The organism is Nonomuraea longispora, assembly GCF_004348345.1.
Classification (GTDB): Bacteria; Actinomycetota; Actinomycetes; order Streptosporangiales; family Streptosporangiaceae; genus Nonomuraea; species Nonomuraea longispora.
The window spans coordinates 1-46415 of the sequence record NZ_SMJZ01000048.1; the positions used below are offsets into that span (position 1 = coordinate 1).

37 protein-coding genes and 1 pseudogene are annotated in these 46415 nt (G+C 70.8%); 20 read left to right on the forward strand and 18 right to left on the reverse strand.

Going from position 1 to position 46415, the window contains the following annotated elements; genetic code table 11:
* Positions 1-155: 155 nt before the first annotated feature.
* Both E1267_RS15035 and E1267_RS15040 read right to left on the reverse strand, forming a co-directional pair.
* Positions 156-1046, reverse strand: a complete 891-nt coding sequence (locus E1267_RS15035) for an alpha/beta fold hydrolase (RefSeq protein ID WP_132333073.1) — start codon at positions 1044-1046, stop codon at positions 156-158.
* Between the two features lie 311 nt (positions 1047-1357).
* A complete protein-coding gene (locus tag E1267_RS15040) occupies positions 1358-3253 on the reverse strand; it encodes a DEAD/DEAH box helicase (protein ID WP_220449496.1) in 1896 nt (631 codons plus the stop codon).
* A gap of 361 nt (positions 3254-3614) precedes the next feature.
* On the opposite strand from E1267_RS15040, the gene E1267_RS15045 reads away from it, so the two are divergent.
* The gene (locus tag E1267_RS15045; protein WP_132333074.1) at positions 3615-4259 is read left to right on the forward strand and encodes a ferritin-like fold-containing protein; all 645 of its coding nucleotides are present in this window, start codon (positions 3615-3617) and stop codon (positions 4257-4259) included.
* A gap of 372 nt (positions 4260-4631) precedes the next feature.
* On the opposite strand, the gene E1267_RS15050 is transcribed toward E1267_RS15045, so the two are convergent.
* The 5 genes from E1267_RS15050 to ligD (E1267_RS15070) form a co-directional block, all read right to left on the reverse strand.
* Entirely contained in the window at positions 4632-4862 is a 231-nt protein-coding gene (locus tag E1267_RS15050; protein ID WP_132333075.1) for a DUF3107 domain-containing protein, read from the reverse strand.
* Positions 4863-4952: 90 nt separating this feature from the next.
* The gene (locus E1267_RS15055) at positions 4953-5573 is read right to left on the reverse strand and encodes a TetR/AcrR family transcriptional regulator (protein WP_165959625.1); all 621 of its coding nucleotides are present in this window, start codon (positions 5571-5573) and stop codon (positions 4953-4955) included.
* 122 nt (positions 5574-5695) lie between these two features.
* Positions 5696-5902, reverse strand: a complete 207-nt coding sequence (locus E1267_RS15060) for a hypothetical protein (RefSeq protein WP_236667410.1) — start codon at positions 5900-5902, stop codon at positions 5696-5698.
* Positions 5903-5934: 32 nt separating this feature from the next.
* The gene (gene ligD, locus E1267_RS15065) at positions 5935-6807 is read right to left on the reverse strand and encodes a non-homologous end-joining DNA ligase (RefSeq protein ID WP_132333077.1); all 873 of its coding nucleotides are present in this window, start codon (positions 6805-6807) and stop codon (positions 5935-5937) included.
* Positions 6804-7676, reverse strand: coding sequence for a non-homologous end-joining DNA ligase (gene ligD / locus E1267_RS15070; RefSeq protein ID WP_246063884.1), 873 nt, complete (start codon positions 7674-7676; stop codon positions 6804-6806). Before ligD (E1267_RS15070) ends, ligD (E1267_RS15065) begins: the two co-directional genes overlap by 4 nt.
* 102 nt (positions 7677-7778) lie before the next feature.
* Between ligD (E1267_RS15070) and ku the strand changes: the two genes are divergently transcribed.
* Positions 7779-8645 (forward strand): non-homologous end joining protein Ku, encoded by an 867-nt coding sequence (gene ku / locus E1267_RS15075; RefSeq protein ID WP_132333079.1) that lies wholly within the window; start codon positions 7779-7781, stop codon positions 8643-8645.
* Positions 8646-10129: 1484 nt separating this feature from the next.
* On the forward strand, positions 10130-10414 hold the full coding sequence (locus E1267_RS15080) for a hypothetical protein (RefSeq protein ID WP_132333080.1): 285 nt from the start codon (positions 10130-10132) through the stop codon (positions 10412-10414).
* Positions 10415-11290: 876 nt separating this feature from the next.
* Here E1267_RS15080 and E1267_RS15085 read toward each other — a convergent pair.
* Together E1267_RS15085 and E1267_RS15090 are read right to left on the reverse strand one after the other, a co-directional pair.
* Positions 11291-11575 (reverse strand): hypothetical protein, encoded by a 285-nt coding sequence (locus E1267_RS15085; RefSeq protein WP_132333080.1) that lies wholly within the window; start codon positions 11573-11575, stop codon positions 11291-11293.
* A gap of 383 nt (positions 11576-11958) precedes the next feature.
* A complete protein-coding gene (locus E1267_RS15090) occupies positions 11959-12240 on the reverse strand; it encodes a hypothetical protein (RefSeq protein ID WP_181957804.1) in 282 nt (93 codons plus the stop codon).
* A gap of 743 nt (positions 12241-12983) precedes the next feature.
* Between E1267_RS15090 and E1267_RS15095 the strand changes: the two genes are divergently transcribed.
* The 11 genes from E1267_RS15095 to E1267_RS15145 all read left to right on the forward strand — a co-directional run bounded on the left by E1267_RS15095 (position 12984) and on the right by E1267_RS15145 (position 29595).
* The gene (locus E1267_RS15095; RefSeq protein ID WP_246063886.1) at positions 12984-13976 is read left to right on the forward strand and encodes an alpha/beta fold hydrolase; all 993 of its coding nucleotides are present in this window, start codon (positions 12984-12986) and stop codon (positions 13974-13976) included.
* Positions 13977-14020: 44 nt separating this feature from the next.
* On the forward strand, positions 14021-15202 hold the full coding sequence (gene moeZ / locus E1267_RS15100) for an adenylyltransferase/sulfurtransferase MoeZ (protein WP_132333081.1): 1182 nt from the start codon (positions 14021-14023) through the stop codon (positions 15200-15202).
* 22 nt (positions 15203-15224) lie between these two features.
* Positions 15225-15944, forward strand: coding sequence for a hypothetical protein (locus E1267_RS15105; RefSeq protein ID WP_246063887.1), 720 nt, complete (start codon positions 15225-15227; stop codon positions 15942-15944).
* Positions 15938-17176 carry a S8 family serine peptidase gene (locus tag E1267_RS15110; protein ID WP_132333082.1) on the forward strand — a complete coding sequence of 413 codons (1239 nt, stop codon included), beginning with the start codon at positions 15938-15940 and terminating at the stop codon, positions 17174-17176. The genes E1267_RS15105 and E1267_RS15110 overlap by 7 nt, the downstream gene beginning before the upstream one ends.
* Positions 17177-17229: 53 nt before the next feature.
* Positions 17230-18132 (forward strand): hypothetical protein, encoded by a 903-nt coding sequence (locus tag E1267_RS15115; protein WP_132333083.1) that lies wholly within the window; start codon positions 17230-17232, stop codon positions 18130-18132.
* The gene (locus E1267_RS15120; RefSeq protein WP_132333084.1) at positions 18126-19274 is read left to right on the forward strand and encodes a S8 family serine peptidase; all 1149 of its coding nucleotides are present in this window, start codon (positions 18126-18128) and stop codon (positions 19272-19274) included. The genes E1267_RS15115 and E1267_RS15120 overlap by 7 nt, the downstream gene beginning before the upstream one ends.
* Before the next feature lie 47 nt (positions 19275-19321).
* Positions 19322-19681: a hypothetical protein gene (locus E1267_RS15125; protein WP_132333085.1), complete on the forward strand. Its 360-nt coding sequence runs from the start codon at positions 19322-19324 to the stop codon at positions 19679-19681.
* Positions 19678-19983 carry an MGMT family protein gene (locus E1267_RS15130; RefSeq protein WP_165959626.1) on the forward strand — a complete coding sequence of 102 codons (306 nt, stop codon included), beginning with the start codon at positions 19678-19680 and terminating at the stop codon, positions 19981-19983. Before E1267_RS15125 ends, E1267_RS15130 begins: the two co-directional genes overlap by 4 nt.
* A 207-nt stretch (positions 19984-20190) precedes the next feature.
* Positions 20191-22938: a CDP-glycerol glycerophosphotransferase family protein gene (locus E1267_RS15135; protein WP_132333087.1), complete on the forward strand. Its 2748-nt coding sequence runs from the start codon at positions 20191-20193 to the stop codon at positions 22936-22938.
* A gap of 214 nt (positions 22939-23152) precedes the next feature.
* Positions 23153-26305 (forward strand): ATP-dependent helicase, encoded by a 3153-nt coding sequence (locus E1267_RS15140; protein ID WP_132333088.1) that lies wholly within the window; start codon positions 23153-23155, stop codon positions 26303-26305.
* Positions 26299-29595 carry an ATP-dependent helicase gene (locus tag E1267_RS15145; protein ID WP_132333089.1) on the forward strand — a complete coding sequence of 1099 codons (3297 nt, stop codon included), beginning with the start codon at positions 26299-26301 and terminating at the stop codon, positions 29593-29595. Before E1267_RS15140 ends, E1267_RS15145 begins: the two co-directional genes overlap by 7 nt.
* On the opposite strand, the gene E1267_RS15150 is transcribed toward E1267_RS15145, so the two are convergent.
* The 4 genes from E1267_RS15150 to E1267_RS15165 are packed head-to-tail and all read right to left on the reverse strand — an operon-like array spanning position 29555 to position 34796.
* The gene (locus E1267_RS15150; RefSeq protein WP_132333090.1) at positions 29555-30625 is read right to left on the reverse strand and encodes a type III PLP-dependent enzyme domain-containing protein; all 1071 of its coding nucleotides are present in this window, start codon (positions 30623-30625) and stop codon (positions 29555-29557) included. The genes E1267_RS15145 and E1267_RS15150 overlap by 41 nt on opposite strands.
* The gene (locus tag E1267_RS15155; protein ID WP_132333091.1) at positions 30622-32175 is read right to left on the reverse strand and encodes an IucA/IucC family protein; all 1554 of its coding nucleotides are present in this window, start codon (positions 32173-32175) and stop codon (positions 30622-30624) included. Before E1267_RS15155 ends, E1267_RS15150 begins: the two co-directional genes overlap by 4 nt.
* The gene (locus tag E1267_RS15160; RefSeq protein ID WP_132333092.1) at positions 32176-33663 is read right to left on the reverse strand and encodes an IucA/IucC family protein; all 1488 of its coding nucleotides are present in this window, start codon (positions 33661-33663) and stop codon (positions 32176-32178) included.
* Entirely contained in the window at positions 33660-34796 is a 1137-nt protein-coding gene (locus E1267_RS15165; RefSeq protein WP_132333093.1) for an ATP-grasp domain-containing protein, read from the reverse strand. Before E1267_RS15165 ends, E1267_RS15160 begins: the two co-directional genes overlap by 4 nt.
* Before the next feature lie 143 nt (positions 34797-34939).
* Between E1267_RS15165 and nudC the strand changes: the two genes are divergently transcribed.
* Positions 34940-35914 carry an NAD(+) diphosphatase gene (nudC, locus tag E1267_RS15170; RefSeq protein ID WP_246063890.1) on the forward strand — a complete coding sequence of 325 codons (975 nt, stop codon included), beginning with the start codon at positions 34940-34942 and terminating at the stop codon, positions 35912-35914.
* Here nudC and E1267_RS15175 read toward each other — a convergent pair whose 3' ends face one another.
* Both E1267_RS15175 and E1267_RS15180 read right to left on the reverse strand, forming a co-directional pair.
* Positions 35915-36163, reverse strand: a complete 249-nt coding sequence (locus E1267_RS15175; protein ID WP_132333095.1) for a glutaredoxin family protein — start codon at positions 36161-36163, stop codon at positions 35915-35917.
* A 77-nt stretch (positions 36164-36240) separates the two neighbouring features.
* Entirely contained in the window at positions 36241-36963 is a 723-nt protein-coding gene (locus E1267_RS15180) for an alpha/beta hydrolase (protein ID WP_246063891.1), read from the reverse strand.
* A 297-nt stretch (positions 36964-37260) separates the two neighbouring features.
* On the opposite strand from E1267_RS15180, the gene E1267_RS15185 reads away from it, so the two are divergent.
* The 5 genes from E1267_RS15185 (at position 37261) to E1267_RS15205 (ending at position 42987) form a co-directional block, all read left to right on the forward strand.
* Positions 37261-39339 carry an ATP-dependent DNA helicase UvrD2 gene (locus tag E1267_RS15185; RefSeq protein WP_132333096.1) on the forward strand — a complete coding sequence of 693 codons (2079 nt, stop codon included), beginning with the start codon at positions 37261-37263 and terminating at the stop codon, positions 39337-39339.
* A 633-nt stretch (positions 39340-39972) separates the two neighbouring features.
* Positions 39973-41067, forward strand: a complete 1095-nt coding sequence (locus E1267_RS15190; RefSeq protein WP_132333097.1) for a winged helix DNA-binding domain-containing protein — start codon at positions 39973-39975, stop codon at positions 41065-41067.
* Positions 41068-41298: 231 nt separating this feature from the next.
* On the forward strand, positions 41299-42168 hold the full coding sequence (locus E1267_RS15195) for an acyl-CoA thioesterase (protein WP_132333098.1): 870 nt from the start codon (positions 41299-41301) through the stop codon (positions 42166-42168).
* Between the two features lie 158 nt (positions 42169-42326).
* Positions 42327-42593, forward strand: a complete 267-nt coding sequence (locus E1267_RS15200; protein ID WP_132333099.1) for a hypothetical protein — start codon at positions 42327-42329, stop codon at positions 42591-42593.
* 124 nt (positions 42594-42717) lie between these two features.
* Positions 42718-42987 (forward strand): WhiB family transcriptional regulator, encoded by a 270-nt coding sequence (locus tag E1267_RS15205; RefSeq protein ID WP_132333100.1) that lies wholly within the window; start codon positions 42718-42720, stop codon positions 42985-42987.
* 790 nt (positions 42988-43777) lie between these two features.
* On the opposite strand, the gene E1267_RS15210 is transcribed toward E1267_RS15205, so the two are convergent.
* From E1267_RS15210 to E1267_RS15220, 3 genes and pseudogenes are all read right to left on the reverse strand, one after another.
* Positions 43778-43987 (reverse strand): hypothetical protein, encoded by a 210-nt coding sequence (locus E1267_RS15210; RefSeq protein ID WP_132333101.1) that lies wholly within the window; start codon positions 43985-43987, stop codon positions 43778-43780.
* Between the two features lie 205 nt (positions 43988-44192).
* Complete coding sequence (locus tag E1267_RS15215; protein ID WP_201761424.1) at positions 44193-45602, reverse strand: ABC1 kinase family protein; 1410 nt, start codon at positions 45600-45602, stop codon at positions 44193-44195.
* Positions 45599-46415 (reverse strand): annotated as a pseudogene (locus E1267_RS15220) (hypothetical protein); the annotation flags it as partial. The pseudogene E1267_RS15220 and the gene E1267_RS15215, both read right to left, overlap by 4 nt.

Genomic DNA, 46415 nt, shown 5'->3' on the forward strand with positions numbered 1-46415 from the left:
CGCCGCCACTGCTCCGAGGGGCAGGCCGCCGGGCCGGAGCGCCGACCCTGGGACGGGCTCGCCGACTGACCGGGACCGGTCAGCCCCCTGAGTCCTCTGCTCACGTCGTAGCCGGCGGCGCCGAGCCGCTCCCTGGAGGCCCGCACAACGCAGGATCACACGGCGCTGGACCTCGTGTCCAAGTAGTGCTTCTCGGCCGCGTTCCAGAACCTCACCAGCGCCGCCGCCGTCGTCTCCGGCGCCTCCACGGCGGGGGAGTGCACCGCGCCCGGCACGACCACGGAGTCGGCTCCGAGCCTGGCCGCCATCTCCGACTGCGCCTCCGGCGGCCATCCGTCGTCGTGCTCACCGAACAGGACGAGCGTGGGCAGCTCGATCTGGCGCAGCTCGTCGGTGCGGTCGCGCATGGTCAGCACCTGCTCGGCCATCTGCGACAGGCCCGTCGGCGAGTTGCTGACCAGCCGCCTGTGCAGGAACTCCCTGATGTCGTCGGACACGTCGGCGGCCAGCGCCTCCCGCTCGAACCTGTGATGCCACAGATGCTCGAGGCCCAGCGCGGGCACCTCTTCGGCGATCTTCCTGGCGTTGCGCGCCCGGCGGCCCTCGATGGGGCCGGGGCCCGAGCTCATCAGCGTGAACGACGCGAACTTCGTCACCCCGTCGACCACCGCCTCCCTGGCCACCAGCCCGCCGAAGGAGTGGCCCACCAGGTGCACGGGCTCTCCGCCGCCGACGACCTGGGCCAGCGCGTCGATGTCGGCGCCCAGCGCGGCGCAGGTGTAGGCCGTGGGGTCGGCGGGGCCCGGAGTTTCGTACTGTCCGCGCAGATCGACGGCCACGACCCGGCGGCCGGACTGGGCCAGCGTCATCAGGACCGCGATGAAGTCCTCCTTGCTGCCCGTCAGGCCGGGAACCAGGAGCGCGGGCCAGCGCTCGATCACACCACTGACCGGAACAGCCTCCAGGACCGCGAACGTGCCCTGTGGCGTTTCCCTCTTCTGTGGTGCGACGCCAGGCGGCAGGTCGAGGAATCGCGGCGTACTCACGTGGGGCAACAATACCCAGAGGTCAGCGCCTCGACACCGGCATGGCCAGGACGCCGGTGCGAGTTCCGGGGGATGGGAGCCGGTGCGCGAGGCCCGGAACACCCCGGTGACCGTCCTCCACACCCCCGTGGCGGGCGCTGAGCGCGCCGTGGGGTCTCCCGCGTACGTGGACAGGCTCATTGGTCCGGTGTGCGGTCGCGCCGCGCGCAGAAGCCCTCACGGCCCGCCGCGCGCGAGCCCTACCTACGGACCGGTTTCCCGCGCATGAAAAAGCGCGCACCCGCTCGGGGTGCGCGCTTTCGTTCGCCGTGTCAGCCGGCGCGGCGGCGGTTGCCGCCACCCCCGTTGCCGCCACGGGGCCCGCGCCGCTGCTGCTTGCGCTCGGTCGCCGCGGACGGGGCGATGTCGTCGTCGTCCGTGGCCAGGTCGGGCGACTGGAAGATCACCGTGAACGGGCTCGGCGGGATGATGCGGTCGTGCTCCTTGCGCGCCGGTGGCGGCGGCGTCGACAGGAAGCTCGGCTCCGGCTCGGCCGCCGCGGGCGTCACCGGCTCCGGCCTGGCGACGGGTGCCGCGGGAGCGACCGGCGCAGCCTCGGGGCGGGCGTCGGGCCTTGCGCCCGCGTCGGTCGTGGGACCGCCGTCGGGCCAGGCCGCGGGCGCGGGCTCGGAAGCCGAGCCGTTACCGGCGTCCGGCCTGGAGCCGGTGCCGGGCCCGGGGTCGTCCTCGGACCTGGCGGACCGGCGCGAGCGCGTGGGCTTCGCCGGCGCCTCCGGCGCCTCGGTCAGCGCCTGCTCGATCGCCGTGGACGCCGCGCCCCTGCGGGAACGGCCCCGCTTCGGCTCGGCGGCCCGGACCTCGTCCGCCGAGAAGATCGCGGGAGTCTCCTCCGTCTTGCTCTTCACGGTCTCGGCCTCCGTCGTCTCGGCGGGTGCGGTCTCCGCCAGCTCTCGCCCGCCGCGGGTGCGGCGGCGCTGGCGCGGTGTGCGGGCTGGGCGCTCCTCGCGCTCGTCGCGGCGGCGCCCGCCACGCCCGCGGATCCTGCCGGTCTCACCGAGGTCCTCGATGTGCTCCGCGGACAGCCCCTCCCGCGAGCGGCTCGCGCGCGGGAGGACGCCCTTGGTGCCCTCGGGGATGTCGAGCTCGGTGTAGACGTGCGGCGAGGTGGAGTAGGTCTCCTCGGGCTCGGCGAAGTCGAGCCCGAGCATCTGGTTGATCATCTTCCAGCGGGTCAGCTCCTCCCACTCCACGAAAGTGACCGAGATGCCGGTGCGCCCGGCCCGGCCGGTGCGGCCGATGCGGTGCACGTAGGTCTTGTCGTCGGTGGGGCAGTCGTAGTTGACCACGTGGGTGACGTCGTCGATGTCGATGCCGCGCGCCGCCACGTCGGTGGCGACGAGTACGTCGATCTTGCCGTTGCGGAACGCCCGCAGCGCCTGCTCCCGCTGGCCCTGACCGAGGTCGCCGTGCACGGCCGCGACCGCGAAACCACGCGTGTCGAGCTGCTCGGCGACCATGTCGCAGGCGCGCTTGGTCTCGCAGAAGACCATGGTGAGCCCGCGGCCCTCGGCCTGCAGCAGCCGGCCGAGGATTTCGATCTTGTCCATGCGGTGCACGCGCCAGACGAGCTGGCGGGTCAGCGGCGTGGTCTCGCCCTCGCCGTTTTCGAGCTCGGCGCGTATGTGCGTCGGGCGGTTGAGGTATTTGCGCGACAGCGCGACGATCTCGCCCGGCATGGTGGCCGAGAACAACATCGTCTGCCGCTGCGCCGGGATCAGCTTGAAGATCCGCTCGATGTCGGGCAGGAAGCCGAGGTCGAGCATCCGGTCGGCCTCGTCGAGCACGAGGGTGGTGACCTGGGTCAGGTCGAGATGCTTCTGCTTGACCAGGTCGAGCAGGCGGCCCGGGGTGCCGACGATGACGTCGACCCCGGCCTTGAGCGCCTCGATCTGCGGCTCGTACGCCCGCCCGCCGTAAACGGTCAGAACCCGGGAACCGAGTTTGCCCGCGGCGGTGACGAGGTCTTCGCTGACCTGGACGGCCAGCTCGCGGGTCGGTACGACGACCAGCCCGCGCGGCTTCTTGCGGTTTTTGCGTGGCTTGCCGATGCCCTGGAGCATGGCGATGCCGAACGCGTAGGTCTTTCCCGTGCCCGTGCGTGCCTGGCCGATGAGGTCCTGGCCGCTCAGCGCGAGCGGGAGTGCCATTTCCTGGATGGGAAACGGTGCGACGATGCCCTCGGTCTCAAGGGCATCGGCGATCTCTGGTGTGACTCCGAGGTCTCGGAAAGTCGTCAGCGTGGCCTGCCTCAGTCTCAAATGAAGGCGGGCCTGCCGGGACCGACGGGCGGAAAACAGCCCCCGTGTCGTGGGTCCTCGCGGTAGAGCCAGCCCTCTCGCGTCATCAGCGACCGCGCACCCGGGGAACGGGGGTCAATCGGGGGAAACCCCCCGAATTTACACAGTGCGGTCGCACTTTCACAGAGCAGTGTACTCGATACCACAACGCTGACCGAGCTTGCATATGTTCCCGAAGAATCCATGAGCCCCGCAAAGTACGCTGCCATCCATGAAGGAGTCTCCTGGAGTCGTCGATCTGCTCGGTGTGCTGGCCTACGCGGAGTTGAGCGCTTACGCGCGAATGACCGAGGACGCCGCGTCCCTCGCGCCCTCCCTCACCGACCGGGCGGCGCTCAGCGAGCTCGCCGTCACCGAGTTCGCCCATTTCCGCCTGCTGCGCGACCGGCTGGCCGAGCTGGGCGCCGATCCCGCGGAGGCGATGACGCCGTTCGTCGCGGCGCTGGACGCCTGGCACGCGCAGACCCGGCCGGCCGACTGGTTGCAGGCGCTGGTCAAGACGTACGTGGGCGACGGCATCGCGCTCGACTTCTACCGGGAGGCGGCCAGGCACCTCGACCCGTCGATCGCCAAGCTGGTCGATGAGGTGCTGGTGGACGAGGGACGGTCGAAGTTCGCGGTCGAAGGGGTGCGGGCGGGCATCCAGGCCGACCCGGCGGCGAGCGGGCGGCTGGCGCTGTGGGCGCGGCGGCTCGTCGGCGAGGCGCTCAGCCAGGGGCAGCAGGTGGCCTCGGCGCGGCCGGAGCTGGCGCTGCTGCTGATGGAGTCGGCCGGCGAGGGCCACACGGACATATCCCGACTTTTCGCGAAACTGACCGAGGCACACAACCAACGCATGGCGGCCATGGGCCTTTAGACGGGCGCGTTGTCGGCATCGGGCGGCGCGCGGGCACACAACGGTTGTACCGTGCCAGACATGAGGGCCTCGCGCCGCTACCGCACGATCTCGACGAGATGCAGGCCGGAAAGCTGGACTCCGCGGGCAGTGCTGCGGAGACAGAGCGCCGCCTGCCCGACCACGGAGCCGAGGCGGCACACCGTGCCCCGGCCGCGCAGACCCAGGGGCTGCCGACTCGGAAAGCCGCTCGCCCAAGGGTGAGCCGCCCGGCCCGGGAGGAGTCACCCCGGCGGGAGGCGAGCCGCCCGTCCAGAGGTGAGCTGAGCCAGGGGAAAACGGTGCGCCTGCGTCCGGGGTGCGGCGCGTGCGCCGCACCCCGCTCACAAGTATCTAGAGCGTGCCGCCGAACCCGACCGGCCTCGACTCGTCCTCACCGATCTCGATGAAGCCGAGCGAACCGACCGGCACCACGATGCGCCTGCCCTTGCTGTCGGTCAGGGTGAACACACCACGCTCGACCGACAGCGCGTTTCTGATCTCCTCCTCCACCTGCTCGGCGGTGAGGTCGGTTTCGACAACGAGCTCGCGGTGCACGGAACGCACGCCGATCTTGACTTCCATCCTGGCTCCCTAGTCGACGGGGCTGGCCCACTCCCCATGGTGACCGTTCGTTCCGGCGGTGACCGCTGTTGATCGCGCCCAGCGAACGGGTTATGCCGTACGCGGAAAACCGCTGATGCCGCGCCAGGCGAGCCGGGCCATGAGCTGCTCGGCCGCGTCCTTCGGGATCGAGCCGTGCGTGGTGACCCAGTAGCGGGCGCTCACCTCCGCCATGCCGACCAGGCCGACACCGAGCAGGTGCGCCTCGTCGCTGGTGCACCCGGTGTCCTCCTGGATGACCGCGCTGACCATCTCGGCGCACTCCCGCAACGACCGCTCCACCCGCTGACGGACCGGCGCGACGTTGCGCAGATCGGACTCGAAGACCAGCCGGAACGCCTCGCCCTGGGTGGAGACGAAGTCGAAGAACGCGCTGAACGTGGCCTGCACGCGCAGTTTGTTCTCCTGGGTGGAGGCCAGCGCCTCGCGGCACCGGTTGACCATGTCGTCGACGTGGAGGTCGAGCAGCGCCAGATAAAGCTCCAGCTTGCCGGGGAAGTGCTGGTAGAGCACCGGCTTGCTGACGCCGGCCCGGTCGGCGATCTCGTCCATGGCGGCCGCGTGATAGCCGTTCTCGACGAACACTTCCTGCGCGGCGCTCAGCAGCTGCCGGCGTCGGGCGAGTCGGGGCAGCCGGGTGCCCCGGGGCTTCGCGTCCGGGGTTGCGGTCACGCGGGTCTCCATAGGTCTCTCAGCGGGGCTGTGCGGACATCCTACGGGCGCGTCGACGAGCCCTCGGTGACGATGGTCACCGACGAGCCGTCTTCGCGCAGGGTCATCGCCGTGGAGCCGGTTCAGCGATAGTCGTCGTCGTCCAGCTCCACGACGCGGTCCTGGTCGGCCGCGTCGGCGGGGTCGACGTCGAGCGGCAGCTCGCTGCGCAGCCTGCCGACGGGACGGATCTCGCGCTGCTGCTCGGCGGCGTCGGCCTCGGGAGTCTCGATCGAGCGCTCGTCCTCCGCCTCGTAGGCTTCGTCCCCGCGTATGTCCATCTCTGACATGTGGTCCCCCTCTTGGTGTGGACGGGTCCAGACTACGCCCGGCTGAAAAGGTCGCCGCGGTTCTCCACTCTGGCGAGTACGTCAGGAGCCGTGAACACCAGCTCCTCGGGGCGCTCGCAGCCCTCGACCTCCTTCCACAACAAGGGTGTCGAGACCGTCGGCTGCTCCCTGGCCCGCAGCGAGTACGGCGCCACGGTCGTCTTGGCCGGGTTGTTCTGGCTCCAGTCGATGAACACCTTGCCCGGCCTGGCCTTCCTCGCCATCACGCTGACGATCTCGTTCGGGCGCTCCTTCTCCAGGAGCTGGGCCAGCCGTTTGGCGAAGGCGGAGGGCTCCTCGCGGCGGTCCCAGTCGGCGTACAGCTGCATGCCCTTGTTGCCGCTGGTCTTCGGCACCGCGACGAGCCCTTCGGACTTGAGCACGTCGCGGAGCAGGAGCGCCACGCGGCAACACTCGACGATCGTGGCGGGCGGCCCCGGGTCGAGGTCGAACACGAGAGTGTCGGGCGGCAGCGCCTGTCCGTCGTCGTCGACGCGCCACTGGGGCACGTGCAGTTCGAGTGCGGCCAGGTTGGCGTAGTAGACGAGGGTGGGCAGGTCCCCGACGACGGCGAAGTCGATGCTCTCGCGGTTCTTCGTGCTGCCGGGCGCGGGCAGGTTGACCCGTCTGACCCAGCCGGGGGTGTGCTCGGGGGCGTTCTTCTCGAAGAAGGACTGGCCGGTGACGCCGTTCGGGAACCGCTTGACGGTCAGGGGCCTGCCGGCGAGATGCGGCAGCAGGACGGGGGCGATGCGGGTGTAGTAGTCGATGACCTCGGCCTTGGTGAAGCCGTAGTCGGGATAGAGCACCTTGTCCAGGTTGCTCAGCGCCAGCTCGCGCCCGTCGACCTTGACCGGCACCTTCATGGCGTCACCTCCGAGGGGAGCTTGTCGGGGCGCAGCCCGCGCCACACGGGGTGCCGCAGCCGCTGCTCGTCGGTCCACATCGTGTAAGCCACCTCCCCGACGAGATCAGGCCTAACCCACCGATTCCGCCACGGAACCTCGTTGCAGAACGGGCTGCACGCGACCTCCAGCGGGCGCAGCCGGGCGTGAAGATCATCCAGTACGGCGTCCGTGAACCCCGTGCCGACGTGCCCCACGTACATCAGGCCGGCGTCGATGAACACCCCCATCAGCAGTGACCCGATCCCGCCGGCCCGGCGGCCCTTGCCGGGCTTCCAGCCGCCGATCACCACCTCCCTGGTGCTCAGATGCTTGACCTTGACCCACCATGGTGAGCGGGTGCCCGGCCGGTAGGGCGCGTCCAGCCGCTTGGCGACCACACCCTCCAGACCCTGCTCGTACGTGGCCGCCAGCAGGTCGGAGTCGCCGGGGAAGTACGGGGGCGCGCCGACGTCCAGCTCGTCGAGGAGCGCGCGTCGGTCGCGGTAGGGCAGGTCGAAGAGCGGCATGCCGTCGAGGTAGAGCAGGTCGAACGGCATGTACGTGACGGGGTACCGCTTGAGCGCGGCCGGCTCCGGGTCGGTCTGGTGCATCCGGTGCTGCAGCCGGACGAAGCTGGGCCTGTCCTTCGGGTCGAGTGCCACGACCTCGCCGTCGATGATCGCGTTCTTGACCCCGAACCCTGACATGAACCCCGAAATTTCCGGATATCGCTGCGTGTACTCGACTCCGTGCCGCCCCGTCACCCGTACGCCGCCCTCGATGTGGACAAGAGCCCGGATGCCATCCCACTTGACCTCAAGCCCGTACATGTCGTGATCGGAGGGCATCTCTCCCGGTACGGCAAGCATTGGTTCGACCGGGTATGGCATTGGTTGCCCCATGACGGGTATGTGCCCATCGGTGGGCCGTTGAGTGCTGAGGAGTTGCGTATGCGCAGCATCTGGAAAGGTGCGATCTCCTTCGGGCTGGTCACCATCCCGGTCAAGCTCTACTCGGCGACCGAGCAGAAGGACGTGACCTTCCACCAGGTGCACCGCAAGGACGGCGGGCGGGTCCGGTACAAGCGCGTGTGCACCGTCGACGGCGAAGAGGTCCCCTACTCCGACATCGCCAAGGGGTACGAGCTGGGCACCGGCGAGGTGGTCGTGCTGACCGACGAGGACTTCGAGGGCCTGCCGCTCAGCACCTCACGTCGGATCGACGTGCTCCAGTTCGCCCCCGCGGACCAGATAGACCCCATCTACTTCGCCAAGTCGTACTACCTGGAGCCCGACGCGCAGGGGGCGAAGCCGTACGTGCTGCTGCGCGACGCCCTGGAGAGCTCGGGCCAGGTGGCGGTGGTCAAGGTGGCCCTGCGCCAGCGAGAGTCGCTGGCCACGCTGAGGGTCAGGAACGGCATCTTCGTACTGGAGACGATGCTCTGGCCCGACGAGATCCGCACGCCCGACTTCCCCTTCCTGGAGGAGGACATCGAGGTACGCGCGCAGGAGCTCAAGATGGCCGAGTCGTTGATCACCACCATGGAGTCCGACTTCGACCCGAGCGAGTACCACGACACGTACCGCGAGGCCCTGCAGGAGGTCATCGAGGCGAAGGTCGCGGGCAAGGAGGTCGTCGCCGCCCGCGAGGAGGAAGAGGAAGGTCCCGCCGTGGACCTCATGGCCGCGCTGAGGGCGAGCGTCGAGGCGGCCAAGAAGGAACGGGAAGGCGCTCCGGCCAAGCAGAAGAAGGCCGGCGGGAAGTCCAAGGACGAGGACAGGACCGCCTCCAAACGCAAGACCCGCAAGTCCGCGTAAGCCGTTGCTGATTCCACGGGCAGGTATCAGCGTTCCCGGACGTGCCCGTCCGGAAGGTCCGTAACGGTGTCACCAGAGCACGGTGTGCTCCGGTGTCCTGATGACGGTCCCGCGTTTCCCTCCGCTGTGCTGCTCCTGCGTCACCTGCCCGCCCCGCGTCCGTCTGACCGGCAGTTGGCGACCCGACGGGCGGCAGCGGCCGGGGCCTCCTCCACGATCGACGTACCGGACGCAGCCTGGCGGACGCGCGGGCCCTGCCTCCGGCACGACGCGACCCTTCCAGCGGTACACCGCCGGGCCCAGGCACAGACCTCCGCCGCCTACGCCGCCTACGCCGCTCCCTGCGTAGCGACCGCGTGTGTGCCAGGGCGAGACGTATCCCGGACACCAAGGCGGCCGGGCCGCCCGGCACGGGCTGCTGCGCCCCTTGTTCTGGCTGTGATGCCCGACATCGGTGCGGGGGATCACGTCGGCGCCGGGAGCCGCTGCCATGGCCATTCACCGATTCGGACATAACGGATAATTCATAGCATTTCATTGCATAAATGTTTAATAGAAGCAATAACCTTGTTAATGCCTAGCAAAATGGGGCGATAGCTGTTTGTCTCACCTCGTGGCGGAAATGACATTGCGTGGATGACTCTTCAGCAGCCGTCCAAGACTGTTTTCTGTTTATCGGGAAACGCGAGAACGGGGCAATCGATCCTTTAGGGGGAAAACGCAATGCCCAAGCTCAAGAGTGCTATCGCAGGCCTCGCCATCAGTACGGCCCTGACCGGCGGCGCCGTCGCCGTTGGTGCGGCGACGACCTCGTCCGCCGCCGGTGCCGCCACCCAGGTCAGCACCGGTACGTCCGTGGTCGCGGGTGGCTGCCACGGTTGGTGGCGCTGCGGATGGCGCCGTCATCACCACCACAGGACGCACGTGAAGGTGAAGGTCCACAACCGGAACCGCAACATCAACAGGTTCCCGCGTCCGACTCCGACTCCGACGATCACGGTCACCGCCACTCCTGCTCCTGCTCCTGAAGAGTAAGGTGACCCGCCGGAACGGCGCAGGAATGATCGGTCGTCTTTCACGCACGGTCTCCGCTCGCGGGGGAGCGGAATCGACCAGGTGAAATTCCGGCCCTCGGGGACGGGACGTGCATTTTTCGCGCGGTCCGTCCCCGAGCAACATTTCTTCACGTTGTTACGGCAATTCTTGGCGAGGGCTCCGCCGGCATCCGCCGCCGGGGCCCTCGCTGTCGTCGTTCTGCTGGCGGTCGGATCCTTTATTTCATGCGGTGTGGCGTAATGTCCATGTAGGTGTCTGTGGTTAGGAAAGGCTTGCTAATTCCAGTTAGATGGCGATTGTGTCGGATATATGCAGACTGCGGATGAGCCGTTAGCGGTGCATCCGTGCTGCTTCCCGGAAATCTGGCAGCTGCCGGTTATCCGGGTGTGCAGAGAACGGGGCAATCGATCCTTTAGGGGGAAAACGCAATGCCCAAGCTTAAAAGTGTTATCGCAGGCCTCGCCGTCAGCACGGCGCTGACCGGCGGCGTGGTCGCCGCGGGCGCGACCACGAGCGCTGCCAGCGCCGCCACCACCCAGGTCAGCGCGGGCACGTCCGTCCTGGCGGGCGGCCACTGCCACAAGCGCCGCTGCGGCTGGGGCTGGGGCCGGGCCAAGTGGCGCCGCCACCACCACGGCCACGGCCGCATCCGGATCGTCATCATCAACCGGAACCACAACCACAACCGCTTCGACCACGACCGGTTCAGGTGACCGGCTCGCTCATGGTCTGAGCCCGTGGCGCATTCTTTTCGCGCCGCGGTAGGGGTCCGCTGAAAGCGACGTACTCCTGCGAGGAAATGGGTGCCCGCATTCGACGGGACAGGCGTCACCAGGAAATCGACGCCCTTCCACGAATGCGGGCACTCGGCGTTGCCACACCCCTCGTAGCACCAGAACACCCCACGGCCGGGAGGTCTCCGGCCGCGGGCACGGTTTCCGGAAAACGGGCGCCCGGGAACACGACGTCCAGGGTGACGCAGGCCGCATGGTCGACCCCAGGGCACGTGCCGTCGTGCTTGGTGGCTCATACGGCGATGCCCACTGGCTACCCGCTCGCCTCGCCCGTCCGCCGTGGCCCGTCCCGGTAGCCGGCCCACATCCGTGCCTGTCCGCCCGCACCATCCCCGCCCCTACGCTCAAATGCCCGAGGCCCGGGATGCGTGATGCCCGAGTTCCGCGATGCGTGGGGCCGGGTGTCAGGTGGGCGTGGCCGTATGCCGGTTCCGCGGAAGCCGTGTCCATCTGCCGATCCGTGGCCAGTAGCCCGTGCGCCCGTGGTTCGGGGTCCGGGGTGTGGTCCGTGTGCCTGTTCGCGGTCTGGCCTGCGCGTGCCGGCGCGCGCCTGCGTGGCCGGGAGGCGGCCGGGAGGTGGCGTGGGCGCCGGCGGCAGGGGAGGCGCGTGCCGGGGTTCGGGGTGAGGGACGTGAAGTGCCCGCATTCGCCGGTTGACGTCGAGACTCCGGTAGGAGGACGTCGGTCGCCGCGAATGCGGGCACTCGGTGGGTGATCCGGAGATCATCGCCGTGGCGGACTCCGGGGGTGGCGCAGGGAGCGCGCCACCGGGTTCAGGCTATGGCCTGAGCCCGGTCACCTGAACCGGTCGTGGTCGAAGCGGTTGTGGTTGTGGTTCCGGTTGATGATGACGATCCGGATGCGGCCGTGGCCGTGGTGGTGACGGCGCCACTTGGCCCGGCCCCAGCCCCAGCCGCAGCGGCGCTTGTGGCAGTGGCCGCCCGCCAGGACGGACGTGCCCGCGCTGACCTGGGTGGTGGCGGCGCTGGCAGCGCTCGTGGTCGCGCCCGCGGCGACCACGCCGCCGGTCAGCGCCGTGCTGACGGCGAGGCCTGCGATAACACTTTTAAGCTTGGGCATTGCGTTTTCCCCCTAAAGGATCGATTGCCCCGTTCTCCCATTCCTGCGATCGCGAGGATCGGCGGGAAGAGATCGGATGCCTCGCTAGCGATTCATCCGTGGTCTACATATATCCGACTCCAAGGCTAACTAACCGGAATTGTCCAGTTTTGCCGGATAGTAGAGACCTGCATGGCTTTTGTGGGGGCGGCCGCCGCGCGGCCGGTTGCCCGTGCAAATGCAGCGAGGGCTCCCTGGCCGACGCCAGTGGAGCCCTCACCGGGAGTGCCGTGCGAGATGAGGAGAAATGAGCCCGTTATTCGCCGGTCGTGTTCACGTCGCTGTGCACGACGGCCATTCACGGAGAACGGTGTTCATCCCTGCGCCATCATTTCACGGTCATGTCACCAGCCACGGTTGTGGCGGTGGCGACGCTCCCCGTTCTCGTTGCGGTTGTCATTGCGGATGACGACGCAGATCTGGCCACGGTGGTGACGGCGGTGTCCCCAGCCCCAGCCACCGTGGTGGTGGTGACCGTGACGCTTGCAGTTGTGGCGGTGGCGCCGGTGGTGGCCCCAGCCCCAGCCCCAGCGGCCGTCGTCCCCAGTGACGACGGACGGGCCGCTGCGGACCGGGGTGTTGGCCTCGGCGCTGGTCGCGCTCAGGCCGACCACGCCGCCAGTCATCGCCGTGCTAAGGGCGAGGCCTGCGATAACACTCTTGAGCTTGGGCATTGCGTTTTCCCCCTAAAGGATCGGTTGCCCCGTTCTCGACGTTTCCGGGTACCTGAAAACAGGTCTTGGACGGCTGCTGAAGAGTCATCCGTGGAAAGTCATTTCCGGGGCCGTGGGCGGGCAAACAGGAATCACCCTATTTTGCTGTGCATTAACAATCTTATTGCTCGGCTTAAACGTCTATCCAATGAAATGGCATGATATGTCCGATTGTGCCGGATCGCGGGTGGCGGCAGCACGGAATGGCGGGCATCCAATGCCTGGCGTCCGGGATCACCCGGGCGCGCGAGCGCAATGCCCTCGGCTGATTTGTGGCGTACGTATTCGCGGACGTGATGAAATGCCACGACCTGCAGGCGGCACCAATTAGCGCGCCGACGGGCATGCTCGAATCAGTACGGCGGCGCCGCACCCGTATCGATCCCGCCATTTACGGTGAGTGTCACGCTGATTACGCTAGGTGTCGCTGGTCTGATGCTTTCCGGACCATGGCCCCCATAAACGGCAAACGGCAGCTTTTGCCGCAGTCTTGGGTTGTCATGAGATCCCTTAGGGATCTATGAAGCGATATATGTCGATATGTCCGAATTGGTTCGCCCTTCGAGCCCGCCCCTCACGACCCGGTCCGGGCCCTGAGGGGGTGGTTATCGTTGAGGTAAGGGGAAGAGACGTTCGACAGCGACGATGGAGGTTCGATGATGACCCCGGAGCCGATCCCGCACTGGCCGGGACGCATGATCGGCTCAGTGCACGTCCGATCCACCCAGCCGGCCCCGTGCGAGACCTGGGCCGGGCACTCCACCGCCAGGCGGCCCCACGGCGAGGGGCCGGGCGCGGCGCACGCGCACGCGGTCAGGGAAGGCCCGACGGAGCAGGCCGTCTTCGTGCACGGGCTGGCGGGCTCGGCGACCAACTGGACCGACCTCATGGACGAACTCAAGGACGAGGTCACCTGCCACGCCCTCGACCTGCCAGGCGCGGGTTTCTCGCCGGCCCCCGCCGACGGCGACTACTCCGTGGCGGGCCACGCCAAAGCCGTGATCGGCCTGCTGGAGCGGACGGGTCCGGCCCACCTGTTCGGCAACTCGCTCGGCGGCGCGGTCTCCGTCAGGGTCGCCGCGGGCCGCCCCGACCTGGTCCGCTCGCTCACCCTCGTCTCGCCCGCGCTGCCCGACCTGCTCCCCAGGTACGGGCCCGTCCGCGTGGCCGCCGCCGCGCTGCCCAAGCTCGGCGAGTGGGCGGCGAACACGATGCGGCTGCTGCCGGCCGAGCAGCGGGTCAGCGCCTCGCTCGCCATGGTGTACGCCAACGCCGGCGCCGTCCATCCCGAACGCGTGCGCGACGCGGTCGACGAGCAGCGCAGGCGCGACGCCCTCCCCCACGCCGGTGAGTCCATGATCGCCTCCGCCCGGGGCATCGTCGCCGAGTACCTACGCTTCGGCGAGGACAACCTCTGGCGTCTGGCGGCGAAGGTCGAGGCGCCGGCCCTGATCGTGCACGGGCGGCACGACCGCCTGGTCCGCCCCGCCATGGCCGCGAAGGCGTACCGTACGTTCCGGAAGGTCAGACTGGTGTTGCTGCCCACGGCCGGGCACGTGGCGATGATGGAGACGCCGCAGGTCGTGGCGGCGGAGGCACGCCGTCTGATCGGTGAGACTCGATTGGGGAATGCCCGACTCGCCAGCTAGGTTTCAAGGTGAGATAAGACCCCCTGCAAACGGGAGCGTAGAAAGTGTCGTTGCCACCGCTGGTCGAGCCGGCCGCAGAGCTGACCGTCGACGAAGTGCGCCGCTACTCGCGTCACCTGATCATTCCCGATGTGGGCATGGCGGGGCAGAAGCGGCTGAAGAACGCCAAGGTGCTCTGTGTGGGCGCCGGGGGCCTGGGCTCGCCCGCGCTGCTCTATCTCGCGGCGGCCGGCGTCGGCACCCTCGGCATCATCGACTTCGACGTGGTCGATGAGTCCAACCTGCAGCGCCAGGTCATCCACGGTCAGTCCGACGTGGGCAAGCCGAAGGCCGAGAGCGCCGCCGCGTCGGTCCATGAGATCAACCCGCTGGTCGACGTCGTGATCCACAACACGGCGCTGAGCACGGACAACGTCATGGAGATCTTCTCCGGCTACGATCTGATCGTCGACGGCACCGACAACTTCGCCACGCGCTACATGGTGAACGACGCCGCGGTGCTGCTCGGCAAGCCGTACGTCTGGGGGTCGATCTACCGCTTCGACGGCCAGGCGAGCGTGTTCTGGGCCGAGCACGGCCCGTGCTACCGCTGCCTCTACCCGGAGCCTCCGCCCCCCGGCATGGTGCCGTCGTGCGCCGAGGGCGGCGTGCTCGGCGTGCTCTGCGCGTCGGTGGGCTCCATCCAGGTCAACGAGGCCATCAAGCTGCTGACCGGCATCGGCGACCCACTGGTCGGGCGGCTGATGATCTATGACGCCCTCGAGATGAAATACCGCGACGTCAAGGTCCGCAAGGACCCGGAGTGCGTGCTGTGCGGGAAGAACCCGACGCAGACGCGGCTGCTCGACGACTACGAGGCGTTCTGCGGCGCGATCTCCGACGAGGCCGCCGAGGCCGCCAGCGGCTCCACGATCACGGCGCAGGAGCTCAAGGGCATGATGGACCGCGGCGAGGACATCTTCGTCATCGACGTCCGCGAGCCCAACGAGTACGAGATCGTCTCCATCCCCGGCGCCAAGCTGATCCCGAAGGGCGAGTTCCTCAACGGCTCGGCCCTGGAGAAGCTGCCGCAGGACAAGAAGATCGTGCTGCACTGCAAGTCGGGCGCGCGTTCGGCCGAGGCGCTGGCGGTCGTCAAGGACGCCGGGTTCTCCGACGCCGTCCACGTCGGCGGCGGCGTGCTGAGCTGGGTCAAGACGGTCGACCCGAGCCTGCCCAGCTACTGACGGTCTCGAAGGGGCGCCCGCCGTGGATTCCGCACGCCCCTGGCCCACCCTGGTGGTGGCCTCCGCGCTGACGCTGATCTGCGCGGTGGCCGCCGGGGTGGCCGGCAGCGCGGCGGGCACGGAATTGACGCGCGGGCCGAGCACGGCCGAACTGCACGTGGCGGCCCAGGGCGAGCTGGCCGAACGCTGGCGCGCCTGGCCGACGGGCCGCATCTTCCCCGCCACGTTGCGCTACGCCGCGGAGCAGGGCGGGCAGGAACGTGCCTGGAGGATCGGCATCTCGCCGCACACCTCGTGCGCGGAGTCCGTGGACGCCGAGGCCGCCACGCCACTGCGTGCCGCGGGGTGCCGCGGCGTGCTGCGGGCCACCTACATCGACGCGCTGCGCGGGGTGCTCGTGACGATCGGCGTCGTCGCCATGCACGACGAGAAGGGCGCGCTGCGCGCCAAGTCCGCCTTCTCCGGCAACGGCGAACCGGAGCCGGGGCTGCGGCCGCTGGCCTTCCGCGGCACGGTGGCCGACCGGTTCACTCCCGCGGTCCGCCAGGCCGGTTCCGTACGCCAGGCGGGCCCCTACCTCGTGCTGACGACCGCCGGGCAGGTGGACGGCCGGCCCGCGGACGCGGTCGGCGAACAGCGGCCCGCCGTCTTCGCGTTCGCCACCGAGATCGCCGAGAGCGTGTTGTCCGAGCTGAGCACGCCGCGGATGCCCGACTGCACGGCCAAGGAGTGGGAGTGCTGAGGCGGGGCAGGGCTGGTCGTGTGCTGAGGCGGGGCGCGGTGGTGGTGGCGCTCGGACCGGTGCTGCTGCTCGCGACGCCGCCTGTCTGGGCCGACGACGTACGCGGCGGCCAGCAGGCGGTGATCGAGACGCTCGACCTCGCCAAGGCGTGGCGTACCACCAAGGGCGCGGGGGTGCTGGTGGCCGTGCTCGACTCGGGTGTCGACCGCCGCCATCGTGACCTGGCCGGGTCCGTACGCACGGGCAAGGATTTCACTGAGGGCGCAAACCCGCGGGGAGTGACTCCGCGCAGGTTGCACGGCACGTACATGGCCTCGCTGATCGCCGGGCACGGCCACGGACCCAAGAGAAAACGGGGGATCATCGGCGTCGCACCCGAAGCAGACGTACTGTCGGTAAGGGTCATCCTCGAGGACGAAGAGCCCGGTTTCCGGGAGTTCAACTCCGCCGAGCGCTTCGAGAACGTGGTGGCCCGCGGCATTCGCTACGCGGTGGACGAGGGAGCAGACGTGATCAACATGTCGATCTCCAAAGAGCTGGCGACCCGGCAGGAGCGTGCGGCCATCCGCTACGCCATCTCCAAGGGCGTCGTGCTCGTGGCCGCCGCAGGCAACCACGGCGACAGGAAGATCGACGGCGATTTCGCACCTTATTCCTACCCGGCGGCGTTCCCCGGGGTCGTCTCGGTCGGGGCGACGGACCGGCGGTTGCGGCGGGCCGCGTTCTCCAACCGGAACTCCTCGGTACTGGTGTCCGCGCCCGGCGTCGACATCATGGGCGCGGGCCCCGGCGACCAGTACTGGGTCGGCAGGGGCACCTCGCAGGCGACCGCGCTGGTGTCGGGGGTGGCCGCCCTCATTAAGGCGAAGTATCCGGATATGTCGCCGCCGCTGGTCGCCCGCGCCCTCTCCACCGGCGCCACCGACAGGCCCCCCGGCGGCTACGACACCGCCACCGGCTTCGGCGTCGTGAACGCCGCCAAGGCGCTGACCGAGGCCGCCCAGCTCGCCGGGCACACCGAGACCGCCAAGGGCGCCGACGCCCACGACCCGGCCATGCCGCTGGCCGGCGGCGACGCGGGCCCCGTCAAGGTCATCGCCAGGGACCAGCGGCAGGTCACGCTCTACTTCGCCGTCGCCGCCGCGACGGGCTCCGGTGCGCTGGCGTCTCTGGCCGTCATATTCATCCTGGTCAGGCGGGTACGCCGGGCGCAGAGCTCGCAAGAGGCATGATCCGCCTCCTTAGGGGGACGAAATAGACAAGCGAACGCGGGAACGAGGCGGTGGTGAAGGCACGTAGGACGACCTCAGGGCTTCCGCGCGCCGAGGGGGAGGCCGCGCAGCGACGGAGCAACCCGCTCGGTGCCGCGCCCGGCCGAAGGTCACGCGTACGCGCATGGCCGGCGGCCGGCTCCCGCACGCGCTCGGCCGCCCGGCAGCGCGCCCAGATGGACGAGCTCAGGCAGGGCATCCGCTACCGGCGCATCTTCGTCACGCTGCTCGGCGTCATCATCGCCGTCTCCGCCGTCGTCGTGCTGCTCGGCACGGTCGGGCTGGTCGCCGAGACCCGCTCAAGGCCGCTGACCGCCGCCGAGCAGAACCAGTACAAGGACGAGGAGATCGCCAGGCGCTGGCAGGCGTGGCCGGCCACGGGTGTCTTCCCGGAAGAAGTGAAGTACGTCGGCCTCGACCGCGCCCAGCAGTACGCCAGGCGCGTCGGCATCGCCCCCGAGACCGACTGCGGCAAGGGCGTGGACACCTCCGTGGCCGAGGTGCTGCGCAGCCACAACTGCCGCACCATGTTGCGGGCCACGTACACCGACCAGACGGCCGCGTTCGTCATCACCGTCGGCGTCGCCGTGCTGGAGAACGAGGAGTCCAGGGTCTCGGCGACGGACGAGCTCGCCAAGGACGACCGCGTCGGCGTGCTGCCGGTCGCCTTCCCCGGTACGGTGAGCGAACGTTTCGGCCGTGATCAGCGCCAGCGCACCGGCTGGGTGGGCGCGGGGCCGTACATCGTGTTCTCGACGGCGGGCTACGCCGACGGCCGCACGAGGGCCGCGGTCCCACCCGAGGAGATTCTGCACAGTGAGCTGTGGCCGGCGGCCAAGTCGGTCGGCAACCAGATCGCCTACTTCCTGGCGGACCCGCCCAAGGTGCCGCCCTGTACCCAGGGGAACGTGTGCTGAACGTTGTACGCACGCTCACGGCCGCGCTGCTCGTCCTGGCGGGACCCAACGCCGACCCCGTACGCGACCAGCAGCAGTGGGTGCTCGACGCGCTCAACGTCGAGCGGGCCTGGTCGGTCACCAAGGGGGAGGGCGTCACCGTCGCCGTCGTCGACAGCGCAGTGGACGGCGAGGTCAAGGAGCTCAAGGGCCGGGTGACCGCGGGCCCCGACATGACGTCGGGCGCGGTGGCCCGCGAGGTGTCGCCGGGCAGGCACGGCACCGCCATGGCGGGACTGATCGCCGGCTCGGGCGAGGACGACGGCTTCACCGGCGTCGCACCGGGCGCCCGCATCCTGTCGCTGCCCCTGGTCACCGACGAGGAGCCCACGATGGTGACCCCGGCTCCCGACCAGGGACGCCCGTCGGAGAGCCCCTTGGCCCGTGCCCTGCGCTACGCCGCCAACCACGGCGCCCAGGTCGTCAGCATGTCGATCGGCTCCTACGGCCCGCTCAGGTCGGAGCGCGAGGCCGTCTCCTACGCGCTCGGCAAGGGAGTCGTGCTGGTGGCCGCCGTGGGCAACGACGGCCAGACCGACTACGCCAGGAAGGAGGGCACCTCCTACTGGAGCTTCCCCGCCGGCTATCCCGGTGTCATCGGCGTGGCGGCCACCGACAAGCAGGGCAGGCGGGCGACGTTCAGCAGCGACAACCTGTCGGTGCTGGTCGCGGCGCCCGGGGTCGGCGTGCCCGTGGTCAAGCGCGAGAGCGGCTACGAGGTGTCGCAGGGCACCAGCTCGGCCGCCGCGCTCGTGGCGGGCGTGGCCGCGCTGATCAAGTCGCGCTATCCGAAGATGCGGCCGGAGCAGGTGGCCCAGGCCCTGTCGTCGAGCGCCAAAGGGCGGCCCGCCGCCGGTTACGACGACCGGACCGGGTTCGGCGTGGTCGACGCGGGAGCCGCGCTGAACGCCGCCGAGCGCCTGACCGGTGCCAAACGCAGCGTCGTGCCGGGCATGGAGCACTTCGGCGAGGGCGAGGACTCGCCCGTCCCCGCGCGTCCGGGGCCCGACCCGATCCGCCTCGCGTTGTACGGCGGCGGCGTGCTGGTGGCGCTGGTGGCCTTCTGCGGCGCGATCATCATGCTCAATCAGCGTAAGGAGTGAAAGCTCCGTACGACGGGAGGAGTAAAGATCCGCTATGGTCCCCCGTCATGGGATACGAGCTGCGGGTGGTGCGTGAGTCACCACTCGCCTTCGCGGAGCTCGCGAAGGCCATCGCGCCGGCCGGGTTCGAGCTGCGTGGATCTGACGAGATCGTGGCAGGTCACGCGGGTGCCGCGCACGCGGTGGCGCGCTGGAAGGACCAGCTGATCGGCGAGCCCGGCTCCGACTGGCAGGTGGCACAGCTCCTGCGGTTGTCGGCCGCGCTCGGCGCCCGGCTCGTGGGCGAGGACGGCGAGGTCTACGCCCTGCGTGACGGTGTCATCGAGGTCGAGGCGGACGGCGGCACGGTGGAGATCGGAAAGTTCGACGAGATCATCGAAGCGGGACCCGCCGCGTGGGGTCCATGAACCCGTTCGCGGAGAAGGTGCTCGAACTCGTCGAGCGCATCCCGCCGGGCAAGGTCATGGCCTACGGCGACATCGCCGAATACCTCGGCGAGGGCGGTCCGCGCCAGGTCGGCGCGGTGATGTCGGCGTGGGGCGGCGGCGTGCCCTGGTGGCGGGTCGTGCACGCGGACGGAAGCGGTGCCGCCCCCGACCACCTGCGCAGATGCCTGGCCCACTGGCGCGAGGAGGGCACGCCGCTGCGCGGCGAGCGGGTGGACATGCGGCTGGCGCGCTGGGACGGGCGTTCAGCGGATTTTCAGTAAGTGGTCTGACCAGCACTTTCGCCGAACGGGCGATTCTGTGACATGTGACGCCCATTACCATGGGCAAAACACTGATGGCGGCCCGAAAGGCGGTGCCTCCCTATGGCCACCGGCGTTACAGCCCGAAGCCAGGGCGGCGATTCGCTCGCCGACCGCCTGAAGGCTGTCCAAGATCTTTGTGATCGTGGCGAGCCTCTCGAAGCGGTCATGCGAGCGGTCGGCCCAGGCGGTCGCGACGCGGCGTTCGACACCGAGGTGCTGAGCGGTTCCCTGGGGAGCCGCATCGACCTCGCGGTCAAACGCGGCGCGGCGCGACGGCGTGAGCTGCTCGAGCTCGTCCGCCCCTACCTCGCGGGCGTGGACGCGCGCGTCAAACGCGACCTGCCGGTCGCGCGCCGCGTCATCTGCCACCTGATCGAGCACCGCCCCGACGAGGAGCTCGTCGAGGGTGAGACGCTCACCACGGTCGTCGCCGCGGCGGCCGAGCCGTCCAAGCGCATCCGCAAGGGCCTGCGCTGGTACGCCGACCTGCCCTTCGGCGACCAGCTGCCATCCGACCTGCTACGGCTGCGCCGCTCCGACCTGGTCCCCGTGACCCACATCGACGACATCGTCTGGGCCGACGGCAAGCTGCGCGTCACCGGCTTCGCCTACCTGGCGGGCCTGTCCGTACGCAGCCGCAGGTTCAACTGGGCGACCGTGGTGCTGCGCGGCCCCCGGTGGTTGCCGCCCATCCGCATGCGCACGCGCCGGGTCCTCGCTCCCGAGGCCACCCACGGGGCACGCGAGCCCGGCTGCAACTACGACTGGTCCGGCTTCACCGCGGAGCTCAGCCCGTGGTCGCTGCGCTGGCGCGGCGCCGTGCGCGGCGCGGTGTCCGCCGTACGCCGCCGCATGCGCCACCGGCCCTCCGTGCCCGACGCCACGACGTGGCGCGCGGAGATCGTGTTCTGGAGCCGGGGCGCGCGGGCCACCGGCCTGCTGCGCGGCTTCTCGATCGGCAGGGCGGAGCGGCCGGCCGGCCGCCGGTTGAAGCCCGGCTGGTGGGCCAGGCCGGTCTGGACGTCCGACAGGGCGCTGCAGATCGTGCTCCAGCCCAACCGGGCCGAGCTGAAGGGCGTCTCCGTCGACGGCGAACGCCTCGAGCTCACGATCTCCCTGCCCGGCCGTACGGTGACCAAGGGCCACGCCCGGCTGGGCGGCCACCGCATCGCCGCCGACTTCACGCCTTCGGGCGACGGCACGCGGGTCGTCGTCGGGCTGGCCGTGCCCGCGCTGTTGCAGGAGAAGGACGGCCGGCGGCTCTGGGTCGAGCCCAAGGGCGACCCCGCCGCGTCCGTCATGCTCGCCGATCTGGTGGAGACCCGCACGACCGTGGGCGACCGCGAGATCACCGTGCTCGGCGACCGGCGCGACCGCGTCGTCGTCTCCGCCCACCGCATCCGGCCGGTGATCACCTCGGCGGTCTGGGAGGGGCCGGAGCTGGTCCTGCGCGGCGACTATCCCGACGCCGCCGGCCCCCGCACGCTCACGTTGCGCCACCGGTCGGGGCTGTCCTACTGGATTCCCATGGAGCGGTCCGGCGACGCGTTCACCGTACGCGTCCGGCCGGCGGGGATGGACCGGTTCGGCGACGCCGTGCCGCTGGCGTCCGGCACCTGGAACATGTCTCTGCGCCACCCCTCGGGCGAGATCGTGCCGCTGCGCGTCGACCATGCCGCGCTGCCCGGGTTCGACGAGGATCCGCGCACGTTCGACGGGCGCACGTACCGGATGATCTCCACGCGGTTCGACGTGCCGGTGGTGACGGTCGACGAGGACCGGCCCGCCGACGAGCGCGGCGTGGCCGGCACTCATGTGCTGCGCCGCGTGTTCTACCCGGCCCAGCGCACCGAGCCGCTGACGGACGCGACCGTCTACGTCGTCAACGACGGCCGCCTGTACGCCGACAGCGTCCGCGCCATCTACGAGGAGCGTCTGCGGCGGGGCGACGACCGCGAGCACATCTGGATCGTCAAGGACGGCGCGTTCGTGCCGCAGGGCGGCGCGACCGTCGTGCGCGCGGGCAGCCGTGAGCACCACGCGGCGCTGGCCAGGTCGCGCCACATCATCGCCAACACGTTCCTGCCGACGTGGTTCCGCGCCCGCGAGGACCAGGTCGTGGTGCAGACGTGGCACGGCACCCCGGCCAAGCACATGGGCAACGACCAGCCCCACATGCAGCGCGACCCGAGGCCGCCGATCTGGCACCGGCAGGCGGCGGAGGTGCGCGGCTGGGACCTGCTGCTGTCGCAGTCGCCTTGGGCGACCCCTGTGCTGCGCAAGGCGTTCGGCTACAAGGGCGAGGTGCTGGAGAGCGGCCTGCCCCGCAACGACGTGCTCACCTCGCCCGACCGCGAGGCGCTCGCGGCGGCGGTGCGCGCACGTCTCGGGCTGGCGCCGGGCAAGCGGGTGATCCTGTACGCGCCGACGTGGCGCGACTACGACCGCAAGAACGCCATGGTCAAGCTCGACCTCGCCAAGGCGCGCGAGGCGCTGGGCGCGGACCACGAGATCCTCGTACGCGCCCACCCGATGCAGGCCATGCCCGCCGTCCCCGACATCGCCCGCGACGTCACCACATATCCGGATATCGCCGAGCTGCTGCTGGTGACCGACGTCCTCGTTACCGACTACTCCTCGGTCATGTTCGACTTCGCCTGCACCGGCCGCCCGATCGTGTTCTACGGCTACGACCTGGCGAAATACTCGTCGAAGCGGGGCCTCTACATCGACCTGCCCGAGCAGGCGCCGGGGCCGGTGCTGTCGACGTCGGCCGAGGTCGTCGACGCGCTCAGGTCGATCGACGAGGTCGCGGCGGCACACGCGGACCGTTACGACGCCTTCCGCGCCACGTTCGCGCCCAAGGACGACGGCAAGGCCACGGCGCGCGTGGTGGACCACCTCTTCCCCTGACCGCGAGCGCCGGAACAGGTGACGCCGAGGGCGAACAGCGGGGCGGCGTGTCGCCGGGGATCTGGATATTTGCCTCGATACGGTAGGCGGATCGTGCGGGGAGACCGGGCAAGTCGGCACGATCTACCCCTGTGGTCTGGTGGAATCTAGTGTTGTGAGTGGTCAGACCTGGCGGCTGGTGCGTCGCGGCAATGGCGCCCCTGTTGTGCCTCCTGTGCTCGACGAGCACCAGCGTGCCGTGGTCGAGCACAAGGGCGGCCCGCTGCTCGTCCTCGCCGGTCCCGGCACCGGCAAGACCACCACGATCGTGGAGAGCGTCGTCCACCGGATCGAGCGGCGGGGCATCGACCCCGAGCGAGTGCTCATCCTCACCTTCAGCAGGAAGGCCGCCGAGGAGCTGCGCCGGCGGGTCACCGCCCGCCTGCGCCGCACCACCCGCACCCCGCTCGCCCTCACCTTCCACTCCTACGCCTACGCCCTGCTGCGCCGCGAGTCCGTGCTCGAAGGCAGGCCGCCGCCGCGCCTGCTCACCGGTCCCGAGCAACTCCTGGAGATCCGCCGGCTGCTCCACGGCGAGCTGGAGAACGGCGCGCTCGACTGGCCGGCGTCGCTGCGCGAGCCGCTCAGGACGCGCGGGTTCGCCGAGGAGCTGCGCGACTTCCTGTCGCGGGCCAACGAGCGAGGCCTCGACCCCGAGCGCCTGGTTGCGCTCGGCCGGCGGCACGGGCGCGCCGACTGGGCGGCGGCCGGTCGGTTCGCCGGGCGTTACCAGGACAGGTTCGACCTCGACCCCGAGGAGACCTTCGACTACGCCGAGCTGGTCAGGGCCGCCTCGGCGCTGCTGGACAGCCCCGGTGTGCTGGCGCGTGAGCGGGCCGCGCACGACGTGGTCTTCGTCGACGAATACCAGGACACCGACCCGGCGCAGGAGCTGCTGCTCGCCCGGCTCGCCGGCGACGGCCGCGACCTGGTCGCGGTGGGGGACCCCGACCAGTCGATCTACGGTTTCAGGGGCGCCGACGTGCAGGGCATCATGAAGTTCCCCGAGCGGTTCGCGGCGCGCGACGGCCGCCCGGCGCCCGTGCTGGCGCTGCGGGTGTGCCGCAGGAGCGGCGCCGGCCTGCTGGAGGCCTCTCGCAGGCTCGCCGCGCGGCTGCCGGTCGCCCCTGTGCCCGACCACGTCCACGGTCACGAGCACGACCACCGTGACCTGACGCCGCTGCCCGAGGCCGAGGCCGGCGAGGTGCGGGTGCTGCTGGCCGACAGCACCAGCCAGGAGGCCGCCATCGTGGCCGACACCCTGCGCCGGGCCCACCTGATCGACGGCGTGCCGTGGCACCGGATGGCGGTGCTGGTCCGCTCGGCCAAACGCCAGGTGCCGCTGCTGCGGCGGGCGCTGGTCAACGCGGGCGTGCCGACGATGATCGCGGGCGACGAGGTGCCGATCTCCCAGGAGCCCGGTGTGCGCCCGCTGCTCACGATGTTGCGGGTCGCGCTCGACCCGTCCCAGCTCGACGAGGCGGTGGCGGAGGAGCTGCTGACCGGCCCGCTCGGCGGCACCGACATGATCGGCGTACGCCGGCTCCGCCGCGCACTCAAGATCGCCGAGAACGACGCCGTGGCGGCGCTGCGCGAGACGGGCACCGGTGACGACGAGCGGCCGTCAGCGGCACGCTCGTCCGGCGAGCTGCTCGTGGCGGCCGTGCAGGACGCGCGCGAGCTGACCCGCGTCGAGCCCCACGTCGCCCTTCCGGCCGAGCGGGTCGCGAGGCTTCTCGCCACCGCCAGGGAGGCCGCGCGGCAGGAGGGCACCGCCGAAGACCTGCTGTGGGCCGTGTGGCAGGGCAGCGGCCTGTCCGAGCGCTGGACCGACCTGAGCCTGTCGGGCGGCCCCAGGGGCGCGCAGGCCGACCGCGACCTCGACGCCGTGGTGGCGCTGTTCGACCACGCGGCAAGGTTCGTCGACCGCATGCCCAAGGCGGGCCCCGAGGTGTTCATCGACGACCTGGCCGCCCAGGAGATCCCCGGCGACACGCTGGCCGACCGGGCGCCCGACGGCGACGCCGTCCGCGTGCTGACCGCCCACCGCTCGAAGGGCCTCGAGTGGGACGTCGTCGTGGTCGCGGGCGTGCAGGAGGGCGTCTGGCCCGATCTGCGCCTGCGCGGGTCGCTGCTCGGCGTCGAGGACCTGGTCGAGGTGGTCGAGGGCGCCGAGCCCAACGCCGCGTCGCTGGTCTCCAAGCTGCTGGCCGAGGAGCGCAGGCTGTTCTACGTGGCCGCCACCAGGGCGAGGCGCAGGCTCGTGGTGACGGCCGTGGGAGGCGACGACACCGACGAACGGCCGTCGAGGTTCCTGTCCGAACTGATGCCGGGCGCGGTGGAGACGGCCACGGTCGACGACCGCGCCCGCTGGCTCACCATGTCCGCGCTCGTGGCCGACCTGCGCAGCGCGGTGACCGATCCCACCAAACCGGCGAGGATGCGACAGAAAGCGGCCCACCAGCTCGCCCGCCTGGCCGCGGCGGGCGTCCAGGGCGCCCACCCCAACGACTGGTACGCCCTCACCCCCATCTCCGACGACCGCCCCCTGAGCTGGCCCGACGGGGTCGTCAGCATCTCGCCGTCGGCGGTCGAGAGCTTCACCAAGTGCGGCCTGCGCTGGCTCCTGGAGACGGCCGTCGGGGCTGCGGGCACCAGCACGGCCCAGGGCCTGGGCAACGTCATCCACGCGCTGGCCGTCCTCGCGGCCACCGACCTGCCCAGCGAGGACCTCCTCGGCCACCGCCTCGACCAGGTGTGGAACGATCTCGACTTCGGCGGTGTCTGGTACAACCGCAAGCAGCGCCAGGTCGCCGAGCAGATGATCGGCAAGTTCCTGCGCTGGCACAAGGAGAACCCGCGCGAGCTGGTGGCGCTGGAGGAGGCGTTCACCGCGATGCTCTCCGACGGGGTGCAGATCAAGGGCCGGGTCGACCGGGTCGAGCGCGACTCCGGCAATCGCGCGGTCATCATCGACCTCAAGACCGGCGGCGCCAAACCCAAGGCCGGCGACCTCGACCGCCATCCGCAGCTGGGCGTCTACCAGCTCGCCGCGCTGCTCGGCGCGTTCGCCCGGCACGGCATGACCGAGCCCGGCGGCGCCGCGCTGGTGCAGCTCGGCAAGGCGGCGGGCAAGAAGGACGCGCTGGAGCAGCGGCAGGGAGCGCTGGCCGACGACCGCGACCCAGGCTGGGCCGCCGACCTCGTCGACACCGTGGCGACCGGCATGTCGGGCCCGTTCTTCCAGGCCAAGGTCAACGACGGCTGCCGCACCTGCGCGGCCAGGGCGAGCTGCCCGGTCAACGACAACGGAGGCCAGGTGTGCTGACCCCGGCCGAACTCGCCGGCAAGCTGGGCATCCTGCCCCCCACCCGCGAACAGGCCGCGGTCATCGAGGCCCCGCTGGAGCCGACCGTCGTCATGGCGGGCGCCGGCTCGGGCAAGAGCGAGACGATGGCAGGCCGCGTGGTCTGGCTGGTCGCCAACGGCCTGGTCAGGCCGGAGAACGTGCTGGGTTTGACGTTCACCCGCAAGGCCGCCGCCGAGCTGGCCACGAGGGTCAGGGAACGGTTGTCCGGCCTGGCGGAGGCCGGCCTGGTCGAGCCGGGCGCGCTCGACAACGAGCCCACCGTGTCCACCTACCACGCCTACGCCTCCCGCCTGGTGACCGACCACGCGCTGCGCGAAGGGCTGGAGCCGACCATGCGCCTGGTCACGCCCGCCGTGTCGTGGCAGCTCGCCTCGCGGGTGGTCGCGATGTACGACGGGCCGATGGACAAGATCGAGCTGGGCCCGCCGTCGGTCACGGCCGCCGTGCTGGAGCTGGCGGGCGAGCTGTCGGAGCACCTGCGCTCGCCCTCCGACGTCAGGCGGCTGGGCGGGTGGCTGAAGGAGCGCCTGGCGGGGCTGCCCGGCCGCACCACGCTCGCGCAGCGCAGGCCGCTCAGTGTCCAGGAGGCGCGGGAGCAGCTGTTGCCGCTGGTGGAGGCGTACGAACGGCTCAAGCGCCGGCGTGAGGTCATCGACTACGGCGACCAGATGTCGCTGGCCGCCAGGATCGCCGCGAACCACAAGGAGGTCGGCGAGATCGAGCGCGCCCGCTTCTCCGTGGTGCTGCTCGACGAATATCAGGACACCAGCCACGCCCAGCTCGTGCTGCTGCGCTCGCTCTACGGCGGCGGCCATCCGGTGACCGCCGTGGGCGACCCGTGCCAGTCGATCTACGGCTGGCGCGGCGCCTCCTCCGGCAACCTCCGCCGCTTTTCCCGAGATTTCCGTACAAGGTCGGGCGATCTCGCCGCCGTACGGCAGCTCAGCGTCAGCTTCCGCAACGGCGACCGCGTCCTCGACGTCGCCGCCCGCGTCCAGCTCCCGCTGCGTATGGAGGCCCGCGAGGTGCCGGTGCTCGTCCCCGGCCCCAACCGCGTCGACCGGGGCCGCGTCACCTGCGCCTTCCACGAGACCGCCGACGACGAGGCCGCGTGGATCGCCGACGGCGTCGCGAGGATCCTCGGCCAGGAGGTCGCCCCCGACGGCATGCCCTGGGGCGAGAAGGAGCGAAAGAAGACGATCGCCGTGCAGCCGCAGGACGTCGCGATCCTGGCGCGCAAGCGTTCGCAGTTCCCGGCGCTGCGCGGGGCGCTGGAGCAGCGCGACATCCCGGTCGAGGTGGTCGGCCTCGGCGGCCTGCTCACCGTGCCCGAGGTCAGCGACATCGTCGCCACTCTCCGCGTCCTCTACGACGCCACGGCCGGCGACGCGCTGGCCAGGCTGCTGGCGGGGCCGCGCTGGCGCATCGGCCCCGCCGACCTGCGGGTGCTGGGGGAGCAGGCCAGAGTGCTGGCCCGCGAGCTGAGCGAGAGCCACCGCGAGGACGACCCGCTCGACCAGGTGGTGGCCGACCTGGCGGAGGAGCGGGGCAGCCTGGTCGACGCGCTGGACGAACTGCCCGACAGGGAGGAGTGGCTGGAGGCGTTCTCGCCGCCGGCCCGCACCAGGCTCGTCGCGCTCGCCCACGAGCTGCGCCAGCTCAGAGCCCACACCGCGCAGCCGCTGCCCGACCTGATCAGCGAGGTCGAGCGGCGGCTCGGCCTCGACGTCGAGGTGGCCGCGCGAAGCGGCACGGCGAGCGCGTTCGCGGCGCGGGCCGACCTCGACGCGTTCCTCGACGCGGCGTCCAGGTTCGCGGGCGACTCGGAGGATCCGACGCTCGGCGCGTTCCTGGCCTACCTTCAGGCGGCGGAGAGCGAGGAGTTCGGGCTGGAAGCCGGCCGGGTCGGCGAGAGCAACAGCGTCAAGCTGATGACCGTGCACGCCTCCAAGGGGCTTGAATGGCCGATCGTGGTGGTGCCGGGGTTGTCGCAGCTCGTCAGCTCGAAGGGGACGATCGCCACGGGCAGCGTGTTCCCCGCCACCCCGGTCATGAACAGCCGCTGGACGGAGAACCCGCGCAAGCTCCCCTACTCCCTGCGCGGCGACGCCGCCGACCTGCCCAGACTGGGCGGGCTGAGCAAGGAGGAGCTGGCCGCTTTCGACGAGCGGTGCCGCGAGCGCGACCTGATGGAGGAGCGCAGGCTCGCGTACGTCGCGGTGACCCGGGCCCACTATCACCTGATCGCCTCCGGCTACCGCTGGGGCACGGCGACCAGGCCGCTGGAGCCGTCCGACTTCCTGCTGGAGATCCGCGACACCGCCGACCGCGTCGCGTTCTGGGCCGGCGACCTGGCGGAGGGCGCCACCAACCCGCTGCTCGCCGAGCCGGCCGAGGCCGTCTGGCCGGTCACGCCCGAGGGCCTGCGCTACGAGTCGGTGCTCGACGGCGCCCGCATGGTCGAGAACGCCCTGTCCGGCGACCTCGGCGGCTCGCCCGCCGGCGACGAAGAGGCCGGCGAGCCGCTGCGCTCGTTCGAGGAGGAGCGCCTGCGCGCCTGGGAACGCGACACCGACCTGCTGCTGCGCGAGCGTGAGCTGCACCGGCGCCGGCCCTCCACGACTGTCGAGCTGCCCGCGAAGCTGACCGTGTCGTCGCTGGTCACGCTGGCCGCCGACGCGCGCGAGCTGGCCCGCAGGATCCGCCGTCCCGTCCCGGTCAAGCCCGCGCCGCTGGCCCGGCGCGGCACGTCGTTCCACAAGTGGCTGGAGACGCGCTGGGAGCAGCAGCGGCTGATCGACGACTTCGAGCTCGACCTGTACGACGAGCTCGAAGAGGCCGACGTGCGCCTGGCCGAGCTGCAGGAGCGGTTCGAGGAGAGCGAGTGGGCCGACCGGCGGCCGGTCGACCTGGAGGTGCCGTTCGAGACCATGATCGCCGACCGGCTGGTGCGCGGGCGGATGGACGCCGTCTTCGAGCGGCCCGGCGGCTACGAGGTCGTCGACTGGAAGACCGGGCAGCCGCCCAGGGGCAAGCAGGCAAGGGCGGCGTCGGTGCAGCTGGCGGCGTACCGGCTGGCCTGGTCGCACCTGGCGGGTGTGCCGCTGGAGCGGGTGGGCGCGGCCTTCCACTACGTACGCGCCAACCGCACGGTGCGCCCGGTCGACCTGCTCGACGCCGACGGCCTGGTGGCGCTCATCGAGAGCGTCAGGATCGCAGATAGTGAAACGCCGGCTTCGGGTGCATGAGGAAGTCGTGGTGGGAGATGTTCCAGGCGTAGGCGCCGGCCATCTCGAAGACCACGGTGTCGCCCACCCGGACCGTGGTCACGATATTTCGGGCAAAAACGTCTTTCGGGGTGCATAGCTGGCCGACGAACGTGATCGGCTCGTCCCCGACGCCCGGCCCCTCACCCGTGGGCAGGATGGTGAAGGGCTGGTCGTGGCCCTTGGTGGCCGGCGTACGCAGGTGGTGCGTGCCGCCCAGCACGATCGCGTACGCCTGGCCGCGCACCCGCTTCACGTCCACGACCCTGGTCACATAGCAGCCGCAGTAGACGGTCAGCGCCCGGCCCGGCTCGATCCGCAACCGCCGCCCCCGGCCCAGCTCCGCCAGCCCGGCCCCGTAGGCCTTCCAGTCGAACCTCCTCCGCGGCTCGGCGTAGGAGACCGCCATGCCGCCACCCAGGTTGACCTCGTCGTAGGCGCCCTCCAGCAGCGCCCCGGCCAACCGCAGCAACTGTTCCGCGTCCAGCCCGCTGGCCAGGTGGGTGTGCAGACCGCGCAGCCGTACCCGCTCGCCGAACAGCGGCAGGCACTCGGCCACGGCCTCCTCGTCCATGCCGAACGGCCCGCTCATCGTGAGCGCCGCCCCCTCCACGGGCAGGTCGGGGTTGAGCCGGAGCAGCACGTCGGCCTCCCGGCCCGTGGCGAGCAGGCGGCGCAGTTCGTTCGGCGACTCCACGTGGATGCGGTGGTGCGGCAGGCGCAGCTCCGCGTCGGTTTTGCCGGGGCCGCCGAGCGCCACCGGCATGCCGGGGAACAGGCCGGTGACGTGGGCGTGCTCGCCGCCTGACGACACCTCGAACCCGTCCACGTGGCCGGCCAGCACCCGCAGCAGCTCGGCGTCGGGGTTGGCCTTGACGGCGTAGTACAGCTCGGCCGCCCCCAGAGCCCGCCGTACGGACGCGACGTGCTCGTCCAGCGAGGGCAGGTCATAGAGGTAGGCGGGGAGCGCGGGCAGGCGTGTGACGGCCTCCTGGACGCGGGCGCTGATCATGCCAGCGGGTTCGCGATCGGGACGTAACCGGCGGCACGGTCGGCCGCCCTGGCCCAGCGCACGCCCAGGTTCGCCTTGGCCGGCAGCGGCGCGCCGGCCAGCAGGTCCGACAGGGGAAGCGGCCGGCCCAGCTCGCCGGCCTGGCGGGCGAGCTGGTCGCGGGCGATCCGCCACAACGCGCGCAGCAGCGCGTCGTCGGGCCCGGCGAGCGTCGCGGCGATCTCGGTCAGGTGGTTGACGAGCAGGCAGTAGACCACGCGGGCCCAGCCTCGCTCGGAGTCGTAGGTGAGGGCTCCGGCGACGTCGGGGTGCAGGCCGCCGAGGTCGTGCCTGCCCTCGACGAGCTTGGCGCCCTCCAGGTCGCGGAAGACGGCCTGCGCGGGCAGGCCGGTCGTGTCCAGCCCGACCAGGACATTCTGCAGGTGGGGTTCCAGCACCACGCCGTGCGTGAAGTACAGCTCCAGCACCGGCAGCGCCACCACCCGCACGTACGCCCGCCACCAGGCACGCGGATCCAGGGCGGGGGCGTCGAGGGCCAGCGCGGCGGCCAGCGTCGGGGTCACGCCGGGGGAGCACACGGCCCACGGGCTCTGCCTGACGATCACGCCCAGCCCTTCGAGCAGCCGCGGGCCGAGGGTGGCCGAACGGTAGCCGGGTTCCGGCAGCCAGCGGGTGGCGGGATGCCTGGCCGACACGTCCCGAAATATGGGTTCGAGGCGTCTGGTCAGCTCCACGGCTCCGGCCAGCTCGTACCAGGCGTTCTTCCGCACGCAGTTCGTGATCCGTACGTCCAGGGAGAACTTCAGGCAGACCTCCGCCTCCGGGGCGTACACCGTCCGCACGGACGAGGTCGGCTGCACGACAGGCCCCGGCCCGAGATCGACCAGCTCGGCCCCGAACGCGGGCCCCAGCAGGTCGAGCTGCCACGGATGCGCGGGCAGCAGCCGGTAGCCCGCCGGGGCGTCGCCCATCGCGTCGAGCGCCGACGTGTCGCCGTCCTGCGCGACGAGGTCCGCCCGCACGCCGAGCAGCCTGACGGGGAACTCCGCGTGCGCCTCGGGCGCGTACCGCAGCCAGCCGGCCCCGCCCCGCGCCTTGGGGCTGGGATGGAACGGATGGCCGTACACGAGCGCCTGCTCCGACGCCAGCCACGGGTCGGCGGGCGGCACGGCCGAGCCCCTGGCCGTGAGGATCGCCGCCACGGCGGCCCTGCTGGCTCGCACCTGACCGGCGAACTCGCCGTTGTGCCCGGCCTCCGGGCCTCCCAGCTCGCTCTCGGCCAGCCCGATCAGCTCCTCCGTGGTCAGCACCTGCCACGCGCCGTCTGCCAGGCGTTCGGGCGGGCCCTCGAAACGCAGCGCCGCGCCGCCGTGGGCGCGTACGCGCAGCAGCGTGCCCGCGACCCGCAGCAGCAGGTAGGGCGGCGCCGGCCACACCAGGCCGCGCGGCCCTGCCACCTCCCGCACGCAGCAGCGCAACAGGGCCGCCAGCGTCGCCTCCTCGGCCAGGGCGGAGGGCGCCTCGACGGCCAGTCCCTCAAGGCTCGGCATTCACGCTCTCCTCAGATAGTTGGGCCCGCTGGTCCCGTAGAACTTGTTGACGTCGCGCGCGCCGGACCGCTCCTTCGCCACGAGCGTCCCGGCTGTGATCATGGATTTGCCGGTCAGCCTGGCGGCGTCGAGCGTCCTGGCGCGCAGGAGCCTGGCCATGGGGTCGTCGCCGTACTCGGCGAGCGCCTCGGCCAGCGTGTCACGCAGTAACGCGGACGCGCGGGCGTGCGGCAGCGCCCCGAACGTGACCGCCGCGGCGGCCAGGTGCAGCGTGATGGTGACGAACACGTCGGCCAGCGCGTGCGGGTCGTCGTTCAGCATGCGCTCGTCCCCGAACTCCGGCACCGCCACCCCGGCGGCGGCCAGCCGCGCCGGTGAGGCCAGCAGCCCGTCGTTGTCCTTGACGAGCAGCCGCATCCGGTCGCCGGTGAGGACCAGGGCGAGGTTCTGCTGGTGCGCCTCCAGCGCGACGCCGTAGCGGACGAAGAGCCGTACGTTCCACCGCAGCAGCAGCCGCAGATAGCCGGGAACCACATCGCCCACCTCGTCGAGCACGCCGGGCGCGTTGAGCGCGGCGACCGGCACGACGTCGCCCTCGGGCAGCCGCCTGGCCATCCACGCGAGGTGTTCGTCCCCGGTCTGCGCGTAGGTCTGCTCGTCGGCCAGGAGCACGTCAGGATCGGCCAGCTCGCGCAGCAGCAGCTCGGCCGCGGCGGCGTCGCGCAGCGTGCCGGGCTTGATCGAGCGGCGGTTCGCGGCACCCAGCGTGCTGATCGGCAAAGGCAGCTTGAGGTGCAGGCGGGGGGTGACCTCGACGGTCCGCATGGACAGGGTGGGGCGCACGGTGACCGCCGCCTGGCCGAGCAGGCGTACGCCGTCGATCTTCCGCACCTCCCCGGCGGTCAGCGGGTGCACGGGGAACAACGCCTCGCCGGCCCCCACTGGCAGGCCAGGGTCGGCCTCCGCCGGCAGGCGCACGGCGGAGCCCGGCGCGAGCGCGCCGCGCGGCACTGCCGCCCACCACAGCTCGAAGGAGGGCTCGAACTCGGGCGCGTAGGCCACCAGCTCGTCCTCGGACAACCCCGGACGGGCGCGGGAGGTCGGATAGACCGGATGGTCCACGAAGGCGGCCCGCGTCTCGTACGACGGCCGCCGCGCCAGCACCTCCTCCGCCCGCGTGTCGTGCAGTTCCAGCGCGGCCAGCGCCGCCACGCACTCCTCGAAGAAGGCGGAGACCCCCTCGGCGTCGGCGGGGTCGGCCACCTCGACGAGTGTCTCCAGCACCTGCTCCAGGCCCAGCCGCTCGCCCTCGGCGACCACGAAGTCCTGGAACAGCAGCCCCGGCGCGAGCCGCACCCAGCGGCCGTCCGCCAGCATCAGCCCGACGCCCTCCCTGCTCCTGGTGACGCGGGAGGCCAGCCCGCCGTAGTCCTCGCGCAGCAGGGCGTTCAGCACCCGCGCGGCGAGGTAGGCCTCCCTGGCGCTCATTCGAGCACCCACGGCCGGCGGGCCCGGTAGTCCGCGATGGCCGCGTCGACCCGCGCCCGGTCCGGCCCGACCGCGCGGACGACGCCCAGGTAGTCGCGGTTGGTGCGGGTGAGGGAGACGGCGTCGCCGACCGCCCGCAGCGGCCGGTGCCAGAGCCGTACGTCTCCGGCGTCGACGGACTCGTGACCGGGCGCCTGCTTGACCGTCCCCGGCCGGTCGGCGACCAGGCTGACCGCGCTTCCGTACGCGGTGGCCGCGGGGACGGCGGGCGCCGGCTCGCCGAGGTGCACGCGCAGGATCCACGCGAACAGCGGCACCCCGAGCACGTCACCCAGCAGGAAGTCGCAGTGGTCGCCGATCACCCGGTAGTTGACCTCGACGATCCTCGGCCCGCGCGGGGTGAGGACGTACTCGGTGTGGCAGGCCCCGAACCCGGCGCCGAGCGCTCGCAGCGCCTCCAGCACGTGTTCGTGCGGCCCGCCGGGCGACCAGTCGAGCCGCTCCTCGACGAAGTACGGCAGCGGCCCCAGCGTCGTCTCGAACCCTCCGAGCACCCGCAGCCCGGTGCCGTCGCCCAGCGTCTCCAGCGTGCGCAGCGGCCCTTCGAGGTATTCCTCCACGACCAGCGCCTCGCCCGGCCGCCGCTTCCTGACCTCGGCCACGGCCCGGTCCAGGCCGTGCTCGACGAGCATGACGTCCTCGCTGGCGACGCCCTCGCGCGGCTTGAGCACGACTGGGTAGGGCGGGTCGCCGGGCACCGGGTCGCCGGGCGCGAGGCGTACGGTGAAGACCTGTTCCACCCCCGCCTCCCGCAGCCTGCGCCGCATGAGGAACTTGTTCTTGGCGGCCACGCAGGCCCGCCAGTCCTTGCCGGGCAGCCCGAAGTAGGCCGCGGCCAGCGCGGTCTCCGCCTGCAGATGGTCGGAGTTGGAGAAGATCGCGTCGGGCCTGCCGAGCTGCTCGACCGTGTCGATCAGCGCGCGCGGATCCCGCACGTCGCACGCGACCGCGTACGGATGCCGCTCGGGCCGGTCCGTCAGGATCGTCACCTCGCAGCCCAGCGCGTGGGCCGCGGGCAGGAAGCCGTCCGTCACGGAGTCGGTCGGTTTGAGCGCGGTCAGGTAGAGCCGCACGCGAGGACCCCCAGGAGAATCAGGTAAGCCTTACCTAACTCCTTGATCCTAGCCCAGAGAGATCATCGCGTCCCCCGGTTAGGTTAATCGGCCGCCAAGTGCGAGGTCATAGGATGACATGGGATTCGGGAGGGGAACGACCTGTGGGAACGACCGCGGAAGAGCAACTCATCGGACCGCTGCTCCTGGCGCGCGGCACCATCGACAGATCCGCGCTGTTGCGGGCTGACGAGCGCCGCCTGGAGCAGGCGTGGTCGGATCCGGCGACCAGGGTGCTGGTGATCGACAACGGTCACACCCTGGTGGCCAGGCAGGGCGATGAGGTGCGGGCGGTGTTGTTCACCACCGAGGACGCGCCTCCGGGGCCGCGCTACCTGCTGGGCACGGAGGGCGCAGCCGCCTACTTCGCGGTCGCCGCGCCGCTGCCCGGCATCCCCAAGGGCGCGGGCAACGGCCGCGTGACGGTGCCGACGAGCCTGCGCGACACGCCAGAGGGCGTGCCTGTGCCGGCCGGGCTGCGCCAGGTGGGCGGCCTGCTCGGCGACCGCGACGCGGGCCTGCTGGTCTATGCCGTGGCGCTGGAGGCCTGGCACGCAACCCACGAGTTCTGCCCGCGCTGCGGCACCCGCACCACGATCCAGGCGGGCGGCCACATCCGCGTCTGCCCGCAGGACTCCAGCCAGCACTTCCCACGCGTCGACCCGGCCGTGATCATGCTGATCCGCGCCCCCGACGACCGCTGCCTGCTCGCCCGCGGGCCGCAGTGGCCGAAGGGCCGCCTGTCGATCCTCGCGGGCTTCGTGGAGCCCGGCGAGTCGCTGGAGGCCGCCGTCGCCCGCGAGGTGGCGGAGGAGGTCGGCATCACCGTGGTCAACCCGCGCTATCTCGGGAGCCAGCCGTGGCCGTTCCCGCGCAGCCTCATGCTCGGCTTCTTCGCCGAGGCCACGACGACCACCCTGACCCCCGACGCCGAGGAGATCTCCGAGGCGCACTGGTTCTCCCGCGAGGAGCTGACGCGGGCGCTCGACTCGGGCGAGCTGCGTCTGCCGCCGCCGGTGTCGATCGCCCGCCGCCTGATCGAGACGTGGTACGGCGGCGAGCTGACCGGCGACTGGTGATCAGGCGGGGGCGAGCAGGGCCTTGACCTCGATGGCCGACGGGTTGGTGCGCACGACCCGGCCGCCCGGCGTGTCGATCACCACGGTCGGCACCACCTGATTGCCGTTGTTGACGCTCATCACGAACTCCGCGGCGGCGGGGTCACGCTCGATGTCGACCTCGTCGAAACCGATGCCCTCGCGAGCCAGCTGAGACTTGAGCCGCTTGCACGGGCCGCACCACGTGGTGCTGTAGATCGTGAGCGCCATGTTGGGACATCCCTCCAAGGTCAGGAAGACAGGCGCTCGGTGCAACAACGCGGCCCCGCCGCTTAATCCCCGGACTTCTAGCCGATGCGCTCGGCGATCCAGGCCTGCACGCGCTCGGCCACGCCGGGCATGCGGTAGAGAGGGGCGCTGTGGTTGCTTCCCGGCGCGGCGTAAACCGTCACGGGGACGCCGACCTGGCCCAGCATCTGCTTGAGCAGCTGGCTCTGCACCGGCGGCACGAACTCGTTCTTCGAGTGCACGGCCAGCACCGGCGCGTCCTTGCGGCTGGCGTGCCAGGCCACCTCCATGCTGGCCCACACGCGCGAGCACTTGCCCTTGGGATGGCAGCCGCCCGCCAGGCGGATGGCGGCGTTGCGCAGCTTGCGCTTGTTGCGTTCGACGGCCTTCGCGCCGTCGGCGTAGGCGCGCAGCGGCGAGGTGATCGGCGACAGGCCGACCACGCCCTTGAGACCGGAGACGCCGTCGCCGTAGGTGCCGACGGCGGCCGCGATGTGGCCGCCGGCGGAGAAGCCGACCACCACGTAGTTGCTCGGGTCGAACGCCCACCTGTCGGCGTGCTTGCGGGCCGTCGCGATCGCGGCCAGCGCGTCGGTGCGCTGCGCCGGCCAGGCCGCGTCGCCGGACAGGCGGTAGTTGAGGTTGAAGACCGTGTAGCCGAGCTCGGCGTAGCTCCGCGTGATCTCCTTCATGTATCTCTTGTCGCCGCTGGACCACCAACCGCCGTGGACCAGGAAGACACCCGGGCGCTCCATGCCGTCGGGCGTCCACCACACGTCCATGCTCTGGCGCTTGTGGCGGCCGTACGCGACGGTTTCTAACGCGAGGCCCCCAAGCCCGTCTGGATTCAGGGGAGAACTCACCGTAGGACCTGGTGTGGGCTCCTTGGTCGCATTTGCGGCGACGACCGGTGTGGCCACAACGGCAGCGAGCGTCAGAACACCCACGGAAACCGCAGTTCGCACGGTCTTCCTTTCCCCCATGCAGATGGTCGGCCCCATTGTGGGGGAAGAGACCAGTAGTTTGCATCTTGTTGGCTATGAACATACGCCGGCAGGCATGTTGCCAGAATAGGGCGCATGGCCGCCACTCCTTGGGAATATGTACGGGTGAACAACGTGGATGACGTTCTGATCGGTCTTGATCCCGAGCAGCGGGCGGTCGCCGAGGCCGTACGCGGGCCGGTGTGCGTGCTGGCGGGCGCGGGCACGGGCAAGACCAGAGCGATCACCCACCGCATCGCGTACGCGGTCCGCAGCGGCGTCGTGGAGGCCCGCAGCGTCCTCGCTGTGACCTTCACCACGCGCGCGGCGGGGGAACTGCGCCAGCGGCTGCGCGCGCTGGGCGCGCCCGGGGTGCAGGCGCGCACCTTCCACGCGGCGGCGCTGCGCCAGCTCACCTACTTCTGGCCGCGCGTCATCGGCGGCGAGGCGCCCTCGGTCATCGAGTCGAAGCTGCCGGTGCTGGTGGAGGCCTGCCGCCAGGTCAGGAGGAACCCCGACCGGTCCGAATTGCGGGACATCGCCGCCGAGGTCGAATGGGCCAAGGTCACCCAGATCGGTCCGGAGGACTACGTCGCGGCGGCGGCCAAACACCACCGTACGCCTCCCGTGCCGGCCGAGGAGGTGGCCCGCCTCTACGACGCGTACGAACAGATCAGGCGCGAGCGCCACCTGGTCGACTTCGAGACCATCCTCGAACTGACCGCGGCCGTGATGACCGAGCACCAGGAGGTGGCGGCCCAGATCCGCCAGCAGTACCGCTACTTCGTCGTCGACGAATACCAGGACGTCAACCCGTTGCAGAAGCTCCTGCTCGACACCTGGCTCGGCGGGCGCGACGACATCTGCGTGGTCGGCGACCCCAACCAGACGATCTACTCCTTCACCGGCGCCAGCCCTCGCTACCTCACCGGGTTCGCGGTCGAGCACCCGGAGGCCGCCGTCATCAAGCTGGTGCGCGACTACCGCTCCACCCCCCAGGTGGTCGACCTGGCCAACCTCGTCATCGCCAAGGGCAGGACCCCCCACCGCCTCGAACTCCTCGCCCAGCGTCCCGACGGTCCCAAACCGGCCTTCGCCGACCACGACGACGAGCCCGCCGAGGCCGCGGGCGTGGCCAGAGCCATCAGGAAGCTCCTCGACAAAGGCGTGCCCTCGCGCGAGATCGCCGTGCTCTTCCGCGTCAACTCCCAGTCCGAGGCCTACGAGGAGGCCCTGTCCAAGGCTGAGATCCCCTACGTCCTGCGCGGAGCCGAACGCTTCTTCGAACGGCCCGAGGTCCGCCAGGCGGTCGTCCTGCTGCGCGGCGCGGCCCGCTCCGCCGCGGGCGAACCCCTGGCCTCCGAGGTCCACCACATCCTCGCCGGCATCGGCCTGACTCCCGCACCTCCCTCAGGAGGCGGCAAGGCCCGGGAGAAGTGGGAGTCGCTGAAAGCCGTGGCCGACCTCGCCGAGGACATGGCCGCCGAGGGCGCCGACCTGCCCACCTTCGTGGCCGAGCTCGAACGCCGCGCCTCCGAGCAGCACGCCCCGCCCGTCGAGGGCGTCACCCTCGCCTCGCTCCACGCCGCCAAGGGCCTGGAATGGGACGCCGTGTTCCTCGTCGGCCTGACCGACGGCATGATGCCCATCATCTACGCGGAGACCCCCGACCAGATCGAGGAGGAACGCCGCCTCCTCTACGTCGGCATCACCCGCGCCCGCGAACACCTCTCCCTGTCCTGGGCCCTCGCCCGCGCCCCGGGCGGCCGCAAGAGCCGCCGCCCCTCCCGGTTCCTCGACGGCCTCACCGGCCGTTCCTCCTCCCCGGCCCGCCTCACCCCGCCGTCCCGCGAACGCCGCCAGGTGGCCGCGCCGGTCAGCTGCCGCGTCTGCGCCAAAACGCTGGTGGCCGCCGCCGAACAGAAACTCGGCCGCTGCTCCACCTGCCCCGCCGACTACGACGAGGCCCTCCTCGAACGTCTCAAGGCCTGGCGTACGACCACGGCCAAGGAAGCCAAGATCCCGCCGTACGTCGTCTTCACGGACGTCACCCTCCAGGCGATCGCGGAACGAGCACCCGAGACGGAACAGGAACTGCTGTCGATCACGGGCATCGGCAAGGTCAAGTTCGACCGGTACGGCGAAGCCGTCCTCGCCCTCTGCCGCCACTCCTGACCATCCCGCTCCGGTCGCCAGCAGCTGACACACTCATGTCCATGGCCTTCGCACCGCCCCGGAGACCGCCGCCTGGGGCACCTCGGCGCACGCACCGGCTTCGAGGTGGCCTATTTCCGTCAGGCGGGCGGCGGCGGGCACCGCATCGAGGGCTGCACGACGGCCGCCGAGGACGGCCTGACCTGGGCCGTCGACTACGCGATCGAGGTGGACCGCGACGGGGTCACCCGGCGGGCGGAGATCAGGCCCCGGCCGGGTCCTGGCACACCGCGCCCCGGCCGCGTACGTCCGCGCCCCGTGAACCCTTGGGGGCGGCCCGCACCACACCCGCGGCCTGGGCCCTCCCAGCCGCCGGTCGGAAGTCCTCGCCGGCTCCGCAGTCCTCCTTCGACGGGTACGCCGCAACGATCGTGGGCCGGACAGCGGCAGCGGCCACATCCTGTCCGCCACTCCTGCGACGCTGGCTCCAGGAACCGAACGACAGGGCCGACGCCTCGGGTGGCGGCCGCCCGGAAAGCACCATGGACCACCTCGACGTACTCGATGGGATCAGACCATGACCCCCGAAAACCCCCTCCGACCGCTCGACGCCCCCCGAACCAGCCGGGGAGCGCGTCGCGGCATGGTGATCCGATGACCGTTCTCGACACCAGGGCGCTCAACCGCGCGACGCTGGCCCGGCAGTTGCTGCTCGACCGCGCCGACCTCCCGGTCCTGGAGGCGGTCGGGCACCTGTGCGGCCTGCAGGCCCAGGAACCGCAGGAGCCGTTCGCCGGGCTCTGGTCGCGCCTGCGCGCCTTCGACCCGGCGGTGCTCTCCGACCTGCTGGTACGTCGCAGCGTGGTGCGCACCCATCTCATGCGCCGCACCGTCCACCTGATGACCGCCGAGGACGTCCTGGCCTGGCGGGCCCGCCACAACGCCATGCTGCGCCAGCGGGTGCTCGGAACGTACCGCCGCGAACTCGCCGGGGTCGACCTCGACGCACTCGCCGCGGCGGGCCTCGAGGTGATGGCCGACGGACGGCCCCGTACGATGTCCGAGCTCGCGCGGGCGGTCGCCGACCGCTGGCCGGAGCCGGGGCCGCGACCGCTGGGCGAGTTGCTGGTCGCCGCGCTCATCCCGATGGTGCAGGTCCCGCCGCGCGGGTTATGGCGCGAGAGGGCGGGAGCGCGCAACGTACTCCTTGCCTCCTGGGTGGGCCGCGACATCGACCCGCCCACCACGGACGGCTCCGACCCGGCGGGCCGATCCCTCGTACGCCGCTACCTCGCCGCGTTCGGCCCCGCCGCCACCGCCGACCTGCGCGCATGGTCCGGCCTGTCCGGACTGCCCGCAGCCGTCGCCGCGATACGCGGCGAGCTGATCACCTTCCGCGACGAGAGGGGCCGGGAACTCCTAGACCTTCCCGACGCGCCGCGCCCCGACCCCGGCACACCGGCCCCGGTCCGGTTTCTGCCTGCCTTCGACAACGCGCTGCTCGGCTACCACGACCGCAGCCGCATCGTCGACGACGCCCACCGCGGGCTGTCCGTGGCCGGGGAACGTGTCGTCCTGGTAGACGGCCGGGTCGCCGCGACCTGGACCGTCAAGGACACCACCGTGCACGTCACGCCTCTGCTCCCCCTTTCCCGGGCCGACCGCGACGCCGTCGCCGACGAGGGGCAGGCGCTCGCGGCATTCCTGTCCGGCAACCACACCCCCCACGTGGAGATCGCCACCGCCTGACCAGCGACCACACCACGGACGGCAACCCGAACACGCGAACAGCCCGCCACGGCACGGGGCCGCCGACCATGCGGCATGAGGCCCGATCGGCGAAGCGTCCGAAATGCCCGCTACCCGTAACCCCGGCGAAACCCCGGCCAGGAATCATCAGACAAGCCAGACCCACCTGTGTTCTGGACCAAGCGGCACGTCACACTTGTCCCACCACCGGAGAACGAAGGGGACCGACACGTGAACGAGGCGCTGAAGGAGTTGCTGGACCTGCTCGACCTGGAGCAGATCGAGCTGGACATCTTCCGGGGGAGAAGCCCGGAAGAGCGCATTCAGCGGGTCTTCGGCGGCCAGGTCGCGGCCCAGGCCCTGGTGGCGGCCGGCCGTACGGTGCCCGAAGACCGCAACGTGCACTCCCTTCACGCCTACTTCATCCGCCCGGGCGACCCGTCCATCCCGATCGTCTACAACGTCGACCGACTCCGCGACGGCCGTTCGTTCACCACACGCCGCATCGTGGCGGTCCAGCACGGCAAGGCGATCTTCACGATGTCGGCGTCGTTCCACGTGGCCGAGGAGGGGGTGACACACCAGGCGTCCGTGATGCCGGTGGTGCCGGATCCCGCGACGCTGCCCACGTTCCACGACAGGATGCACGAGCTGGTCGTTGATCATCCTGACCTGCGCGACTGGTTGTCGCGCCCGCGCCCGGTCGACGCGCGGTACGCCTCGCCGCTCACCTGGGAGGCGTACCGGAATCCGGAGCTGCGCAGCGCCGAGACGAACGTGTGGTTCCGCTACGACGCCGAGTTGCCCGACGATCCGCTGCTGCACGTCGTGCTGGCCGCGTACGCCTCCGACTTCACCCTGGTCGACACGATACTGCTGGCGCACGGCATGGCGTGGGGAGCCTCGGACATCGTGGGCGCCTCACTGGATCACGCCATGTGGTTCCACGGGCCGTTCCGGGCCGACGACTGGCTGCTGTACGCACAGGAGTCCCCATGGTCGGGGCGGGCGCGGGGCCTCGCGCGGGGTGAGATGTTCAACGCGTCAGGCGAGCTTGTGGTCTCGGTCGTCCAGGAGGCGATGATCCGCCGTACGAAGTAGGCGCGGACCATCTGTCCATCGGTGGCCGAGAAGCCTGTCGAATGTAACGAAATCGCAGGTAGAAAATATGTTGCCGGTTCCTGCGTTCCCGGTTTAGGGTCTTGGTCAAGCGAGTCGGGCAGTCCTGCTCAGACGATCTCAGAGGGAGGAGAGTCACTGTGATCAGCATCAAGATGCCAGCCACGAAGTGGCTCGCCTCCGCATGCCGTGACGCGGTGAGACTCGTTGATGGTCCCACGCAGTCCCGGCAGGAGAAGTCTGTCCGTAGTCAGGCCGCCGCCTATGCGCACGCCCACTCCGGTGCCGCCGCTGCTGCACAGGGAGCCCCTGTCTACACCGCTCGTATCGAACTGCCGGCCAACCAGCTCACCAAGGGTGGACTGCGCGGTCCGCATCCCTGGCGGGATACCCCGGTCATAACCTGACCGGGAAGACCGACCAGGCCGCGGATCCGCAGACAGGATCCGCGGTCTTTTTGTTTGTCCGTGATCCCCCGACCACCCACGAGGTGCCCGAACAAGATCAAAGATCGATCAAAGGAGAAAGCAGATGGGGGCGAAGACGATCATGGACCTGATCGACGAAGCCGAAATCCCCTGTCGTACCGACCCTGACCTGTGGTTCGCCGAGTCGCCGGAGGACGTGGAGTTCGCGAAGGCTCTCTGCGGCGGCTGCCCGATCCAGAAGGCCTGCCTGGCTCGTGCGCTCGAGCGCGAGGAGCCGTGGGGCGTCTGGGGCGGCGAGCTCATCCTCAGGGGAACCATCATTCCTCGCAAGCGTCCGCGTGGGCGTCCGCGCAAGCACCCGGTCGCTGCCTGAACCACCGCACCCACGAGCAAGAAAGCGAAAAACGATGATCACTCAGTCGACGAGGAGCCTCGCAGTGCCGGATCTCATCCATGACCTGGTCAATGACCGAATACAAACGCTCCATCGTGAGGCGGAGGAGCAACGCCTCATAGCGCGTGTCCTTCGCGTGCAGCGGGCACGGCGCAGGGTCAGGCGGGCGAACGAGCGCCTCCGCAAGGCCATGAGCCACCCGTTCTGATGCGGGCGGTCCTGCCGCCGACGCAGGATCTCCCCCTAGGAGCCGAACAGTCCAAGAGCCGGGCGCGACAGCGCCCGGCTCTCCCTTTTCCTCCGGCAAGAACCATCAAGCCGGTACGCACGACGCCCCCACACACCAACCCCCGAAGCACCAGGCACAATCGCTGCCACGAACCCCGGCGAACCCGTGCCGGACCCGCCGGGCGAGCAGCCGCACGCAAACGCCTGGGCGGAGGGATTCCGCGTCACCCGCAACCAACGGACCCCGTGTCTGCTCACAGACCACGTTGCTCCGGGAAAGAGTTCACACGATGCCTCCGGCGCGAACCTCACCGGTGAATGACGAGCTGCCCAGCGGAGGCCTTCCGGGTGATCCGTGCGGACGGTCGGATCTCGCGGGACGGCGCCGCTGGGCAGCTCTGCCGGATCGCGAAGCAGGATGTCGGACGCCTGCAGCAGGGGTGTGGGGCGTCGTGCCTCGCGCGCGCCGAGCGATCCGATGGGGCAGCCGGACCACTCGTCACGATCTCGCCCGTGCCTCCACTTCAAGGCACGGGAACAGTCAGGGGGCCAGGCAGTGAGTGGTGGGAATCTCGGCGGTCATGCCCGGCCCCGACGGGTCGACCAGGGTGGTGAGCTCGCCGACGTTCGAGGTGAGGCAGCCGAGGGCGGCCACCGGATCGATGACGGCGTGCGCCGTGGTGGTGGTGGCGAACATCAGACCCGCTGCCACCAGGGCGGTAACTGCTAGCAGGCGCGCGGATCGGTCCATGGGGCCCTCTCAAGTCGGTGACTATCTGTATTTGAATCATTACACATAGTAGTCAAGTAAAGGTAGAGGGGGCGTCGAATTCTCATCTTCCAACTCCGCTCAGTCGCGCGTCCCGGCACCCCTCCGGCGAGGCAGGCGGCGTAAGAGATCGATCAGGCCACGTGCGGCGTGCGCACACCTCCCGCCAGGCGCGGACGGTCCGTCGTCAGCCGATGGCCAAGGCCTCGTCGTCGGGGTCGTCGGCGAAACCGGGAACCCAGCGGATCACCTCGTCGCGGAAACGTGCCGTGGCGCCCAACTGGCACAACACGCCCACACCCGCCGCATGCACCCGGTGGATGAGCACGTACGACGTCGGCAGGTTGAGCTGGCGGACCACGTTGGTGGGGCGGAGATCCGTGACGCTGGCGACCTGCGCCTGCAACCACTCCCTGCTGAACGTGAACTCCTCCACCGCGGTCGGCTCGACATAGGGCGCGAGGAAGGCCCGCAACGCGTCGGGGTCGATCTCGATGTCGTCGCGGATGAAGCCCTCCCGGCGCAGGCCCCGCATGACGGTGTCCATGTCGCCCTGGTTGAAGATGCGGGTCAGCTGGCCGAAGGACTTGGGGTAGCCGTCGGGCAGGCGGTTGACCGCGCCGAAGTCGAGCACGCCGAGCTTGCCGTTGTCGAGCATGCGGAAGTTGCCGGGGTGGGGGTCGGCGTGCAGCATGCCGACGCGCGCGGGGGAGCAGAAGAGGAAACGCACGAACAGCAGGCCGGCCCGGTCGCGCTGCTCCTTGGTGCCCTCGGCGATGATCCGGGACAGCGGTGTGCCGTCCATCCACTCGCTGACCAGCACCATCTCGTTGGCCGCGACGACGTCGGGGACGTGGAAGTCGGGGTCGCCGTCGAACTCCAGGGCGAACGCGTGCTGCGCCTCGGCCTCCCTCAGATAGTCGAGCTCCTCGGCGATCCGCTCCCGGAGCTCGCTCAGCACGGCCTTCATGTCAAGGCCGGGCAGCAGCGTGCCGAACACCTTGCCCAGGCGCGCCAGCTGCGCGAAGTCGCCGAGCAGCGCCTTGCCCGCCCCGGGATACTGGATTTTGACGGCCACGTCGCGGCCGTCGTGCCACACGGCCCTGTGCACCTGGCCGATCGAGGCGGCGGCCGTCGGCTGGTCGTCGAACGACAGGAAGTGCTGCCGCCAGTCGTCACCCAGTTGTTCCGTGAGCACGGTGTGGACCGTGGACGTGGGAAGCGGGGGAGCGGCGTCCTGCAGTCTGGTCAGCGTGGCGCGGTAAGGCCCGGCGATCTCCTGTGGCAGTGCCGCCTCGAAGATCGACAGCGCCTGCCCGAGCTTCATCGCGCCGCCCTTGAGCTCACCCAGCACCTTGAAAACCTGCTCGGCGGTACGCTGCTGCACCTCCTGCGCCACGATCTCGGCGGACTTGCCGCCGAGGCGTTTGCCCAGCCCCAGGGCGGTGCGTCCGGCGAAACTCAGCGGAAGGGCGGCCAACTTGGCGGAGCGCGTGACGGCCCGGCGTGGAAGATCGCTCACACTGATGCGCGAACCCCGGAAGATCCGCTTCCCCCCTTCGTGGCAGTCCCTGAGCACGTCAGTCGTGGTTGTCATGCCATGACCATTCTGCGCGAATAAGGATTGTTTCGCATACAACGACATTGCGGGTGAATGGTCCAAGACCGCCTTCTCCAACGCCAATCAGGGGTTACGTCCACTGTGCCGTTGGTCACAACGGACTCCCGGCCATCGAGATGAGCAAGCGCGTGGCCGGTTGCCGCGGCCGCGACCAGGGCGGCCAGCGTCGAATCGCAGGCGATCTCGCCGGGCGGATAACCACCCAGCCTCGCTGTGACGATAGGCCAAGCCGGGTCGTGGTCGCGCCTGGTCAGGTCGAGACAGTGCAGGCACGCGCTCTGCCCGGGCAGGACCAGCGGGCCGAGAATGCCATGGCCCTCGAAGGCCGTCGCCAGGAGGTGCGGGATGCCCAGCGCGGTCAGCTCGTTGACCAGCACCCCGTCCAGCGGGCCGACCGGCGCGAGGACCACCAGGTCGGGCCGGTCTGTGGCGTCCCCGAGATACGGCCCTCCCGCCAACGCGTTGACGGCCGGCGCGAACTCCCCCTCTCCGCGTGGCTCGCACCCGGGGACGGGCGGGGACGGCCGGCCGGCGTCGGCGACCGCCCGGGAGGCCCGGGCCGGCTCCGGCACGGGCGATGGCGACCGAACCACCGGCCGTGACCGTGCCGCCGGCGCGGGAACGGGTGGCGTACGCCCGCCGGAGGTGAGCCTGCTCGCGACCGCGACCGCACCCGCCTCGCGGGTCAGGCCCAGCTCCGCCCACGTCAGGCCGCCGGGCGTGATGTCGCCGGGCCGGACGACCCCCGGATCGAACACCCGGACGGTGCCCACCCCCGCACCCGCGAGC

What these genes read in the sequence shown, in the direction of transcription:
- E1267_RS15040 (WP_220449496.1), bottom strand. Translation starts at nt 3,253, where the DNA reads ATGGCACTCCCGCTCGCGCTGAGCGGCCAGGACCTCATCGGCCAGGCA.
- E1267_RS15045 (WP_132333074.1), top strand. Translation starts at nt 3,615, where the DNA reads ATGAAGGAGTCTCCTGGAGTCGTCGATCTGCTCGGTGTGCTGGCCTAC.
- E1267_RS15050 (WP_132333075.1), bottom strand. Translation starts at nt 4,862, where the DNA reads ATGGAAGTCAAGATCGGCGTGCGTTCCGTGCACCGCGAGCTCGTTGTC.
- E1267_RS15060 (WP_236667410.1), bottom strand. Translation starts at nt 5,902, where the DNA reads ATGTCAGAGATGGACATACGCGGGGACGAAGCCTACGAGGCGGAGGAC.
- ligD (WP_132333077.1), bottom strand. Translation starts at nt 6,807, where the DNA reads ATGAAGGTGCCGGTCAAGGTCGACGGGCGCGAGCTGGCGCTGAGCAAC.
- ligD (WP_246063884.1), bottom strand. Translation starts at nt 7,676, where the DNA reads ATGCCCTCCGATCACGACATGTACGGGCTTGAGGTCAAGTGGGATGGC.
- ku (WP_132333079.1), top strand. Translation starts at nt 7,779, where the DNA reads ATGCGCAGCATCTGGAAAGGTGCGATCTCCTTCGGGCTGGTCACCATC.
- E1267_RS15080 (WP_132333080.1), top strand. Translation starts at nt 10,130, where the DNA reads ATGCCCAAGCTTAAAAGTGTTATCGCAGGCCTCGCCGTCAGCACGGCG.
- E1267_RS15085 (WP_132333080.1), bottom strand. Translation starts at nt 11,575, where the DNA reads ATGCCCAAGCTTAAAAGTGTTATCGCAGGCCTCGCCGTCAGCACGGCG.
- E1267_RS15090 (WP_181957804.1), bottom strand. Translation starts at nt 12,240, where the DNA reads ATGACTGGCGGCGTGGTCGGCCTGAGCGCGACCAGCGCCGAGGCCAAC.
- E1267_RS15095 (WP_246063886.1), top strand. Translation starts at nt 12,984, where the DNA reads ATGATGACCCCGGAGCCGATCCCGCACTGGCCGGGACGCATGATCGGC.
- E1267_RS15125 (WP_132333085.1), top strand. Translation starts at nt 19,322, where the DNA reads ATGGGATACGAGCTGCGGGTGGTGCGTGAGTCACCACTCGCCTTCGCG.
- E1267_RS15130 (WP_165959626.1), top strand. Translation starts at nt 19,678, where the DNA reads ATGAACCCGTTCGCGGAGAAGGTGCTCGAACTCGTCGAGCGCATCCCG.
- E1267_RS15135 (WP_132333087.1), top strand. Translation starts at nt 20,191, where the DNA reads ATGCGAGCGGTCGGCCCAGGCGGTCGCGACGCGGCGTTCGACACCGAG.
- E1267_RS15150 (WP_132333090.1), bottom strand. Translation starts at nt 30,625, where the DNA reads ATGATCAGCGCCCGCGTCCAGGAGGCCGTCACACGCCTGCCCGCGCTC.
- E1267_RS15155 (WP_132333091.1), bottom strand. Translation starts at nt 32,175, where the DNA reads ATGCCGAGCCTTGAGGGACTGGCCGTCGAGGCGCCCTCCGCCCTGGCC.
- E1267_RS15160 (WP_132333092.1), bottom strand. Translation starts at nt 33,663, where the DNA reads ATGAGCGCCAGGGAGGCCTACCTCGCCGCGCGGGTGCTGAACGCCCTG.
- E1267_RS15175 (WP_132333095.1), bottom strand. Translation starts at nt 36,163, where the DNA reads ATGGCGCTCACGATCTACAGCACCACGTGGTGCGGCCCGTGCAAGCGG.
- E1267_RS15180 (WP_246063891.1), bottom strand. Translation starts at nt 36,963, where the DNA reads ATGGACGTGTGGTGGACGCCCGACGGCATGGAGCGCCCGGGTGTCTTC.
- E1267_RS15185 (WP_132333096.1), top strand. Translation starts at nt 37,261, where the DNA reads ATGGCCGCCACTCCTTGGGAATATGTACGGGTGAACAACGTGGATGAC.
- E1267_RS15190 (WP_132333097.1), top strand. Translation starts at nt 39,973, where the DNA reads ATGACCGTTCTCGACACCAGGGCGCTCAACCGCGCGACGCTGGCCCGG.
- E1267_RS15205 (WP_132333100.1), top strand. Translation starts at nt 42,718, where the DNA reads ATGGGGGCGAAGACGATCATGGACCTGATCGACGAAGCCGAAATCCCC.
- E1267_RS15210 (WP_132333101.1), bottom strand. Translation starts at nt 43,987, where the DNA reads ATGGACCGATCCGCGCGCCTGCTAGCAGTTACCGCCCTGGTGGCAGCG.
- E1267_RS15215 (WP_201761424.1), bottom strand. Translation starts at nt 45,602, where the DNA reads ATGACAACCACGACTGACGTGCTCAGGGACTGCCACGAAGGGGGGAAG.